The 56910-nt window shown below is 63.7% G+C and carries 54 protein-coding genes and 2 tRNA genes (2 of these 56 cut by a window edge); 13 read left to right on the top strand and 43 right to left on the bottom strand.

All coding sequences use genetic code 11. The annotated features are described in order from the left end of the window. The 6 genes from CAP2UW1_RS07820 to CAP2UW1_RS07795 form a co-directional block, all read right to left on the bottom strand. Positions 1–333 carry the start of a S10 family peptidase gene (locus tag CAP2UW1_RS07820; RefSeq protein WP_015766102.1) on the bottom strand. It extends 1113 nt beyond the left edge of the window, so the window shows 333 of its 1446 coding nt (coding positions 1–333); its start codon is at positions 331–333; its stop codon lies off the left edge, out of view. A 191-nt stretch (positions 334–524) separates the two neighbouring features. After that, the gene (locus tag CAP2UW1_RS07815) at positions 525–1013 is read right to left on the bottom strand and encodes a hypothetical protein (protein ID WP_199931597.1); all 489 of its coding nucleotides are present in this window, start codon (positions 1011–1013) and stop codon (positions 525–527) included. Between the two features lie 219 nt (positions 1014–1232). Continuing rightward, positions 1233–2387 carry an NfeD family protein gene (locus tag CAP2UW1_RS07810; RefSeq protein ID WP_015766100.1) on the bottom strand — a complete coding sequence of 385 codons (1155 nt, stop codon included), beginning with the start codon at positions 2385–2387 and terminating at the stop codon, positions 1233–1235. A 4-nt stretch (positions 2388–2391) separates the two neighbouring features. Then, positions 2392–3033: a lysozyme inhibitor LprI family protein gene (locus CAP2UW1_RS07805; RefSeq protein ID WP_015766099.1), complete on the bottom strand. Its 642-nt coding sequence runs from the start codon at positions 3031–3033 to the stop codon at positions 2392–2394. 12 nt (positions 3034–3045) lie between these two features. After that, a complete protein-coding gene (locus tag CAP2UW1_RS07800) occupies positions 3046–3297 on the bottom strand; it encodes a hypothetical protein (RefSeq protein WP_015766098.1) in 252 nt (83 codons plus the stop codon). 16 nt (positions 3298–3313) lie between these two features. Beyond that, the gene (locus CAP2UW1_RS07795; RefSeq protein ID WP_015766097.1) at positions 3314–4009 is read right to left on the bottom strand and encodes a hypothetical protein; all 696 of its coding nucleotides are present in this window, start codon (positions 4007–4009) and stop codon (positions 3314–3316) included. A gap of 318 nt (positions 4010–4327) precedes the next feature. Here CAP2UW1_RS07795 and CAP2UW1_RS07790 point away from each other — a divergent pair, with 318 nt between their 5' ends. Then, positions 4328–5269, top strand: coding sequence for a LysR family transcriptional regulator (locus CAP2UW1_RS07790; RefSeq protein WP_015766096.1), 942 nt, complete (start codon positions 4328–4330; stop codon positions 5267–5269). A gap of 506 nt (positions 5270–5775) precedes the next feature. Here the strand turns inward: CAP2UW1_RS07790 and CAP2UW1_RS07785 are convergent. The 4 genes from CAP2UW1_RS07785 to uvrC all read right to left on the bottom strand — a co-directional run bounded on the left by CAP2UW1_RS07785 (position 5776) and on the right by uvrC (position 8482). After that, positions 5776–5849 (bottom strand) — tRNA-Cys (locus CAP2UW1_RS07785). 63 nt (positions 5850–5912) lie between these two features. After that, a tRNA-Gly gene (locus tag CAP2UW1_RS07780) sits at positions 5913–5988 on the bottom strand. A gap of 104 nt (positions 5989–6092) precedes the next feature. Further along, positions 6093–6671: a CDP-diacylglycerol--glycerol-3-phosphate 3-phosphatidyltransferase gene (gene pgsA, locus CAP2UW1_RS07775; protein WP_015766095.1), complete on the bottom strand. Its 579-nt coding sequence runs from the start codon at positions 6669–6671 to the stop codon at positions 6093–6095. Then, positions 6671–8482, bottom strand: coding sequence for an excinuclease ABC subunit UvrC (gene uvrC / locus CAP2UW1_RS07770; RefSeq protein WP_015766094.1), 1812 nt, complete (start codon positions 8480–8482; stop codon positions 6671–6673). The genes pgsA and uvrC overlap by 1 nt, the downstream gene beginning before the upstream one ends. Before the next feature lie 44 nt (positions 8483–8526). Here uvrC and earP point away from each other — a divergent pair, with 44 nt between their 5' ends. Next, positions 8527–9717, top strand: a complete 1191-nt coding sequence (gene earP / locus CAP2UW1_RS07765) for an elongation factor P maturation arginine rhamnosyltransferase EarP (RefSeq protein WP_015766093.1) — start codon at positions 8527–8529, stop codon at positions 9715–9717. 36 nt (positions 9718–9753) lie between these two features. Beyond that, the gene (gene efp / locus CAP2UW1_RS07760) at positions 9754–10311 is read left to right on the top strand and encodes an elongation factor P (RefSeq protein WP_015766092.1); all 558 of its coding nucleotides are present in this window, start codon (positions 9754–9756) and stop codon (positions 10309–10311) included. 87 nt (positions 10312–10398) lie between these two features. Here the strand turns inward: efp and nagZ are convergent, their stop codons facing one another. The 13 genes from nagZ to rpoE form a co-directional block, all read right to left on the bottom strand. Continuing rightward, on the bottom strand, positions 10399–11427 hold the full coding sequence (gene nagZ / locus CAP2UW1_RS07755; protein ID WP_015766091.1) for a beta-N-acetylhexosaminidase: 1029 nt from the start codon (positions 11425–11427) through the stop codon (positions 10399–10401). Then, on the bottom strand, positions 11424–11801 hold the full coding sequence (acpS, locus tag CAP2UW1_RS07750; RefSeq protein WP_015766090.1) for a holo-ACP synthase: 378 nt from the start codon (positions 11799–11801) through the stop codon (positions 11424–11426). The genes nagZ and acpS overlap by 4 nt, the downstream gene beginning before the upstream one ends. Beyond that, complete coding sequence (locus CAP2UW1_RS07745; RefSeq protein ID WP_015766089.1) at positions 11798–12553, bottom strand: pyridoxine 5'-phosphate synthase; 756 nt, start codon at positions 12551–12553, stop codon at positions 11798–11800. Before CAP2UW1_RS07745 ends, acpS begins: the two co-directional genes overlap by 4 nt. Further along, positions 12550–13266 (bottom strand): DNA repair protein RecO, encoded by a 717-nt coding sequence (gene recO, locus CAP2UW1_RS07740; RefSeq protein ID WP_015766088.1) that lies wholly within the window; start codon positions 13264–13266, stop codon positions 12550–12552. The genes CAP2UW1_RS07745 and recO overlap by 4 nt, the downstream gene beginning before the upstream one ends. 38 nt (positions 13267–13304) lie before the next feature. Further along, positions 13305–14189, bottom strand: coding sequence for a GTPase Era (gene era, locus CAP2UW1_RS07735; protein ID WP_015766087.1), 885 nt, complete (start codon positions 14187–14189; stop codon positions 13305–13307). Next, entirely contained in the window at positions 14186–14857 is a 672-nt protein-coding gene (gene rnc / locus CAP2UW1_RS07730; protein ID WP_015766086.1) for a ribonuclease III, read from the bottom strand. Before rnc ends, era begins: the two co-directional genes overlap by 4 nt. Continuing rightward, entirely contained in the window at positions 14854–15219 is a 366-nt protein-coding gene (locus CAP2UW1_RS07725) for a DUF4845 domain-containing protein (protein WP_015766085.1), read from the bottom strand. Before CAP2UW1_RS07725 ends, rnc begins: the two co-directional genes overlap by 4 nt. Positions 15220–15231: 12 nt before the next feature. Then, on the bottom strand, positions 15232–16020 hold the full coding sequence (gene lepB, locus CAP2UW1_RS07720) for a signal peptidase I (RefSeq protein WP_015766084.1): 789 nt from the start codon (positions 16018–16020) through the stop codon (positions 15232–15234). A 12-nt stretch (positions 16021–16032) separates the two neighbouring features. After that, complete coding sequence (gene lepA, locus CAP2UW1_RS07715) at positions 16033–17823, bottom strand: translation elongation factor 4 (RefSeq protein ID WP_041567755.1); 1791 nt, start codon at positions 17821–17823, stop codon at positions 16033–16035. Between the two features lie 95 nt (positions 17824–17918). Beyond that, positions 17919–18170, bottom strand: coding sequence for a glutaredoxin family protein (locus tag CAP2UW1_RS07710; protein WP_015766082.1), 252 nt, complete (start codon positions 18168–18170; stop codon positions 17919–17921). Further along, positions 18167–19606, bottom strand: coding sequence for a DegQ family serine endoprotease (locus tag CAP2UW1_RS07705; protein ID WP_015766081.1), 1440 nt, complete (start codon positions 19604–19606; stop codon positions 18167–18169). Before CAP2UW1_RS07705 ends, CAP2UW1_RS07710 begins: the two co-directional genes overlap by 4 nt. 77 nt (positions 19607–19683) lie before the next feature. Then, on the bottom strand, positions 19684–20100 hold the full coding sequence (locus CAP2UW1_RS23610; RefSeq protein WP_015766080.1) for a SoxR reducing system RseC family protein: 417 nt from the start codon (positions 20098–20100) through the stop codon (positions 19684–19686). Between the two features lie 18 nt (positions 20101–20118). Further along, complete coding sequence (gene rpoE / locus CAP2UW1_RS07695) at positions 20119–20718, bottom strand: RNA polymerase sigma factor RpoE (RefSeq protein WP_015766079.1); 600 nt, start codon at positions 20716–20718, stop codon at positions 20119–20121. 199 nt (positions 20719–20917) lie between these two features. On the opposite strand from rpoE, the gene nadB reads away from it, so the two are divergent. Then, positions 20918–22501: an L-aspartate oxidase gene (nadB, locus tag CAP2UW1_RS07690; protein WP_015766078.1), complete on the top strand. Its 1584-nt coding sequence runs from the start codon at positions 20918–20920 to the stop codon at positions 22499–22501. Here the strand turns inward: nadB and CAP2UW1_RS07685 are convergent. From CAP2UW1_RS07685 to CAP2UW1_RS07645, 9 genes are all read right to left on the bottom strand, one after another. Further along, a complete protein-coding gene (locus CAP2UW1_RS07685; protein ID WP_015766077.1) occupies positions 22473–22907 on the bottom strand; it encodes a protein YgfX in 435 nt (144 codons plus the stop codon). The genes nadB and CAP2UW1_RS07685 overlap by 29 nt on opposite strands. 21 nt (positions 22908–22928) lie before the next feature. Continuing rightward, positions 22929–24167, bottom strand: coding sequence for a beta-ketoacyl-ACP synthase II (gene fabF / locus CAP2UW1_RS07680; protein ID WP_041568254.1), 1239 nt, complete (start codon positions 24165–24167; stop codon positions 22929–22931). Positions 24168–24278: 111 nt separating this feature from the next. Continuing rightward, positions 24279–24515, bottom strand: coding sequence for an acyl carrier protein (acpP, locus tag CAP2UW1_RS07675; RefSeq protein WP_015766075.1), 237 nt, complete (start codon positions 24513–24515; stop codon positions 24279–24281). A 118-nt stretch (positions 24516–24633) separates the two neighbouring features. Continuing rightward, positions 24634–25374: a 3-oxoacyl-ACP reductase FabG gene (gene fabG, locus CAP2UW1_RS07670; protein WP_015766074.1), complete on the bottom strand. Its 741-nt coding sequence runs from the start codon at positions 25372–25374 to the stop codon at positions 24634–24636. 6 nt (positions 25375–25380) lie between these two features. Beyond that, a complete protein-coding gene (fabD, locus tag CAP2UW1_RS07665; RefSeq protein ID WP_015766073.1) occupies positions 25381–26322 on the bottom strand; it encodes an ACP S-malonyltransferase in 942 nt (313 codons plus the stop codon). Positions 26323–26333: 11 nt separating this feature from the next. Then, positions 26334–27293: a beta-ketoacyl-ACP synthase III gene (locus tag CAP2UW1_RS07660; RefSeq protein ID WP_015766072.1), complete on the bottom strand. Its 960-nt coding sequence runs from the start codon at positions 27291–27293 to the stop codon at positions 26334–26336. Position 27294: 1 nt separating this feature from the next. After that, the gene (plsX, locus tag CAP2UW1_RS07655; RefSeq protein ID WP_015766071.1) at positions 27295–28308 is read right to left on the bottom strand and encodes a phosphate acyltransferase PlsX; all 1014 of its coding nucleotides are present in this window, start codon (positions 28306–28308) and stop codon (positions 27295–27297) included. A gap of 69 nt (positions 28309–28377) precedes the next feature. Next, positions 28378–28557 carry a 50S ribosomal protein L32 gene (gene rpmF / locus CAP2UW1_RS07650; RefSeq protein WP_015766070.1) on the bottom strand — a complete coding sequence of 60 codons (180 nt, stop codon included), beginning with the start codon at positions 28555–28557 and terminating at the stop codon, positions 28378–28380. 24 nt (positions 28558–28581) lie between these two features. Next, on the bottom strand, positions 28582–29001 hold the full coding sequence (locus CAP2UW1_RS07645; protein WP_291913236.1) for a YceD family protein: 420 nt from the start codon (positions 28999–29001) through the stop codon (positions 28582–28584). Positions 29002–29187: 186 nt separating this feature from the next. On the opposite strand from CAP2UW1_RS07645, the gene CAP2UW1_RS07640 reads away from it, so the two are divergent. Further along, positions 29188–29772, top strand: coding sequence for a Maf family protein (locus CAP2UW1_RS07640; RefSeq protein ID WP_041568253.1), 585 nt, complete (start codon positions 29188–29190; stop codon positions 29770–29772). Between the two features lie 33 nt (positions 29773–29805). Continuing rightward, positions 29806–30516, top strand: a complete 711-nt coding sequence (locus tag CAP2UW1_RS07635; RefSeq protein ID WP_015766067.1) for an SAM-dependent methyltransferase — start codon at positions 29806–29808, stop codon at positions 30514–30516. A gap of 36 nt (positions 30517–30552) precedes the next feature. On the opposite strand, the gene CAP2UW1_RS07630 is transcribed toward CAP2UW1_RS07635, so the two are convergent. Genes CAP2UW1_RS07630 through CAP2UW1_RS07615 form a run of 4 tightly spaced genes read right to left on the bottom strand, consistent with a single transcriptional unit; the run spans position 30553 to position 33464 of the window. After that, a complete protein-coding gene (locus CAP2UW1_RS07630; RefSeq protein ID WP_015766066.1) occupies positions 30553–31503 on the bottom strand; it encodes a S49 family peptidase in 951 nt (316 codons plus the stop codon). Then, complete coding sequence (locus CAP2UW1_RS07625; RefSeq protein ID WP_015766065.1) at positions 31500–31859, bottom strand: Rieske (2Fe-2S) protein; 360 nt, start codon at positions 31857–31859, stop codon at positions 31500–31502. The genes CAP2UW1_RS07630 and CAP2UW1_RS07625 overlap by 4 nt, the downstream gene beginning before the upstream one ends. Continuing rightward, on the bottom strand, positions 31838–32494 hold the full coding sequence (locus tag CAP2UW1_RS07620) for an HAD-IA family hydrolase (protein WP_015766064.1): 657 nt from the start codon (positions 32492–32494) through the stop codon (positions 31838–31840). Before CAP2UW1_RS07620 ends, CAP2UW1_RS07625 begins: the two co-directional genes overlap by 22 nt. Further along, positions 32478–33464, bottom strand: a complete 987-nt coding sequence (locus CAP2UW1_RS07615; RefSeq protein WP_015766063.1) for an RluA family pseudouridine synthase — start codon at positions 33462–33464, stop codon at positions 32478–32480. The genes CAP2UW1_RS07620 and CAP2UW1_RS07615 overlap by 17 nt, the downstream gene beginning before the upstream one ends. Before the next feature lie 405 nt (positions 33465–33869). Between CAP2UW1_RS07615 and CAP2UW1_RS07610 the strand changes: the two genes are divergently transcribed. From CAP2UW1_RS07610 to ppk2, 5 genes are all read left to right on the top strand, one after another. Next, positions 33870–36725, top strand: a complete 2856-nt coding sequence (locus tag CAP2UW1_RS07610; RefSeq protein WP_015766062.1) for an Rne/Rng family ribonuclease — start codon at positions 33870–33872, stop codon at positions 36723–36725. Between the two features lie 373 nt (positions 36726–37098). After that, complete coding sequence (locus CAP2UW1_RS07605) at positions 37099–38313, top strand: efflux RND transporter periplasmic adaptor subunit (RefSeq protein ID WP_015766061.1); 1215 nt, start codon at positions 37099–37101, stop codon at positions 38311–38313. A 6-nt stretch (positions 38314–38319) separates the two neighbouring features. Next, complete coding sequence (locus tag CAP2UW1_RS07600) at positions 38320–41526, top strand: efflux RND transporter permease subunit (RefSeq protein WP_015766060.1); 3207 nt, start codon at positions 38320–38322, stop codon at positions 41524–41526. After that, positions 41519–42937, top strand: coding sequence for an efflux transporter outer membrane subunit (locus tag CAP2UW1_RS07595; RefSeq protein WP_015766059.1), 1419 nt, complete (start codon positions 41519–41521; stop codon positions 42935–42937). Before CAP2UW1_RS07600 ends, CAP2UW1_RS07595 begins: the two co-directional genes overlap by 8 nt. A gap of 174 nt (positions 42938–43111) precedes the next feature. Continuing rightward, positions 43112–43954, top strand: a complete 843-nt coding sequence (ppk2, locus tag CAP2UW1_RS07590; RefSeq protein ID WP_041568250.1) for a polyphosphate kinase 2 — start codon at positions 43112–43114, stop codon at positions 43952–43954. A gap of 59 nt (positions 43955–44013) precedes the next feature. Here ppk2 and CAP2UW1_RS07585 read toward each other — a convergent pair whose 3' ends face one another. From CAP2UW1_RS07585 to ppc, 5 genes are all read right to left on the bottom strand, one after another. After that, positions 44014–45768, bottom strand: coding sequence for a SulP family inorganic anion transporter (locus CAP2UW1_RS07585; RefSeq protein WP_015766057.1), 1755 nt, complete (start codon positions 45766–45768; stop codon positions 44014–44016). Continuing rightward, positions 45765–47183, bottom strand: coding sequence for a DUF2252 domain-containing protein (locus CAP2UW1_RS07580; protein ID WP_015766056.1), 1419 nt, complete (start codon positions 47181–47183; stop codon positions 45765–45767). Before CAP2UW1_RS07580 ends, CAP2UW1_RS07585 begins: the two co-directional genes overlap by 4 nt. A 314-nt stretch (positions 47184–47497) precedes the next feature. Then, positions 47498–47884 (bottom strand): DUF1622 domain-containing protein, encoded by a 387-nt coding sequence (locus CAP2UW1_RS07575; protein ID WP_015766055.1) that lies wholly within the window; start codon positions 47882–47884, stop codon positions 47498–47500. A gap of 93 nt (positions 47885–47977) precedes the next feature. Beyond that, a complete protein-coding gene (locus tag CAP2UW1_RS07570; RefSeq protein WP_015766054.1) occupies positions 47978–49006 on the bottom strand; it encodes a hypothetical protein in 1029 nt (342 codons plus the stop codon). Between the two features lie 379 nt (positions 49007–49385). Continuing rightward, complete coding sequence (ppc, locus tag CAP2UW1_RS07565) at positions 49386–52142, bottom strand: phosphoenolpyruvate carboxylase (protein WP_015766053.1); 2757 nt, start codon at positions 52140–52142, stop codon at positions 49386–49388. 278 nt (positions 52143–52420) lie between these two features. On the opposite strand from ppc, the gene fabI reads away from it, so the two are divergent. After that, positions 52421–53254: an enoyl-ACP reductase FabI gene (gene fabI / locus CAP2UW1_RS07555; protein WP_015766052.1), complete on the top strand. Its 834-nt coding sequence runs from the start codon at positions 52421–52423 to the stop codon at positions 53252–53254. Between the two features lie 99 nt (positions 53255–53353). Here the strand turns inward: fabI and CAP2UW1_RS07550 are convergent, their stop codons facing one another. Next, positions 53354–54538, bottom strand: coding sequence for an acetate/propionate family kinase (locus CAP2UW1_RS07550; RefSeq protein WP_015766051.1), 1185 nt, complete (start codon positions 54536–54538; stop codon positions 53354–53356). Between the two features lies 1 nt (position 54539). Further along, the gene (locus CAP2UW1_RS07545) at positions 54540–55952 is read right to left on the bottom strand and encodes a bifunctional enoyl-CoA hydratase/phosphate acetyltransferase (RefSeq protein ID WP_015766050.1); all 1413 of its coding nucleotides are present in this window, start codon (positions 55950–55952) and stop codon (positions 54540–54542) included. A 483-nt stretch (positions 55953–56435) separates the two neighbouring features. On the opposite strand from CAP2UW1_RS07545, the gene CAP2UW1_RS07540 reads away from it, so the two are divergent. Continuing rightward, on the top strand, positions 56436–56910 hold the 5' portion of the coding sequence (locus CAP2UW1_RS07540) for a lipid-binding SYLF domain-containing protein (protein WP_015766049.1). Its footprint extends 107 nt past the window's final position; only the first 475 of its 582 coding nucleotides appear in the window; it begins with the start codon at positions 56436–56438; its stop codon lies off the right edge, out of view.

Genomic DNA, 56910 nt, shown 5'->3' with positions numbered 1-56910 from the left:
CGCCGGGACCGCGGGAAAGCTGCCGTCCCCGGCGGTCACGATCGTCTTCGGACCGATCGCGGCGAGGTGCAGGTAGATGCTGGCGGCGCCGGGGCCGCCATTGAAGGCAAAGGTCACCGGTCGCTTGGCGGGATCCGCGCCCTTGAGCGTGTAGGCGACGTGGAAGATCTCGGCATCGGGACGCTCGGGGTCCGTCCCGATCTTGAGCATCCCGGCCGAGGCCTTGTAGTCCGGCAGCTTCTGCGCCACTGCGCTCTGCGGGCCCGCAAGCAATGCGACAAGCCCGAGTGCAAGCACCTGAAGCGCCTGCCGTCCGATGGTCAAGAGTGTCATGCCACAAACTCCATTCGTTAGTGATGGCCATCTCTGGCCAAGGAAGGTGCAGGGCGAGTTGGCGGAGCGTAACCCGCCTGAACCGCGCCAAACTGGCGGGTTACGGACCAAGGCCCTGGGATGCCCAACGTTTTTTCAAAAAACCTGTCGCGAAACTGCACTACTCCTACTCAATCGTCGTGCGTGCTTGGCTACGGCGTGCGAGTCCATACGCTTTCTTTTTCAAGCTCGAACATGACCACCCATGAGCGCATCGTACCAAGCCCCAGGTTGCCATCGAAGATCAGCCGGCTGCTCTCAACGAGCGTTTGAACCGGCGCACCACCGTCGACGCGCAGCTCGAACCGTGCACCAGAGGCGCTCACAGGGGTCGCGAGGCCGACCATCGCGGCAACTGGTTCGTTGAGAATGAAAGCGCTGCTGCTGCCGGTATCGACCTCAAGCCAGACGTCGGTGTCGCGGTGACGACTCGCAACGAAGGCCACGAGCGACAGGCCGGTGACCGAGCGTTCAAAGCGGGTGCGCACGCTTCGCGCATCCCGTGGAGGACTGTCGTCGACCACCAGGCGACGGCCGGGAGGGTCCAAAGTGAGGATGTCGCCGTCAAAGGTCGACAGCGAGATCAGGCCGTCGAGGCGTGGCCAGTCCGGCGGCAGCAGCTTGTTGATGTCGAGCACCATGACCGTATGCGGCCGCGACACCCAACCGGCGACGCTCACTGTTGCCCCCTCACATCGTGGCGCGTCGATGCGCTCACCCGACATGCGGAAGCCCGTGAGCGTGACGGCGGCGGCGAAAAGGACGCAAAAAGACGGGGAACAGTCCCCGTTCCAATCTGCCGAGCCAGTGGGCGACTTCGGATTCCGCGCTCTTGCTCATGCCGCCTCTTGCTGCCGAAATCAACCCCGCGAGCCGGAAACGGCCGATGGAGCCAGGTTGACCTCGTCCGGGAGCGTCATCGGGCGCACGCCCTTGACCGCGCGGATAGCGAACTTCGGGTCGCGCTTCTGCAGTTCAGCGAAGAAACCAGGAAAGTGCGCCGCGCCATAGGTGATGTAGATCTTGTCGGACTTCGATTCGTCGACGAAGCGGGCGAGCGCCCTGTTTCGGAAGTCGACGATGATGCGGTTGGACGGATCCTTCTCTTCGCCGAGCGCGCCGGAGACGGCCATGCCGAGCACGCCGCGGCAGACGATGCCGGCGAGCTTCTTCTGCTCGGGGGTGGCCCCTTCCACGATGCCGAGGAAGAGCGCGAACGGATCGCCGCCGGGATCGGACGTCGCCTGCTTGGCCTTGGCTGCCTTGGCCGCCATGCCAGCGGCGAAGGCTGGGTCTTCGCGCAGCAGGCGGTCGTACTCGGTCTTCATCTCGAGGAAGTTCGTGTCGGCGGTGATGTGCCGCGACGGGTGGATCGCCATGTCGGCCTTGATGGGGTCGAAGTAGTTCAGCTGGAAGCTCAGGCCGCATTGCTCGGCCATCTTCTTGTAGCCGGCGCTGAGGTCCTGCTTGCTGCCCCGCAGGGTCTGGTTGAACCAGTCGGTTAGGTCGGGCCGCCCGTCCACGGGCGTCACGCCCTCGTAGAACAGCGTGTAGCCATCCGCGAGCGCCTGCTCCAGGTCGAAGACCACCGACTTGTAGAAATCCTCCGAGCCGATGTGCTGCATGCCCTGGAAGACCACCGTCTTCTGGCCGTTGGACAGCGTGGCCAGCGGCACCGCGGTCGGCCCGCTCTGAACCCAGAAGGCCAGGTAGAACACCGGCAGCGAGGCCAGCCCCAGCATGCCCAGCGCGCCGGCGAGCGCGAAGGCGCCGAAGGACCGGCCAGGCGAGTAGGCCGGGTCGCGCCGCTTGGCCAGCCAGCGCAGGAGGAACAGAATCGCGCCCAGTGCGACGCCCGCGGCGACGACCATGCTGACGATCCATAGCGGCAGCTTGCCCACCACCAGCAGGCCGGCCAGTGCGAACAGGATCAGCGCCAGCCAGAACGCGCCATTCAGACGCGCTGACCAGTTGCTGGTGCTGGATGTGGTTGTGGTCGACTTGGTTGTGGTCATCGTGTTACTTCGCCTTGCATTGCAGTTCGTCGGTCTTGCCGGTATTGGTGTTCAGCCAGCTCACCTTCAGCTCGTTGCCCTGATGCACGAGGCTGACATTCTGGCCTTCGTACTTCCCATCGCTCACAGAGCCGACGAGCCACATCGTCACGGTACGATCGCCGCGCTCCAGTCGAATCGTGGCCGGGTCGGTGGCGAAGAAGTTTGCCACCACCTCGTTGGCGGGGTTGTTCTGGCAGGCATGGAAGACCGTCTTCGGCGGCACCAGTTGCCAGACCGCTTGCAATTCCGAGGTGCGGAGCCGGTACTGGGCATCGACGCACCCCTTGACCGTGTCGACGGTCCAGGTCGCCGTAATCCAGGTCTTGTCCTGCGCCTTCCAGCAGTCGTTGCGGCCCTTGACCCAGCCGCGCTGCTCCTCGCGCAGCCGCGTCGCAAGCTTGCCCTTGGCCTTCGCCGCGGCCGCCTTGTAGGCCTCGTCGAGCTTGCGGTCGAGAGCCGCCAGTGATGCATCGCTGCAGATCAGCGTTTCAACCTCGCCCGTTGCTTTCGCGCAGTTGAAGGTCGGTCCCTGCGCAAGCACAGCCATTGGCAAGCCCAGCGCGCAGGCGATGAAAGACGGAACAACCGGCACGCGCTTCTTCATTGGTTCTCCTCACTAACCATTCGAGCAGTCGTTGGCTGACCTGTCCAAACTGGACGACAAAAATATCCGCTGCCCCGGGTCGCGGTAGACCACGGTTTCCGAGCCGCCGGCGCGGACCTTGCTGCAGTCGAACGCGGGCGTGTTCGCTCCGGAGACGCTGCCGGCGCGGATCAGCCTGCCGATGTAGCCGCACCATGCCTCTTCCGCGCACGGCGGCACTGTCGCGTTGCCGCGCAGGCCGAGCTTGAACTCGACGACGGGCATCGCTCTGATGGCGGGTCTAGCGGCTGCCGGCGTGGCGATAGCTGTACCTGCCATCGTAAATATTGCCGGCACGGTCGAAGGCACAGGAGAATGCCAGGTGACGATCGCCGCCGTCGCTGAAAGCAACGCTGCCGTCGCCGCTGAGCGTCCGGCCGTTCAGACTGGGATGCTCGAGTTCCAGGCTCTGCACATCGCCGTGATCGTTGTTCAGATGGGCGGTGAGGACGCGCTTGCATTCCGTTTTCAGAAAGCGCATGTCTTCGAAAGGGGTTCCCTTGCCGGAATTGTATTCAGCGCGCTTTTCGTCGTGTTCGCCGTCCTTGCTCTTGCTGGAAGCCAGGATGGCGATCAGCGCGGCGGCACCGGCGATGCCCGCACCGATTGCCAGGGCCTTGTTGCGGCTCTTTTTCTTGTCGTCGCGGTCGCTGCTTCCGGAATTGACGTTCCAGTTCACCACTTCGCGATCCTCGACACGGCAGTCGAAGCGGTACTCGCGACCATCGCGGTCATTGACCAGTCCGCTGACGTTGTAGGATCTGTAACCCGTTTCGTCGCTGCGGACGTCGTGCGGATTCGAATAGACCGAACCCCAGTGCACCACCTTGCCCAGGCAGTCGCTGCGGGCACTGGAGTCGTTGTAGGCAAAGGCGGACGATGTGGAGAGAAGGGCGGCAAAGGCAAGGACGAGAGTGAATTTGATGTTGCCAGACATGCTCGGGCTCCTGATGTATCGGGGAAGCATCTTCCTCCGCTCCCGATGGGTCAATGAAAACACTCACACGGAAAGAGTTTCCGCGGAAGGTCACCTTCCTCACTGCTGCGAAGCGCTCCGCGCGGTCGGCGCCGATCGGACTCGCGAGCGCGACTGACGACATTGCCAGGGATCGCCAGACAGCAGGCGCTCATCAGAAAACAGCGTCAGCTCGCTCAAGTCTGCCGCCACATTTGTCTGAGGTTGCGTCAGCCGCAGTATCGGTCAGCGGCTTTCGACCTTACACTAGCGCCATGACGAAACACTCTTAATCGAAAATTGAAAATCAGGAATCTGCAGGATCTCCGCGTCTTCGTGCTGGCTGCCGACAGCGGGAGCCTCTCGACCGCGGCCCAAATGCTCGGATTGTCTCCTGCGGTAGCCAGTACCAGCCTGAAACGGCTGGAGTCCGATCTGGGCGCGCTATTGCTCGTACGCTCCACGAGGAGCCTGCGTCTGAGTCCGCCGGGAGAACGCCTTTTGCCGGCAGCCCGTTGCGCACTGGCTGGACTGAGTGATGCGCTCGAGGACATTGCCCAGGTGCGCGGCAGCCTGCGCGAGGAGTTGCGCGTATCGATGCCCTCGGACCTTGGAAGGAATCATCTGCTGGCCTGGCTCGACAGCTTCCTGCTTCAACACCCCGACGTCACGCTGCGCACGCATGTTTCCGATCGCCCGGCAGACCTCTACCGGCAACCAGTCGACATTGCCATTCGCTATACGGACATGGCGGATTCGGGGTTGGTCGCGCTGCCCATCCTGTCCGGCAACCGGCGTGTTCTCTGTGCAGCGCCGAACTACCTGGCGCGCCACGGCGTACCGGCCGTTCCGGGGGACCTGTCTCGCCACAACTGCCTGCGATTTCGTCTCGGGAACGCCCTGCACGAGCATTGGCGCTTCAGCCTGGAGGGGAAGGAGATCGTGGTAACCGTAAACGGGAACCGGATCGCTGACGACGGTGATGTCGTGCATCGCTGGGCCCTTGCTGGCCACGGCATTGCCTACAAGTCGGCGCTGGATGTCGGCAAGAGCATAGCGGCCGGCCTTCTGGTGCCGCTCTGTACCGAATGGACGACCGAGGCGGCGCCATTGTCGCTGGTCTGTGCCGATCGTCGCCAGTTGTCGCCGCTGGTCATGCTGTTGCGCGACCACTTGCGGCAGTGCTGCGAGAACCTGATTGAGGGCTTCAAGGCCGCCTGGCCATTCACCCCCGTTCCTTGATTGTTGACGCCTTGATCCAGAGGAATGAGGCGGACGAGAATCAGCCCCGGCCACGATGATGTCGCTACGATGATTGCGGGCTTGCCCGTCGGACGCGGCATGGTCCACTGCCGGTCCATGCGAGCCGCGAGTGTCGGTTGCCCTATGGGCGAAATCGACACTGCATGCGTTCAGGCAAGCTCGGACACTCGCCATGCCCGGCGATGCCCAGCCGTGTCGCGGCAGTTGCCCCGCGCTCTGGCGATGCCGCCGAGTGCAGAGCCATCACGCCACGTTCGTCCTGCAGCCTACTTCCGACAGGCAGCTGGAACCGCTCGCCACGTTTCTAAATGGACGCCATGAGAAGACGCGCTTGTACTCGCCTAAACGCCCTGCACCATCCGTTGGCGGGTAGCAGCGCTACCCGGACGAGGTAGCGTGAAGCGGATTTGAACCGGGATTAAGCCCAAGAAGAACCCGGGGCAGGCCTCAGGTGACTGGCAACCGATTGATTTTGTTATAGTTATTGGAGGCGCGAGCGGGAGTCGAACCCACCTACACGGATTTGCAATCCGGTGCATAACCGCTTTGCTATCGCGCCGCGCCCATCTGATGACAGGAGCGCCGTCAGGTCCGAAGAACACGGAACGTCCGGCAGAAAATCTGGAGCGGGAGAAGAGTCTCGAACTCTCGACCTATACCTTGGCAAGGTATCGCTCTACCAACTGAGCTACTCCCGCGTGAAGCGAGTGCGCATTATAAAGGCCTGCCCATTGCTGTCAACGCATTCTTCCCCGGTCGGGCGCCGCCGGGCACCCCCGATGTCGCCTTTTGCGGCTCCCCGCTAGCGCCGCCGGTCCTCTTCAATCAGGTGCGGCCACGCCATTCGCATGTAATAACCCATCGACCAGAGGGTCAGTACGGCCGCCACGTAGATCAGCCAGGTGCCGGCCTGAAAGACGTCGAAACCACTGACCGGCGCCTGATAGAGCAGCAGGGGGATGGCTATCATCTGCGCGCTGGTCTTGATCTTGCCGATCATCGATACGGCAACGCTGCGGTGGGCGCCAATCTGGGCCATCCACTCGCGCAGGGCCGAAATCGTAATCTCCCGGCCGATGATGATCGTTGCCAGGATGGCGTCGAGCCGGCCCAGTTGCACCAGGACGATCAGTGCGGCGGCAACCATCAGCTTGTCCGCCACCGGGTCGAGAAAAGCACCGAAAGCCGACGTCTGCTGCCAGCGCCGCGCGAGATAGCCGTCGAGCCAGTCAGTGACCGCTGCCACCACGAAAACCAGCGTCGCGGCGAGGTCACGGCCGACGACCTGGAGCCAGGAGCCGGGAACGTAGTAAACGGCGATCATCAGCGGAATCAGGATGATCCGGAGCCAGGTGAGAAGAATCGGTGTGTTCAGTGGCATCAATGCAAAGACGCGTAAATTTTCTCGGCCAGTTCCCGGCTGATTCCCGGAACTGCTGTCAATTGGTCAACGCCGGCATCCGAAATGCCCTGCAAACCACCAAAACGGGCAATCAATGCCTTGCGCCGTTTGGGTCCAATGCCCACTATCCCTTCCAGCCGGGAAGTTCGCCCTGTCTTGCCGCGGCTGGCGCGATGTCCGGTCACCGCAAAACGGTGCGCCTCGTCGCGAATTTCCTGGATCAGGTGCAGGGCGGGATGTTCAGGGGTCAATTGTAACGGCTCGCGAGCGTCCGCGAAAACCAGCGTCTCCAATCCCGGCTTGCGCGCCTCGCCCTTGGCGACGCCGAGCAGCGGCAGCTGCGACAGGCCGAGGTCGGCGAGCGCGGCGGCGGCGACCTTTACCTGTCCGCTGCCGCCGTCGATCAGGATCAGCGCCGGCGCCACACCGCTGCCGGAAACCAGCTTCTCGTAGCGCCGCTGCACGGCCTGCCGCATCGCCGCGTAATCGTCGCCCGGCTGGACATCACGAATGTTGAAGCGCCGGTACTCTGACTTGCGCATTCCCCCACCCTGGTAGACGACACATGCCGCCACTGTGGCGTCTCCCTGCGTATGGCTGATATCGAAGCATTCGATACGCATCCCCTCCTCGGCTTCGAGACCCAGCGTGCTGCAGAGCGATTCAAGGCGCGCTTCCTGCCGGGACAGCGCAACGCGACGCGTGGTGATCGCCAGCCGGGCGCTCTGCTCGGCCATTTCCACCCAGACGCGTTGCGTGGTCAACCTGGCCTCGCCAAGCCTGATCGGCCGACCGGCCATTTCGCTGAGCCAGCCGGCCACTTCGCCATCCGCGAGGGGCAGATTGACCAGAATACGCGCCGGGATGGGGTGCGCCAGATAATGCTGATAGAGGAAGGCGGCCAAGGCCTCGTGCGGCGACGAATCGGCCGTGTTCGCGGGAAACTGCGGCCGGTCGCCGAGATGTCGGCCGCCACGCACCATCGCCAGGTTCACGCAGATCAGGCCGTCGCCGTCAACAGCGGCGACGATGTCCACATCCGCGTCGGTGCCGCTCTCGACGTATTGCTTCTCCTGCACTTGCCGGAGTGACTGGATCTGGTCGCGATAGACGGCAGCCTGCTCGAAGGCGAGTTTCTCTGCGGCCTCATCCATGGCTGTCGACAAGCGGCCGATCACGTCCTGCTGGCGGCCTTGCAGAAACATCACGGCCATCTGCACGTCCTCGGCATAGCGTTCAGGCTCGATCAGGCCGACGCAGGGGCCCGAGCAACGTTTGATCTGGTGGAGCAGGCACGGCCGCGAGCGGTTGTTGAACACCGGATTCTCGCAAGTGCGCAGGCGAAACATTTTCTGCAGCAGGTGGATGCTGTCACGCACCGCCGACGACGACGGAAACGGACCGAAATAGTCTGCCCGCTTGTCGGTAGCGCCGCGGAAAAACCCCAACCGCGGTGCACTGTCGTGGCTCAGCACGATATAGGGATAGGACTTGTCGTCACGAAACAGTATGTTGTAGCGGGGCGACAGGCTCTTGATGAGATTGTTTTCGAGCAGCAGAGCCTCGGCCTCGGAACGCGTTACTGTCGTCTCGACGCGAGCGATCTGTGCCACCATCAGCGCGATGCGCGGACTGGCATGGTTCTCCCGAAAGTAGGAGGCGACCCGCTTGCGGAGGTTCTTCGCCTTGCCCACGTAGAGCACATTGCCGGCGCGATCGAGCATCCGGTAGACACCCGGCAGTTCGGTCAGCGTGCTCAGCAGGGACTTGGCGTCGAAGGGTTCGTTCATGTGGATGCACGGCAGCCGCCGGCTGACGTAGGATAGTGACTTCGATGTTATCACGCTCACCTGCCCCCGCCCTGCCGCCCGTTGACCCTCTCGCGACCAGCCGACCCGACTGGGATGTGTTCTGCAAGGTAATCGACAACCTTGGCGACATCGGCGTCTGCTGGCGCCTGGCCCGCCAGATGACCGGCGAACACGCGTTGCGTGTGCGTCTGTGGGTGGACAACCTGACCAGTTTCCACCTGCTCTGTCCGGAGGTGAACCCGGCGCTGTCGATCCAGCATCGGCAGGGAATCGAGGTCAGGCGTTGGGACGGCGATTTTCCCCGCGTCGACCCGGCGCGCGTCGTCCTCGAAACCTTCGCCTGCCGGATCCCCGAGTCGTTCGTCGAAGCCATGGCGAAGCAGTCGCCGCCGCCAGTGTGGCTCAACCTCGACTACCTGAGCGCCGAGGACTGGGTAGCCGGCTGGCACGCGCTGCCGTCGCCCTACCCGCAACTGCCGCTGATCAAGTATTTCTTTTTTCCCGGTTTCCGCCACGACACCGGCGGACTGTTGCGCGAAGGCGAGCTGCGGACGCGCAGGCAGAATTTCCTCGCCAGCGCTGACCGGCAGCTGGCCCTGTGGAACGACGTCGGCTTCCCGCCACCGACCGGCGATGCGCTGCTGGTCTCCCTGTTCGCCTACGAGAATCCGGCGATCGGCGACCTGCTGAGCGCCTGGGAAGCGTCGGAGACGCCGGTCTGCTGCGCGGCCCCGCTATCAAGCACACTACCGGCGATGGCGGCGTACGCCGGGCAGGCACTCACGGCTGGCCAGAGCCTCCGACGCGGCGCACTCGAACTGCGTATCCTGCCGTTCCTGCAACAGGACCGCTATGATCAGCTGCTCTGGCTGTGCCGCCTGAACTTCGTCCGCGGCGAGGATTCCTTCGTCCGCGCCCAGTGGGCAGCACGGCCCCTCGTCTGGCAGGCCTACCCGCAGGAAGACGCCACGCACCTGCGCAAGCTCGACGCCTTCCTGACGCTTTACGGCGCCAGCCTGCCGAACACGACAGGCGCTGTGCTACGCGACTTCTGGCAGGCATGGAACAAAGGAAGCCTTGCCGTCACGCACTGGCGCGACCTTGCCGCCAGCCTCGACAGCCTGGACGAACACGCGCACCGCTGGGACGCGGGACTCGCCGAACAGGACGATCTCTGCACCCGGCTGATTCGCTTCAGCCGTTCCAAGTTATAATCGTTCGTTTTTCTCACCCGTTTCCTGGAACGTACTATGAAAACCGCACAAGAGCTTCGCGCAGGCAACGTCTTCATGGTCGGCAACAACCCGATGGTCGTTCTCAAGTCGGAATACGTCAAGTCGGGCCGCAACGCGTCGGTCGTCAAGATGAAGATGAAGAACCTGCTGACCGAGTCGCCCAGCGAGACCGTCTATCGCGCCGACGACAAGTTCGACGTCATCCAGCTCGAGCGCAAGGAAGTCAGCTACTCGTACTTCGCCGATCCCCTCTACGTGTTCATGGACGCCGAATACAACCAGTACGAGATCGAAGCCGACTGCATGAGCGACGCGCTGAACTACCTTGAAGACGGCATGCCCTGCGAGGCCGTTTTTTACAACGGCAAGGCCATCTCCATCGAACTGCCGACCAGCGTGGTCCGCGAAGTGGTCTACACGGAACCTGCGGTCAAGGGCGACACCTCGGGCAAGGTGATGAAGCCGGCCCGGCTGGCGACCGGTTTCGAACTGCCGGTTCCCGCTTTCATCGAGATCGGCGACAAGATCGACATCGACACACGCAGCCACGAGTACCGTTCGCGCGTCAGGTAGCCGTGACAGGTCGGCCGGCGCGTTTGCACGCGCCGCCTCGACAGACAGCGACAGCCGGAGCCGCAGCGGTCTGCCGCGTCCGCCAGCTCACGCCAACAGCCGTTCCGCCCAGGTAACGCCGGTCAGGTAGGCAGGATCCTGCTGCAGCTTTGGCCAGTCGAGTGCGCTGGTGACCGGGCACAGACGTTCGACCCGGAGAGCCCGCTGCGCATCGGCTAGCGGCCGCCAGGTGGCCAACAACTCACCGACCGCCTCCGGCGAGTTGCACACCAGCAGGAGGTCGCAGCCGGCGTTCCATGCCGCCGTGCAACGATCGATGATGCCGCCGGCAACGCCGGCAGCCGCCATCGACAGATCGTCGCTGAAGATCACACCCGCAAAGCCCAGCTCGTCGCGCAGCAGCCGCATCCAGACCGGCGAAAAACCGGCCGGCCGATCGTCTACCTGGCTGTAGATGACGTGCGCCGGCATGACGGCGTCCAGACTCAGCCGACGATAGGGCGCGATGTCCGGAGTCAGCTCGTCCAGCCGACGCTGGTCGATGGGCAGGGCGATGTGCGAGTCGGCCTCGACCCAGCCATGACCGGGAAAATGCTTGCCACAAGCGGCCATGCCGGCGCTGCGCAAGCCCGCGATCAGCGCGCCGGCGAGTTCAGCGACGACTGCTGGATCGCCGTGAAGCGAGCGATCACCGATGACGCTACTGCGCCCCCAGTCGAGGTCGAGAACCGGCGTAAACGACAGGTCGACGCCGCAGGCACGTAATTCGGCCGCCAGCACGTAAGCCACTTGCCGGGCTGCCGTCAGCGCCGCCTGGGGATCGCGGTCCCAGAGTTCACCGAGACGGCGCATCGGCGGCAGACGCGTGAACCCCTCCCGACAGCGTTGCACCCGGCCCCCCTCGTGGTCGATGGCGATCGGCAAGGGCGGCGAACGCAGAGCATGGATCTCTGCCGTCAGCCGCGCGAGCTGCTGTGGCGACTGGTAGTTGCGTGCAAACAGTATCAGGCCGCCAACCAGAGGATGGCCGAGGCGTTCCCGTTCGAGATCGGTCAACTGCACGCCCGCGACGTCGATCATCAGCGGCCCGAGAGGCAGGCTCGCGGTCGTATTCATGTCTGCTCCATGATCACGAAGGCGATGGCGTAGTCCTGCTCATCACTGATCGAGAGGTGGGCGAACAACCCACGCTGCGCGAGATGTACCGCTAGCGGCGTTGCGTACTCGAAAAGCGGCCGGCCCAGCGCATCATGTGCGACACCGATGTTCGGCAGCGTCGCCGGGGCGATCAGGCCGGTACCCAGAGCCTTGCCGAAGGCCTCCTTGGCAGCGAAGCGCTTGGCGAGAAAACGTCCGGGATCGCGTGTGCCGGCGAACTCGGCACACTCGCGCGCCGACAGCAGTCTCGCGACGGCACGCTGGCCGTGTCGCGCATGCAATCCGGTGAGACGCGCGATGGTGACGATATCGGTACCGATGCCGGTAATCATCGCGAACGCTCCTGTGCCTCGCGCAGCAAGCGCTTCATTTCCCGGACCGCCTCCCGCAAACCGACGAAGACGGCCCTGCTGATGATCGCGTGCCCGATGTGCAGTTCCCGGATACCCGCCAGACGCGCCACCGGCTGGACGTTGAAGTAGTTCAACGCATGCCCGGCGTTGAAGCGCATGCCGAGCTGGCGTATGGTCTCGCCGGCGCGGCGAATCTTGTCGAGCTCGCCGACGACGGCAGGGCTTTCGGCATCCCGCCCCTGATGGTAGAAAGCATGGGCATAGGGGCCGGTATGTAGCTCGCACACACGTGCGCCGATGCGCGCAGCCGCTTCCACCTGCGCCGGATCGGCATCGATGAAGACGCTGGTGACGATCCCGGCATCGGCCAGGCGCTGGACCGCTGCACGCAGCCGCTCTTCCTGGGCCAGAATGTCGAGGCCGCCTTCAGTGGTCACTTCGTGCCGGCCTTCGGGTACCAGCATCGCCATTTGCGGTTTGATCCGGCAGGCGATGGCAAGCATCTCGTCGGTCGCCGCCATTTCGAGATTGAGCTTGATCTGCGCCAGCTCGCGCAGTTTCTCGACGTCGGCGTCCTGAATGTGGCGCCGGTCCTCACGCAGGTGGATGGTGATTCCGTCAGCACCGCCCAGGTGCGCTTCAACCGCCGCCCAGACCGGGTCAGGCTCGTAGGTGCAGCGCGCCTGCCGGATCGTCGCCACATGGTCGATGTTAACGCCAAGTTCGATCATGACTCCCGTAACTCCCTGAAAATCCTGCGGCTGGCGAGACTCCTGCCGCCGGTATAGTGGCCGATCAATGTCCGCATCAACTGCTTGGCTTCGCTCAGCGAGCGCGGATCGGAAAAGTCCTCCCGCGCCAGGTCGATCAGCGTCCTGCCGCTGACCGAGAGCGCCGAGCCGCCGGGTCGCTGCAGCCGCACCGGGCCACGCTCGATCTCATAGGCGTAGTCGCCGTCGGCCTCGACTGCGACACCCTCGGCATCGGTCTCGAGCAGCAGGCCGTAACCCAGCTCCTGCAGCAAGGCCCGTTCGAAGCAGCGCAAGTCGGCCTCCTGCGCGCCGTCGGCGAAGCGGCGCAGCGTTTCGGCATAGACGGCGAACAGTCGCGCATGCGCATCTTCGCGCGGCAGCAGGTTCATCAGCAGTTCATTGAGGTAGTAGCCACAGAACAAGGACTTTCCCGCCAGCAGCGGCTGACCGCCCTGCCACTCGGCTTTCATCAGGGTTTGCACCTCACCTCTGCCGGCCCAAGCGAGTTCCAAGGGCTGGAAGGCGAGCAGAACGCCACGCAGCACCGATCGCGGCCGCCGTGCGCCACGTGCGAGCAGCGCAACGCGACCAAAGTCACGCGAGAAAACATCAATGATCAGGCTGGTTTCACTGTAAGGGTAAGCGTGCAGTACGAAAGCCGGCTGAGCATCTACCTTGTGCCGCTGATTCACGTGCCGACTCGCTCGTCAGCCATCACCGAGAACCCCGGCTACTCGTAGCCAAGGCTCTTGAGCAGTCGCTCATCGTCGGCCCAACCCGACTTGACCTTGACGAAAACCTCGAGAAAGACCGGGCCACCAAACATGCGCTCCATGTCCTGGCGCGCCTCGGAAGCGATCCGTTTGACCGTCTCGCCGCCACTACCGATGATGATCGCCTTGTGCCCCTCGCGATCGACGACAATCGCCGCGCTGATCCGGCGCAACTCGCCATCGACGACGAACTTTTCCACTTCGACGGTCGCGGCATAAGGCAACTCATCGCCGATCAGGCGAAACAGCTTTTCGCGAATGTACTCGGCGGCCAGGAACCTCTCGCTGCGGTCGGTGATCTCGTCCTCGCCGAACAGAAACTCGTTGTTCGGTAGATGCTTGCGAGTTTCTGCCAGCAGTTCATCGAGTTGCGCACCACGCGTGGCGCTGACCGGCACGATGGCCGCAAAATCACCTTCTCGCGCCAGATCGGCGAGAAACGGCAGCAGCCGCGCCTTGTCCTTCAACTGATCGATCTTGTTGACGACGATGATCAGCGGACAGTCCGAGGGGACAAGCTGGCGTACCGCCCGGTCGCGCTCGTCAAACCGACCAGCCTCGACGACGAACAGTACGACATCGACTTCGGCCAGTGCCTGCCGGACGCCACGATTCATCACCTGATTCAGGGCATTGCCGTACCGGGTCTGAAAACCGGGTGTGTCGACGAAGACGTACTGCGTGTCCGCTCGCGTCAGGATACCGATGATCCGGTGGCGGGTCGTTTGCGCGCGCCGCGAGACGATACTGAGCTTTTCGCCGATCAGCGCATTGAGCAAGGTCGACTTGCCGACATTCGGGCGGCCGATGATGGCAATCTGTCCGGACCGAATCTCGCTCATGGGCTGCCCAGGGTGTCCAGCGCACGCTCTGCCGCGATCTGCTCGGCCGCTCGGCGGTTGCTGCCGCTGCCCTCGGTGCGGATGCGCAGGGCGTCGATCACACAGGTGACGGTGAAGTGCTGGGCGTGCGCCTCGCCCTCCGCGCCGGTCAAGGCGTACTGCGGCAAGGCAAGCCGCCGGCCCTGCAGATACTCCTGCAAGCGTGTCTTGGCGTCCTTGGTGCCCTGTCCGGGAATCAGCTGCTTCAGCATCGACTCATACAGGCGATTGATGACTTCGCCGGCCGCTTCAAAACCGGCGTCGAGCCAAAGAGCACCGAACAGCGCTTCCAGGCCATCGGCAAGGATCGACGGTCGCTGTTGTCCGCCGCTTTTTTGCTCGCCCTCGCCGAGACGCAGAAAGTCACCGAGCGAGAGCGCCAAAGCCTGCTGGTGCAGGCCGTCCTGGCGCACCAGTTGTGCCCGCAGGCGTGAGAGGTCGCCTTCAGGAAGGGTCGGAAAGCGCTCGAACAGGGAGCGCGCGATAACGGCGTTGAGAATGGCATCACCGAGAAACTCGAGTCGCTCATTGTGCGGCGAACTGTAGCTGCGGTGCGTCAGGGCTGTCTGGAGGAGCGCACGATCGCGAAACGTATAACCGAGCCCCCGCTCGAGTCGAGAGTCGATCATTGGCCCAGATTGCGCCCCGACGATGAACCGTGAAAGTCGATCAGCAGACTGACATTGGCGATCAGCGGAATACGCTTCTCGTAGGCGAAGGCCACGACGATCTGATTCTCTTCCTTGAAGACGTCCAGGTCCGCGGGTCCGATGGTCTTGACATGCTCCACCTCGGCGTACTTGCCGAAGGCCTGGCGAATCTCCGGAACCGTCTTGCCACTCGACTCGCTGGCGACTGCTTTGACCGCCTGTCTGATCTTGTAGTATTCGGTGACCTCGGGAAGGATCCGGATGACGATGATGGACACCAGGGCAATCACCACGCCCCAGAGCAGCAAGGCGGAAAGCGCCAAACCACGCTGACGATTCATGACCAGCACTCCTTACCTGAACGAGCCAATCCGTTTGAAATCACTGAAGTTCAACCAGATGAAAAAAGCCCTGCCGACGATATTCTGTTCCGGAACGAAGCCCCAGAAGCGACTGTCGCGGCTATTGTCGCGATTATCGCCCATCACGAAGTAGTGCCCCGGTGGGACGGTGCAAGTCACCCCCACACTATTGTAGGAACAATTCTGGCGATTGGGAAACTGCACGGGACCGGGAACGAAGGGGGGTGCATCCTCGTCATTGAGCGTCCGATGCTCGGTTTCACCCAGCTTTTCGGTATATTGCCGCGAATAGTACAGGCGCTCCGGGTGCAGGTAATCGTCGACTTTCGTTGTCGGTACCGGCTCGCCATTGATCGTCAGCTTCTTGTTCTGGTAGGCGATCCGATCACCCGGCACGCCGACCACCCGCTTGATATAGTCGAGGGAAGGATCCTCGGGATAACGGAAGACCATCACGTCGCCACGTTGCGGACTATTGACGTCGATGATTTTCCAGTTGGCGACCGGCAGGCGAATGCCGTAGGTGTATTTGTTCACCAGGATGAAGTCGCCGACCTGCAAGGTCGGAATCATCGATCCCGAGGGAATCTTGAACGGCTCGACAAGAAACGAACGGAGCAGGAAGACTACCAGAATGACCGGGAAGAAGCTGGCCCCGTACTCGACCCACCACGGGTCCTTGGCGTCAGCCGGACGGCGCTTGCGGAGGACGAAGGCGTCCGCCGCCCAGATGGCACCGCTGATCAGCAACAGGATCAGCAGGATCAGTGCAAAGTTCACTCGTTCACTCCTCTACTTGCCGACCCGCAGCACGGCAAGGAACGCCTCTTGTGGAATCTCCACCGAACCGACCTGCTTCATGCGTTTCTTGCCTGCCTTCTGTTTCTCGAGCAGTTTCTTCTTGCGCGTGATGTCGCCGCCGTAGCACTTGGCCAGCACGTCCTTGCGCATCGCCTTGACGTTCTCGCGGGCGATGATGTTGGCACCGATGGCAGCCTGAATGGCAACATCGTACATCTGACGCGGAATCAGCTCGCGCATCTTGGCGGCCAGTTCGCGGCCACGATAGATCGAGTTCGCGCGATGCAGAATGACCGACAGGGCATCAACCCTCTCGCCGTTGATCAGAATGTCGAGCTTCACGACATCGGCCGCGCGATACTCCTTGAAGTCGTAATCGAGCGACGCGTAGCCGCGCGAGACGGACTTCAGACGGTCGAAAAAGTCCATCACCACTTCGGCCATCGGCATTTCGTAGACCAGTTGCACCTGGCGACCATGATAGGTCATGTCTACCTGATTGCCGCGCTTCTGATTGCACAGCGTGATCACGTTGCCGAGGTAGTCCTGTGGCACGAACACCGTGATGGTGATGATCGGCTCGCGAATCTCCTCGATCTTCGACAGTTCGGGGAGCTTGGCCGGGTTTTCGACGTTGATCAGGCTGCCGTCACGCAGCACTACTTCGTAGACGACGGTCGGCGCCGTGGTGATCAGGTCCTGGTCGAACTCGCGCTCGAGACGCTCCTGGACGATCTCCATATGCAACAGGCCGAGAAACCCGCAGCGAAAGCCGAAACCGAGCGCCTGCGAAACCTCGGGCTCGTAGCGCAGCGACGCATCGTTCAGCTTGAGTTTCTCGAGCGACTCGCGCAGGGAATCGTACTGGTTCGACTCGACCGGATAGAGTCCGGCGAAGACCTGCGACTTGATTTCCTTGAACCCCGGCAAGGCCTCGCTGGCCGGCCGGTCCAGCAAGGTCAGCGTATCGCCGACCTTGGCCGCCTGCAGTTCCTTGATTCCCGAGATCACGTAACCGACCTCGCCAGCGCGCAGGGCGTCACGCGGCACCGCCTTGGGGGTGAACACGCCGACCTGTTCGCAGAGGTGGGTAGACCCCGAGGCCATCAGGCGAATCCTGTCCTTGGGGCGCAGCGTGCCGTCAAAGACCCGCACCAGCATGACCACACCCACGTAGTTGTCGAACCAGGCATCCACCAGCAGCGCCTTGAGCGGCGCATCCTGATTGCCCTTGGGCGGGGGGATCCGCTCGATGATCGCTTCGAGGATGTCTTCGACCCCGACGCCGGTCTTCGCCGACGCCAGAACTGCCTCGGACGCATCGATGCCGATCACGTCTTCGATCTCCTGGCGCGCGTTGTCCGGCATTGCCGAGGGAAGATCGATCTTGTTCAGGACGGGTAGAACGTCGACGCCCAGTTCGATGGCCGTATAGCAATTGGCTACGGTCTGGGCTTCAACGCCCTGCGACGCATCGACCACCAGCAAGGCCCCCTCGCAGGCGGACAGCGAACGCGACACCTCGTAAGAGAAATCGACGTGTCCCGGCGTGTCGATCAGGTTCAGGTTGTAGGTCTCGCCGCTACGCGCCCGGTATTGCAGTGCCGCGGTCTGCGCCTTGATGGTGATGCCGCGCTCGCGCTCGATATCCATCGAGTCCAGCACCTGCGCCTCCATCTCGCGATCGGAAAGGCCGCCGCAAAGATGGATGATGCGGTCGGCAAGTGTCGACTTGCCGTGATCGATATGCGCGATGATGGAAAAATTGCGGATGTGTTGCATGGGCATCGTGTGGGCTCTGTTGCGACCGCGCAGCCGCTGAAAAAAAGGGTGCCGGCGGCGGGCACCCTTGGTCGAACTGCCTGAAGGCGCGGATTCTAGCGGATTTCGCCCAAATAATCACGGACTTTGCGGTCGTCGAGGAAGTAATGGCAGAGTTCCTCGCCATCATGCAGCAGCACGGGTACGAGTTCATCGTACAAGGCCTCAAGCGTCGGATCGGCGTCCACATCGAGCACCTCGAGGTCGATGTCGAACTCAGCCAGCAACGGCCGCAGCGCCACCTCCATCTCCTGGCAGAGATGACAGTAGCTGCGCGAAACGAGCGTCAATATCGGTGACTGACTCACTCGGCGCGCCGGTCGGGCAGGCCTTTCACGGTGACGAAGGTCTGTACGTCGCCACGGCGAACGAGCAGCGTCACGTTGGCGGCCTTGTCGAACTGCGCCAGGAGGCTGTTGAACTGCTGAACGCTACGTATCTCCGTGCTCTCGCCACGCGCAAAGAGCGCCAGGATCACGTCGCCCGGCCGCAGATCAGCGCGTGCCGAATTGCTGCGCACTTCCTGAATGACCAGGCCGCCATTGACCTTGAGCTCGCGTTTCTGCTCTGCAGTGAGTTCGGACACCACCAGGCCAAGCCGATTGGCCACCTTTTCGACCGGCTTCGCAGCGCGACTGCTACCGGCGGCAAGCTTCTCGTCCGGGATTTCGGCGACGACCAGCGCCAGATCCTTGGTTGTCCCTTTTCGCCACACCTGGACCGTCACCCGGGCTCCCGGTCGGGTGGCTCCGACCATACGTGGCAAGTCGCCGGAACCGGTGATCGCCTTGCCGTCGAACTTCAGGATCACATCACCCGGCTCGATGCCCGCCTTCTCGGCCGGCCCGCCCTTCTCGACGGCATTCACCACCGCCCCCTGCGCCTTGCTCAGACCAAAAGACTCGGCCAGATCCTTGGTCAGATCCTGGATGACGACACCGATCCGACCGCGACTCACCTTGCCGGTCGCACGCAGCTGGGTTTGCACGTCCATCGCCACATCGATCGGAATGGCGAAGGAAATGCCCATGAAGCCACCCGAACGACTGTAGATCTGTGAGTTGATACCGACCACCTCGCCTTTCATATTGAACAGCGGCCCGCCTGAATTGCCGGGGTTGACCGCGACATCGGTCTGGATGAAGGGCACGTAGTTCTCCTGCGGCAGCGAACGTCCCTTAGCGCTGACAATCCCCGCCGTGACACTGTTGTCGAAGCCGAACGGGGAACCGATGGCGATCACCCACTCGCCCACCTTGAGAACGCTCGGGTCGCCCAGGCGAACGGTCGGCAGCGCCGTCGCCTCGATCTTGATCAGGGCTACATCCGTCCGCTTGTCGGCGCCAATGACGCGCGCCTTGAACTCCCGCTTGTCGGTCAGGCGAATCAGAATCTCATCGGCAGACTCGACTACATGGGCATTGGTCAGGATGTAACCGTCGGGACTGACGATGAAACCGGAACCGAGCGAGCGGCTCTCGAATTCGCGCGGCTGGCCGAATCCGGGCACCCCCGGTTGGCGGGGAACAAAACGACGGAAGAACTCGTACATCGGGTCGTTCTCGTCGAACGGCAGGGACTGCGCGCCCCGTCCGTTGCCACGCGCGGACTGTGTCGTGCTGATGTTTACCACCGCCGGCCCCTGTTTCTCGACCAGTTCGGTAAAGTCCGGCAGTCCTCGAGTCTGGGCGTTCGCCAGCAGCGAGAAACAGGTGAAGAAGACGACCGCAAGCAGTTGTTTCATGGCACCGAAAGCCTCCTGAGTGTCTCTGCAATCATGACCAGACCCAAGGCGCAGATCTGTGGGCGCCCGGCGGAAAGTCAAGGCCTGATCGATGGCCGAAAACGCGGGTCGTCGCGCGAGCGCAAGTGCGCTCGCCGCAAGCCCCACCAGCCGCCGAGCAGACCGCCGAGCGACCCGCCGATCGCGCCAATCTCACCAGCCACCGCCGATCCGCCGAGAGCCCCGACGAAGAGTCCCAGTAGCGGCACAGCGTAGGCGTGGAGCGCACTGCTGCCGAGCGACCCGTCCACCACGCCGACGCGCACGCGCTGACCGACGACACAGCGTTCAGGGTTAGCCACCCGAAGAGTCCGCGGCGTGGCGCACAACAGATGGCCCAGGTTGTTGCCGCCACAGCCACCCGATTCCCGACAGCGGCCGCAGCCGCCATCGTCCATGCGTATCGTTGCCTGCCCGTCATCCACGGCGGTGACGGTACCCCACGCGTCATTCATGCCGCGGATCACTCATCGCTACCAGCGGCGGTCAGCCGAGACGTCGAGCAGCGGCCGCAACTTGGCGGCCACGGCCTCGCGTGCACGAAAAATCCGCGAACGCACGGTACCGATCGGACAACTCATTGCTTCGGCGATCTCCTCATAGCTGAGGCCCTCGATCTCGCGCAACAGGATCGCACTACGCAGTTCCTCGGGCAGATCAGCCATCGCCGCATTGATCGTGTCGCCGATCTGTCTGGATTGAAGAATGCTCTCTGGGGTGTTGATATCACGCAACTGACCGGCGTCCTCGAAGCCCTCGGCTTCATCCGCGTCGAATTCGGTCGACGTCGGTGCCCGGCGCCCCTGTGCGACCAAGTAGTTCTTGGCCGTGTTGATGCCGATACGGTACAGCCAGGTATAAAACGCACTGTCCCCACGAAACGACGGTAGCGCCCGATAGGCCTTGATGAACGCCTCCTGCGCGACATCCTCGATCTCTGCCTGATCGCGGATGAAGCGCGACAACAGCCTGCCCAGCTTGCGCTGGTACTTGCCGACCAGTATCTCGAAGGCATGCTTGTCGCCGGCCTGTGCGCGCTCAACCAGTACCTGGTCAATCTCGCGTTCGCTCATAACTCTGTGCTTGTCCTGTCGCAGACGGTATCGTCGGGAGCGGCGAAGTATAACGCAAGCATCAAATTCCCAGCGTAACAGTGCGTAAGCGTCGTCCAGCCGACCACCTCGCCAGAGAGACGCTGGTCACCCCGGCGCAGGCTTATCGCACTGCCATGCGCGTGCTATAGTTGCAGCCCTTTTGGGCAGGATCTCCGCGGTGGCGCTTCGCTTCGACGTTCTCATCATCGGCAGTGGCTTGGCTGGCCAGGCCGCAGCACTCCGCCTGGCGCCAACCCACAAGGTGGCACTGATCAGCAAGCGCACACTGGAGGACAGCGCCTCCAGCTGGGCCCAGGGCGGCATCGCTGCGGTTCTCGACAATCGCGACTCGATCGAGGCCCACATCCGCGACACGATTACCGCCGGCGCTTTTCTCAATGACCCACGCGCGACCCGCTTCGTCATCGAAAACGGTCGGCGCGCCGTCGATTGGTTGATTCAACAAGGGGTTCCCTTCACGCGCGACGACGCAGGTTACCATCTGACCCGCGAAGGCGGACACAGCGCCCGCCGCGTCATCCACGTTGCCGACGCCACCGGCCAGGCGGTTCAGAACACCTTGACCAGCAAGATTCACCAGCAACCGAACATCACCGTCCTCGAGCAGCATATCGCCATCGACCTGATTACCGGCGACAAGCTGGGGCTGGCCGACAAGCGCTGCCATGGCGTCTACGTTCTCGACAGTGCGAGCGGAGAAGTTCTGACCCTCGGCGCGCGACACACACTGATCGCCACGGGTGGTGCCGGCAAGGTTTACCTGTACACGACCAACCCCGACACGTCGACCGGCGACGGCATTGCCATGGCCTGGCGCGCCGGGTGCCGGGTCGCCAACATGGAGTTCATCCAGTTCCATCCAACCTGCCTCTACCACCCGCAGGCCAAGTCCTTCCTCATCTCCGAAGCCGTACGCGGCGAAGGAGGACTCCTCCTCCTCCCTGACGGCAGGCGTTTCATGCCCTGGCACGACGCACGCGGCGAACTCGCACCGCGCGACGTGGTAGCCCGGGCCATCGACTTCGAAATGAAGAAGCGCGGGCTGGATTGCGTCTACCTCGACATCTCGCACAAGCCTGCAGCCTTCCTGGCCGAGCACTTTCCGAACATTCTGGCGCATTGCCGTGAACTCGGGATCGACATTACCCGCCAGCCGATCCCCGTCGTGCCGGCAGCGCACTACACCTGCGGTGGTGTCGTCACCGACCTGCGCGCGCGTACCGACATCGCCGGCCTCTACGTCGCGGGTGAAGCCTCCTGGACGGGCCTGCACGGCGCCAATCGCCTGGCCAGCAACTCACTGCTCGAATGCCTGGTGTTTGCCGAAGCGGCGGCCATGGACATCCTCGCCCAACCGGCGTCCGATCTGCCCGAGCTACCGCCTTGGGACGCCAGCCGCGTCAGCGATCCAGATGAAGAAATTGTCATCGCCCACAACTGGGACGAGTTGCGGCGCTTCATGTGGGACTACGTCGGCATCGTCCGCACCACCAAACGCCTGCAGCGCGCGCAGAACCGCATCCGCCTGCTGGCGCGCGAAATCGACGACTTCTACTCGCACTTTCGCGTCAGCCACGATTTGATCGAATTGCGCAACCTTGTCGTGACTGCCGACCTGATCGTACGCTGCGCCCTGCGGCGCCGCGAAAGCCGCGGCTTGCATTTCAGCCGCAACTTTCCGGAGACGGATGCACACGCGCGCAATACGATAGTCAAGCGTCGCCTTCCACGCGACCCTTAGGCTCTGCTCGCCAGCGCAGCCACAAACGCAGCACGCGAAACTGCTCCGCCGACATACTGTCGGGCAAGAGCACAAGCGTCATGGGCCGGCGCTGCTCATTCTTGCGTACGCGCAGGACGACCAACTGGCTAAACACGACAGTGCCGCTTGCTATGGACACCGACAAGGCATCGCCCACGGCGGAGAGCACAAGCAGATCCCCATTTTCCGTCAGGCGCAAACCCGCGACCGGCGGCGGATGCCGCGTCAACCAGGCCGAGACAGCGACGGCCAACAGCAGAAGGCATCTGGGCAATGCTGGCCAAGGCAAGACCCACAGACAACCCGCCGCCAGAGCGTGCACCAGGATCAACAGAATGGTGAGGCGACGCGAGCGACACAGCTCGACGTGAATCGGGAAGTGCACGCGCCGCCCGGACGCGTGCCTCTAGAGGCGCTTGAAAGCTACGGTGGCGTTGGTCCCGCCGAAGCCGAAAGAATTCGAGATGCCGACATCGATCTTCAACTGCCGAGCCTCATTGGCGCAATAGTCGAGGTCACACGACTCGTCCTGATTGAAGATGTTGATCGTCGGAGGCGACACCTGATGATGGATCGCCAGGATTGTAAACAAGGCCTCGATGCCGCCGGCAGCACCCAGCAGATGCCCGGTCATCGACTTGGTCGAATTGATCACCAGTTTCCTGGCGTGCTCGCCAAAGGCACGCTTGACAGCAATCGTCTCGGCCTTGTCGCCAAGAGGCGTCGACGTCCCGTGCGCATTGACGTACTGGACATCATCGAGGTTCACTCCCGCGTTGCGCACGGCATTGACCATGCAACGCGCCGCGCCCTCGCCGTCCTCGCACGGAGCGGTCATGTGATGGGCATCGGCACTCATGCCGAATCCCGCCAGTTCGCAGTATATCCTCGCCCCCCGCGCCCTGGCATGCTCGTACTCCTCGAGTACGACGACGCCCGCGCCTTCGCCGAGCACGAAGCCGTCACGATCCCGATCCCACGGACGGCTGGCGGTCTGCGGGTCGTCGTTGCGCGTCGATAAGGCGCGCGGGGCGCAGAAGCCGCCCAGACCGAGATTCGAAACACACCCTTCAGCACCGCCCGCGATCATGACATCTGCGTCGCCATATTCGATCAGGCGTCCGGCATCACCTATGCTGTGCGTTCCGGTCGAACAAGCGCTGACCAGCGATATGTTCGGACCCTTGTAACCGTACATGATCGACAGGTTGCCGGAGATCATGTTGATGATCGAACCGGGGACGAAAAAAGGCGAAACCTTGCGCACGCCCCCAGCCGCGAAATCATCGCAGGTGGATTCGATCATCGGCAGACCGCCGATGCCGGATCCGATCGAAACGCCGATCCTTTCGGGATTCATGCCGCTGGCGTCAAGACCCGCATCGCGTATGGCCTGAATTCCTGCCGCCATGCCGTAATGAATGAACACATCCATACGGCGCGCTTCCTTCGGCGACAGATACTGGCCGAGGTCAAACCCCCTGACCTCACCGGCGATCTGAACAGGAAAGCTCGATACGTCGAAACGGGTGATCCGGTCGATCCCGGAGCGGCCGGCCAGTACATTCTGCCAAGCGTCTTCCACGGAATTGCCCACGGGAGAAACGATACCCAGACCAGTGATGACGACTCTGCGACGTGCCAACTTGTACTCCGAAAACTGGAAGAGATGGAAGCGGCGCTTCCCTTTCACGATCACTCCCTGTCGAACTCATCCTGTCGAGGACACAGTCCGCAGGGACCCCGAATCAGGAAGTCACTTCTTGTGTGCGAGCACGTAGTCGATAGCCTGTTGCACGGTGGTGATCTTCTCGGCTTCGTCGTCTGGGATCTCGCACTCGAATTCCTCTTCGAGAGCCATCACCAGTTCCACCGTATCCAGGGAGTCGGCGCCGAGATCGTCGACGAACGACGATTCATTCTTGATGTCCGCTTCATTGACACCGAGTTGTTCGGCGACGATTTTCTTGACACGTTGCTCAATATTTTCCATCAGAGTGCTCCTTCGCGAGGTTCATGTGTAAAACAAAAATGTGCCATTCTAGCAAACTGGCTGCAACTTACCAATCATCCCTCCGAAAACGAGGGACCGTTTCTCGTGCCGAGGTGAATCAATCCATGAACATGCCACCGTTGACATGAATGGTCGTGCCGGTGACATAGCCGGCGGCCGCCGAAGCGAGGAACGCCACAGCCGCAGCAACGTCCTGCGGCAACCCGAGGCGACCCAGCGGAATGCCGGCCGCCAGTGAGTCTCGCTGACGCTCGTCGAGCGCCCGCGTCATGTCGGTGTCGATCAGGCCTGGCGCCACACAGTTGACGGTGATGTTGCGACTCGCCAGTTCTCTGGCCAGGGCCCGGCTCATGCCAGCCACCCCGGCCTTGGCCGCGCAGTAGTTGGCTTGGCCGGCGTTACCCGCGTGACCAACCACCGAGGTGACGTTGATGATCCGGCCGCGCCGGGCTTTCATCATCCCCCGCATGACCCCTCGGGACAGGCGGAAGACAGCTTTCAGATTGGTGTCCAGGACGAGGTCCCAGTCGTCGTCCTTCAATCGCAGCGACAGATTGTCACGCGTAATGCCTGCATTGTTGACCAGCACCGATACCGCACCGTAGGTTTTCTCGATGCGTCTGATCAGTTCCTCGACCTGCGGCGCGTCACGCACTTCCAGAACAGCGCCTTCACCCTTGCTACCGGCATCTGCGAGGAAGGCCGAGATCCTTGCCGCGCCAGCGCTGCTGGTTGCCGTACCGATCACGGTGGCGCCCAGGCGGCCCATTTCCAGCGCAATCGCCTGGCCGATGCCACGCGAGGCACCAGTGACGAGAGCAACCTCCCCATTGAGCATGATTCCTTACTCCAGGTTTGCGGCGGCCGCTTCGATCGCCGTCAGGTCAGCGAGCGCGACACTGTTCACTTTGTCGGCACAACGCTTGGTGAGGCCCGCCAGAACCTTTCCTGGTCCGCATTCGGCCACCGTAGCGATATCCATCGCCGCCATCTTCCGGATCGTTTCGACCCAGCGCACCGGCGAATAGGCCTGACGAATCAACGCGTCCTTGATCCGGGCGCCGTCCGACTCGATCGCGACGTCAACGTTGTTGATTACCGGTATCTGCGGTGCCGCGAAGCTCAATTCCGCCAGACGCGCCGCCAGTTTGTCGGCTGCCGGCCTGATCAGCGACGAGTGGAAGGGCGCCGACACCGGCAGGAGCAGCGCACGCTTGGCACCACGCGCCTTGCAGGCGTCGCAGGCGCGCTCGACGGCCCCCTTGCTGCCGGCAATGACGGTCTGACCGGGCCCGTTGAAATTGACCGGTTCAACAACGGCACCCTCGCCGCTTGCGGCGGCCGCTTCGGCACAGGCTTCAGCAATCTTGTCGTCATCGAGACCGAGAATCGCCGCCATCGCGCCGGTACCTGCCGGCACCGCCTCCTGCATCGCGGCAGCGCGCAGTCGAACGAGCGGCACGGCATCCGTAAAGGCGATGACACCGGCGGCAACCAGCGCCGAGTACTCGCCGAGGCTGTGCCCGGCGACGACTGCCGGCAGCTTGCCGGCCTTGTCGAGCCAGAGGCGATAAGCCGCGACGCCCGCCGTTAGCATGATGGGTTGCGTGTTGACGGTCTGCGCCAGAGCCTCGGCGGGACCATCGGCAAGCAGCTGCCAAAGGTCCTCGGCAAGCGCTGCCGACGCCTCGTCGAAGGTCGCGCGCACCACGGACGAATCACCGTACGCCGACATCATGCCGACGGACTGCGACCCCTGACCTGGAAAAACGAACGCGAACGCCATTTACTCTCCCCCTAAAGCTCGAACAGAACCGCACCCCAGGTAAAACCACCGCCGACGCCTTCGAGCATGACTTTGTGCCCGGCGTGAATACGCCCGTCGCGAACGGCCTCGTCAAGCGCCAGCGGCACCGAGGCGGCAGACGTGTTGCCATGCCGATCAACCGTCACCACGACCTTGCCCATCGGCAGCTTCATGCGCTTGGCTGTCGCTTCGAGGATGCGAACGTTGGCCTGATGCGGAATCAGCCAGTCGATGCCTGCAGGCGCCACACCCGCGGCCTGACAGCACTCTTCGGCCACTTCGGCCAGTACGCGTACGGCAAACTTGAATACCGCCTGTCCGTCCATGCGCAGGAAAGGATCGCCGACCACCTTGCCGCCGCAGACGCTACCCGGCACCGACAGGATGCCATGGTAGGCGCCATCAGCATGCAGGGCAGTAGCCAGGATTCCCGGCCGTTCCGAAGCCTCCAGAACGACCGCCCCCGCACCATCACCGAACAGTACGCAGGTGGCTCGATCGGACCAGTCGAGAATTCGCGAAAACACCTCGGCGCCGACCACCAGTGCGCGTCGATGACTGCCCGAGCAGATGAACTTGTCGGCAACCGTCAGCGCATAAACGAAACCGCTGCACACCGCCTGGATGTCGAAGGCCGTCGCACCGCGGTTGCCCAGCTTGCTCTGGAGCAGACAGGCGGTACTTGGGAAAATGAAATCCGGCGTCGAGGTAGCAACCAGGATGAGGTCGACATCCGAAGCCTCGATACCTGCGGCAGTCAGCGCCCGGCGGCTCGCTTCGAAAGCCAGATCGCTCGCCGCTTCACCGTTTTCAGCGAGATGGCGAAAGCGGATCCCGGTGCGACTGGCCACCCACTCATCGCTGGTCTCGATACCGCGCTGCGCCAGATCATCATTGCTGACAGGCTCGCCGGGCAGAAAACTGCCGATGCCGGTAATGCGAGAAAACATGCTATGCGGTCTCCTGCAGCGGTTGCTGCTGCGCAACGCGTTCGCTGATACGTGCCAGCACACCGCTTCGCGCCTCTTCCGCGGCACGTTGCAGCGCGTGCCCAAACGCGAAGGAATCGGCCGATCCGTGGCTCTTGACGACGATACCCTTCAAGCCGAGCAGGCTCGCACCATTGTATTGCCGATGATCAACCCGGCGCTTGAAGCGGCTGACTACCGGCATCGCCACCAGCGCAGCCAGCTTGGTCCACAGGCTGCGCTTGAATTCCTGGCGCAGGAAGGTAGCCAGCAGTTGTGCCAGACCTTCCGAGGCTTTCAACGCGACATTGCCGACAAAACCGTCACAGACGATGACGTCGGCCTCGCCCTTGTAGAGGCCGTCACCCTCGACGTTGCCGATGAAGTTGAGACCCGACTGCCAGAGCAACTCGGCAGCGCGCTTGACCACGTCATTGCCCTTGATCTCCTCCTCGCCGATGTTCAGGAGGCCGACCGTCGGCCGATCGCGATGCTCGACCGCGGAGACCAGAGATGCGCCCATGATCCCGAACTGCAGCAGGTGTTCGGGACTGCAATCGACGTTGGCGCCCAGATCAAGGACGTGCGTATGCCCGGTGAGCGTCGGCAGCACGGCGCAGATCGCTGGTCGGTCGATCCCTGGCAGCATCTTGAGGACGAAACGGGAAATGGCCATCAGTGCACCGGTATTGCCGGCCGACACACAGGCATCCGCCTCGCCCAGTTTGACCAGATTGACGGCCACGCGCATCGACGAGTCCTTCTTCGTGCGCAACGCGAGCGAGGGCGACTCACCCATGGCGACGACTTCGCTGGCATGACGAATGGCGACACGACCGACAGCCGCGTCGCCAACGAAGGGCCTGATACTCTCCGCAACGCCGACGAGAATCACACGAACGTCGGCATGATCACGCACGAAACCGAGAGCCGCCGGCACGGTCACCCGGGGACCGTGGTCCCCGCCCATGCAGTCTATGGCAACCGTAATGGTCATCCGCTGGCCGCCAAAAGAAAAGGCAGGCAGATCACCAGCGCGGGAACCTGCCTGCCTGCTCCGCAGGAATCACTCGGCCGAACCTTTGACCACCTTTTTGCCCCGGTAGTGGCCCGACGGGCTGATGTGGTGACGCAAGTGCACCTCGCCGGTCGTCGGTTCGACGGCCAGCGGCAGGCTGCCCAAGGAATCGTGCGCACGATGCATGCCACGCTTGGACGGGGATTTCTTGTTCTGCTGAACAGCCATCACGAACTCCTAGAATCAAACTCATCAGTGCCGGCCCTTGAGGCCGGCCAAAACCAAAAACGGCGATGAAGCCGCCTCTTCTCGCACCGCCCCGGGCAACACGCAATCCGCGTGCCTCGGCACGATCGGCAGCGCCAAAAGGATCTCGTCCTCGATCAGCCCGGCCACATCAAGCTCTTTCTGCAGCGGAAGGAAGTCTCGGGAGTCATCCTCCAGCTCCTCCTGCGTCAGGTCGCCGTCGCTATCGACAAACTCCAGCAGACTACGCAACTCGAGCGGGTACTCCAGCGCCTCGAGGCAACGCTGGCAACGCAAGGACAGCACCCCGTCCACCTCGACCAACAGCTCTGGCCGGTTGCGTTGCCCAATTCTCCCCGCGACCCGATACACCAGCGAGCCGGTGGAATCGGTGAGCAAATCGAGCAAGCGCGTCAGCAAGACCACCTGCAGTTCCCCTTGTAGCGAACCGCCCTCGCTTGCAAAAGCCAGACTGTCAATTACAACGCGTCGCGACATAAGGGGCGCATGATATTATTTTCAGCTTTTGAAGTCAAAGCAGCACGGGTGGAAAAGAAGAACTTCCTCGATGTTTCGTGCCAGCCGCGGCTTCATGCCCAGATCGAAGGTTCGATGCCCAGCCCGCCGCTCATTCTCGCCTCGACTTCCCCGTTCCGACGCGAACTGCTTGGCCGACTTGGCCTGCCCTTCACCACGGCCAACCCCGCCGTCGACGAATCGCCACTGCCGGGAGAAGAGCCCGAAGCCAGCGCGCTACGACTTGCGGAAGCCAAGGCGCGGGCAGTTGCCGGCGCGCATGGCGAAGCCCTGATCATCGGCAGCGACCAGGTGGCATGCCTCGATGGACAGGTTTTCGGCAAGCCAGGAAACCACGCCAACGCCGTGCGGCAGTTGCAGGCGATGCGTGGCCGCCGCGTCACCTTCTTTACCGGTGTATGCCTCCTCGACGCCAGAAGCGGCAGAGCGCGCCTGCGTAGCGTCCCGACGGTGGTCACCTTCCGGGAACTGGCTGACGCGGAAATCGAAAACTACCTGCGCACAGAGCAACCCTACAACTGCGCCGGCAGCGCCAAGTCGGAGGGACTGGGAATCGCCTTGATCGCCAGGATCGAGGGCGAAGACCCCAACGCCTTGATCGGGCTGCCATTGATCGCGCTCTGCGACCTGCTGCGCAGCGAGAACGTCGCTGTCGTCTGAGCGTCCGCTGACCGCTTTCGGACCTGGCGCGCCATGAACAGAGGCCGGCTCATTCTCATTCCCGTTCCTCTTGGACAGGCTCCGGCAAACGCCGTTCTGCCGCCGCCAGTGCGCGCCTGTGCGCAGCGACTGACGCATTTCGTGGCCGAAAACGCAAAGTCGGCGCGCAGCTTCCTGAAGGCGCTCCCTTCCGACTGGCCCCTGCAACAAATCGCGATTGATGAGCTCAACGAACACACGGCTGCCGGCGAGTTGCCCCGACTGCTCGCCCCCGCCCTTGCCGGCAGCGACCTCGGCCTCATCTCCGAAGCCGGCTGCCCAGCCGTCGCCGACCCCGGCGCCGCGCTGGTGGCCCTGGCACATCAGGAGGGCATCCCGGTCATCCCGATGGTTGGCCCCTCGTCGATCCTGCTCGCCTTGATGGGCTCGGGGCTATCTGGCCAGAATTTCGCCTTTCACGGCTACCTGCCGAGTGATGCCCAGGAGCGCGACAGGCGCCTGCGTGAGTTGGAAAGGCAATCGCGACAGGAGCAGCGAACACAGATCTTCATCGAGACGCCCTATCGCAACCGGCAAATGCTCGAATCACTGTTCCGCACCTGCGCCCCGGGAACGCGAGTCTGCGTGGCAACCGACCTCACCCTGGACAGCGAGCAGATCGTGACCCGCTTCGTCGCCGAATGGCGAGGCCAGCCGCTGCCCGAAATCAATCGGCGACCGACGGTGTTCCTGCTGCTCGCCTAGCGATTGCTCGCCGGTGAACTCGGAGGCCGGCCTCCCTCAGCGAACAGCCGGCCTGATGACTTCCAGCAGGGAACCGACCCCCTGGGTCGAATCGGCCCGCAGACGCTTGGCAAAGCGCTCGGCAATGTTCTCCTTGATCGTGAAGTCGACCATCCTTTCGGCCTTGATCACGTCACGCGCCACCGAACCCACGGTACCGAAGCCATCGGCCAGCCCCAACTTGACACTCTGGCTACCGGTCCACATCAGGCCACTGAACATTTCCGGCGTTTCCTTGAGCCGCGGACCGCGCCCGCGGCGAACGACCTCGATGAACTGCTTGTGGATTTCCCGCAACAGCACCTGCGCATGCTCTTTCTGTTTCGCATCCTGTGGCGAGAACGGATCGAGGAAACCCTTGTTCTCGCCGGCGGTCAGCAAGCGGCGCTCGATGCCGAGCTTGTCCATCGTGCCGGTGAAACCGAAAGCATCCATCAGGACGCCGATCGAACCGACGATGCTGGCCTTGTCCACGAAGATCTTGTCGCCAGCGACGGCAATGTAGTAGCCGCCGGAGGCGCACAGGTCTTCGACGACGACATAGAGCGGTATCTGCGGATGCGTGGTGCGCAAGCGGCGAATCTCGTCGTGCACTATCCCGGCCTGCACCGGACTGCCACCCGGACTGTTGACGCGCAAAATGACGCCGGCGGTCCCCTTGTCGCCAAACGCCGCCTGCAGCGCGTCGTTGATGTTCTGGGCGCTGGCTTCGCCGCTTGCCTCGATCGTGCCATGCAGGTGAATCACCGCCGTATGCCTGCCGTCGGCACGTTGCTCGGGACCGCCCCAATCGACGACCATCACCAGGACAGCGACGAGGTAGGACACAACAACCAGTTTGAAGAAAATACCCCACCGCCGCTTTGCTCGCTGCTCGCGCAGCGTCGCAAAGGCGATCTTCTCCAGCAACTGCCGTTCCCATTGTGGTTCGTCTTCAGGGGTGTTCAAGATATCTGCTCGCTTGGGGTGAAATAGATCGATCCATCCCGTTCTTCGACGGGTAGCGGCGTCAGGCCTCGGCCATTGCATCGGCCACCAAGACAACGCCCGTCTGCCGGAGAGTAGAGAGCGCCGTGCGTCGCGCAGATCAAGTATACCTTGGAATCGTCGAAGAATTCCCCGGGCTGCCAGTCGAGTTCGATCGACACGTGCGCACAGCGGTTGAAGTAGGCCGCCACACGGCCGCGGAAGCGCACGGCAAACGCCTGCTCGTCAACGCCCTGCCGGCGAACCGTGAAGCGAACGCCGGGGCCGCCGTCGACCAGATCGGCGGCGCGGCAGATCACGCGTGCGTGCGCAGCCATGCGGCCATCTCCGCGACCTCCTGCAGGCGAGCCAATGGCGCGAGTGCGTCGAGGGCGGCTGCCGGATGCGCGCCGTAGGCGACCGCCAGGCTGGCGACGCCGGCATTCCGCGCCATCTGCAGGTCGTGCGTGGTATCGCCAATCATCAGCGTGCGCTCCGGCGCGACCGACAACTCATCCATCAACTCGACCAGCATCTGCGGATGCGGTTTCGAGAAACACTCGTCCGCACAGCGCGAAGCATGGAAATGACCGCCGAGGCCGCTCGTCCGCAGCGCACGCTCAAGGCCGAGCCGGCTCTTGCCGGTCGCCACCGCCAGCAGGAAGCCGCTGTCGGCCAGTTCGGCGATCAACTCCGCCACCCCGGCAAACAACAGCAGTTCGTGATCGTGCGACAGATAGTGGTGACGATAACGGTCGACCATCTGCGGGTAACGCTCTTCCGGCAGGTCCGGGACGGCGTAACGCAGGGCGTCACGCAGACCGAGCCCGATCACGTGACGAGCCCGCTCTTCCGCCGGCAGAGGCAACCCGAGGTCGTCGCAGGCAGCATGGATCGCCGTGACGATCGCGCCTGCCGAATCGAGCAGCGTCCCGTCCCAGTCGAAAACCAGCAGATCAAATACTCTGGCCATGATCCTGCTTCTCCTTCGCCGACAGGCTGTCCAAGAACCGACGCAAGACAACGGGCAACGGCGCCTCCACCACCAGATCTCGCCCATCCAGCGGGTTCGGCAAGCGCATCGTCCACGCGTGCAGGAACATCCGTTTCAATCCGTCCCTGGCCAGGACCCTGTTCAAGGCGAAATCGCCATACTTTTCGTCGCCGGCGACGGGATAGCCAAGATGTGCCAGATGCACCCTGATCTGGTGGGTCCGCCCTGTCTTCAAGTGCGCTTCGAGGAGGCTGAAATGCTCCCAGCGCGCCAGCAGTCGGAATACCGTGTGTGACGCTTTGCCGGCCTCCGACACGCGCACCCGGCGCTCGCCGGACGGCTGCAGGTACTTGAGCAATGGCACCCGGACGTTGCGCACGGGATCCATCCAGCGCCCAGCGACGAGCACCTGGTAGCGCTTGTCCGCACCCCGCCCGCCACCGCCGCCATCGCGGAACATCTCATGCAAGGCAAGCAGCGCCGATCGCTTCTTGCCGACCAGCAGAATTCCCGAGGTCTCGCGGTCAAGACGATGCGCGAGTTCCAAGAAACGCGCTTGCGGCCGCTGCCGGCGCAGGGCTTCGATGACCCCGAAGCTCTCGCCGCTGCCACCGTGTACCGCGATGCCGGCCGGCTTGTCGATGATCAACAAACCGTCATCCTCGTAAAGGACGGGCAAGTCCACGTTGAACTCGGCGCCGGCGACGATCTCCTGCTCACGCCTGGCGATGCGCAACGGCGGAATGCGCAGCACATCGCCGGTCTGCAGACGATACGAGACTTCCGCACGCCGACCATTCACGCGCACCTGGCCGCTGCGCACGATGCTGTACACGTGGCTCTTCGGCACGCCCTTGCACTGCTTGAGCAGCAGATTGTCGAGCCGCTGCCCATGCTCGTTCTCGGTAATCAATGCCTGAGTTACAGAGCTTTTGCTAACTTCCACCATTTTGAATATACTTCAGTTGATTTGCGTCTTGTGTTGAAAGAGGCGCTGACCCGTTAGACCGTCGAGCGACGCCGATTCTGAAGCACTTGCGACGCACTTTCCGGCAGGCCTCAGCCGCCTCACTTGCGCCAACCTGCGCGAGATCACTCAACGCTGGTCACCTGGTTAAGTACGCTCACCACGAAGTAGCGATACTACTTGAACTGCGCGCGCCTAGCACCTGTGGAGCGGCCCAGGCAGATTCCCGAGTCCTTGACGTTCAAGGCCCGACAAGTCACTGCGTTGGCGAGAACCCCTATTAGTTGCACTACCGGAAAGCCCCCCTCAGGCATCCCTCGAACAACTAATCCGCTGCTGCCTGCACCAGGCATGTCCCCCCCGTGAAAGCGCGCGGGAGATCCTTCTATGAAACGAATGCTTTTCAACGCAACACAGGCCGAGGAACTGCGTGTTGCCATTGTCGACGGTCAGAAGCTCATTGACCTGGACATTGAATCGGCCGCCAAGGAACAGAAAAAGAGCAACATTTATAAAGCAGTCATTACCCGCATCGAGCCCAGCCTGGAAGCCGCTTTTGTCGACTACGGAGCGGAGCGGCATGGCTTCCTGCCCTTCAAGGAAGTGTCGCGCGCCTTCTTCCAGCCCGGCGTCGAGACCAGTCGCGCGACGATCAAGGAGGCGCTGCGCGAAGGCCAGGAGTTGATCGTCCAGGTCGACAAGGACGAGCGAGGCAACAAAGGGGCTGCGCTGACGACTTTCGTCAGTCTCGCCGGCCGCTATCTCGTCCTGATGCCGAACAATCCGCGCGGCGGCGGCGTCTCGCGGCGTGTCGAGGGCACCGAGCGTACAGAGTTGCGCGAGGTGATGGATCAACTGCAGGTGCCGCCAGGCATGAGTCTGATCGCCCGTACCGCGGCCATCGGGCGCAACGGCGAAGAACTCCAGTGGGACCTCAACTACCTCTTGCAGTTGTGGAAAGCCATTGAAGACGCCGCCCAGCAGCAGAAGGGCGCCTTCCTCATCTACCAGGAAGGCAGTCTGGTGATCCGTGCGATCCGCGACTATTTCCAGCCCGATATCGGTGAAATCCTGATTGATACCGACGAGGTCTATGATCAGGCGCAGCAGTTCATGTCGCACGTGATGCCCGGCACCGTCAATCGCATCAAGCGCTATCGGGACGACGTGCCCTTGTTCTCGCGTTTTCAGATCGAGCATCAGATCGAGTCTGCCTACTCGCGTCAGGTCGGCCTGCCCTCGGGCGGTGCCATCGTCATCGACCATACCGAAGCGCTGGTTTCGGTGGACGTCAACTCGGGCCGCGCGACGCGTGGCGCCGACATCGAGGAAACGGCCCTCAAGACCAACCTCGAAGCGGCTGAAGAGGTGGCCCGCCAACTGCGCCTGCGCGATCTCGGCGGTCTGATCATCATCGACTTCATCGACATGGAAAACGCACGCAACCAGCGCGAAGTCGAGAATCGCATCCGCGATGCCCTGCGCTTCGACCGGGCGCGCGTGCAGACCGGCAAGATCAGCCGTTTTGGCCTGCTCGAACTCTCGCGCCAGCGCCTGCGCCCGGCACTCGCCGAAACCAGCTACATCCCCTGCCCGCGCTGCTCGGGAACCGGCCACATCCGCAGCACCGAGTCAGCCGCTCTGCACATCCTGCGCATTCTCGAAGAGGAGGCGATGAAGGACAACACGGCCGCCGTCCATGCGCAGGTCCCCGTCGATGTCGCGACCTTCCTGCTCAACGAAAAGCGCACCGATGTCCAGGCCGTCGAACTGCGCCACAAGGTAAGCATCCTGCTGATTCCCAACATCCACCTCGAGACTCCACAACACTCCGTCGTGCGCGTCCGCCATGACGAGTTGGCTCAGGACGATCTGCAACAGGCATCGTACCGCATGGTGGACATGCCGACTAATGACGCCGGCAGCGAAGCACCGGCAGCGGGTGATGGCAGGGCCGCCCGCCCGGAAGCGGCCATCAAGGGTGTAACGACAGCGCAGCCGGCCCCGCTCGTCGGCGAGCCGCAACCGGCCGCGGCCGAGCCACCGGCAACGAGCGGCAACCGCTTCCTGACCAGGATTCTGTCCTGGTTCCGGCGCAAGCCGGAGGCAGCCCCGCCTGCCGTGGCGGAGCCCGTGCCGCCGCGACGCAGCGGCCCGCCGCGCGAGGCGCAACGCGATGCGCGGCGCAGCGGACCTCGCCCCCCTCGCCGTGACGAAGCACGCGACGTTCCCGAGACACGCGCCGGCCGCGAACAGAGCGACGCATCAGCGCAGCCGACACAAGCGGTCCCCGCCGTCGCCCGAAGCGAGCCCCAAAGACCCCGCACACCACGCGAACCGCGCGAAGCGCGCGAGCCACGCGATCCGAACGAAACGCGCGAGCCGCGTCGGCAGAGAGGCGCGCCACGCGCCGAACGCAAGGAGCAACCAGCCTTGGCGGTCGCCGAAACCACGGTAGCTGTCGCGCCGGCGCCTCTCCTCCCGGGCGCCGCGGCGCTGAGCGAGCCGCGTCCGTCAGGTGACGAGCCGGTCAGCAATGGCCGCCGCCGCGGGCGTCGCGGTGGGCGTCGCGAGCGCGGTGAAAGGGTCGAGAGCCTGGCCGAAACCCAGAGCGGCGAGAGCGTCGAGACGAGCACGGCAATCGCCGGCACGGCAGTCGACATACCGGGGGCGGCACTGCCGGCAAGCGCCACCGGCCAACCGGCACGCACAGCGGTCGCGCCGACGGCAGATCAGCAGGGTGCCACCACAGCGGTCACGGCAGACCCCGCCGTGCTCGCGGAACTGCCGGCGGTAGCCACCGAGCCGCCACCCGCGACCCCGGAAGTGGTCACGGCGCTCGCCAGCACAGCACCGGCGAGCGTCAACCAGGGGCTGGATGCGGATGCCCCGATGGCGGTCGACGGCCGCGCAACGGTCGACACCGCAGCCGACGTGGAAGCACCGAAGGTGGCACCCGCCGCCGACACGCCGGCGGCCACCGCGCTTCCGGCGAGTGTCGCCATCCTTCAGGCCGAGCCGAACCAGGTGCTCGCCCAGCCTGCCGCATCGCTGCCGGCGTCGCCGACCCTCCAGCAACTGGTCGCGGAGAGCGGCCTGATCATGGTCGAGACCAGCCGCGACGACACTCGAGGAGCGCCACCGGAAACCATCGACGACGCACCGCTCAGACAGCCGCGGCGCCGACGGGCACCGGTAGTCGTCTCCGAAGAGCCGCTGGTGATGGTCGAGACGCAGAAGTAAGGCAACGCTCGTCAGTACCGCCGAGGGCGGGCAGCCAGTCTGGCGGTGATGTAGGCCGCCAGCTGGCAAGCGGTAAGGTTGCGGCTGGCGCCGAGTTCTGCCGATGGCGGCGAGCCCGCCGCCCTCACCACCACCGCGTCACGCTAACGAAGGCGCGCGAAAGCAGCCAAAGCAGCCTGAAAACTGGCTTCAGTGCTCGCCATCCTGCATAATCATCACCTTGGTCGCCGCTGTCATCCGGAGTCATTTGCTCGTTCTGCACACGTCGCGAGTGATGTATCCGGGGGGCATCGGCCCGATTACCTCCCTTTCCAGGGCTAGCCCTGAACAGCGACGCAAGCAGTCACTCCCAATTCTCCCAGCAGGAGCCGTCATGACGCCGATCCCTCTATCCTTCTCAGCGACCCATCGCACCCTCCGCTACACTGCCGCCGGGCTGGCCGCGATCTCGCTCCTGATCACCGCCGCTTGCGAGAAGCCGAAGGCTGCCGCGCCGGCGGTGCCGGTCGTCGACGTCGTCACCGTCGCCCAGCGTGACGTGCCGATCTACATGGAATGGATCGGCTCGCTGGACGGCAACATCAATGCCGTCATCCGGCCGCAGGTCACCGGCTACCTGATCAAACAGAACTACCGCGAAGGCGACCTCGTCAAGCAGGGTCAGCCGCTGTTCGAGATCGACCCACGCACTTTCGAGGCCGCCGTCGACGAAGCCAAGGGATTACGCGCCCAGCAAGCAGCGCGTTACGAGACGACGCGCGCCAATCTCGCCCGCATCAAGCCGCTGGCGGCGATGAACGCCGTCAGTCAGAAGGACCTCGACGACACCACCGGCGCCGACCTTTCCGCCAAGGCGTCACTCGAAGCCGCCGATGCTTCGCTGCGGACCGCCAAGCTGAATCTGGCTTTCACGAAGATCACCTCGCCGGTGACCGGCATTGCCGGCATCGCCAAGGCGCAGATCGGCGACCTCCTCAGCCCGAGCATGCCGACCGAACTCACCACGGTGTCGACCGTCGACCCGATCAAGGTCTATTTCAACATCAGCGAGCGGGAATACCTCAAGGTTGCCGGCGAGCGAACGGACACCAGCAAGCAGGTGCCGCTCGAGCTGTTCCTCGTCGACGGCTCGCTCTATCCCCACCCCGGAAAGTTCTTCGTGCTCAACCGGCAGGTTGACACCAGCACCGGCACCTTCAAGGTGGCAGCGCTTTTCCCGAACCCCCAGAGCCTCCTCCGCCCGGGCCAGTACGGGAAGGTGCGGGCCACCATGGCCGTCGAGAAGGGTGCACTGCTCGTGCCGCAGCGTGCGGTTACCGAAATCCAGGGCAAGTACTTGGTGGCGGTCGTCGGCGCCGACAACAAGGCCGACATCCGCCCGGTCACGGTCGGCGAGCGCATCGGCAGCGACTGGATCATCAGCAAGGGCCTGCAGCCCGGCGAGCAAGTGATTGCCGAGGGAACCCAGAAGGTTCGCGCGGGAATGACCGTCAGCCCGAAACCGTTCGTGCCGGATGCCCCGGCCGCCGCCACCCCGGCCAAGCCCGGTGACAAGCCGGCTACGCCGGCACCGGCGAGCAAGGGGTAAGCAGCCATGTCAAAGTTCTTCATCAACCGGCCCATCGTGGCGATGGTCATCTCGATCCTGATGACCATCGTTGGCCTCGTCGCCATGTCCGGGCTGCCGACCGCCCAGTTCCCGAATATCGTGCCGCCGCAGATCAATGTCAGCAGCACCTACACCGGCGCCGACGCGCTGACCGTCGAGCAGGCGGTGGCCACCCCGATCGAGCAGCAGATGTCCGGCGTCGACAACATGGACTATATGTATTCGATCAACGCCAACAATGGCCAGTCCACGCTATATGTCAACTTCGCACTGGGTACCGACGCCAACACCGACCAGCTGCTCGCCCAGATGCGCGAAGGCCAGGCCGAATCGCAGTTGCCGTCGGACGTGCGCAACTACGGCGTGACCGTAGCCAAGTCGACCTCATCGCCGCTGATCATGTTCGCGCTCTACTCGCCGAACGGCACCTACGACAACATCTTCCTCGCCAACTACGCCTACATCAACATCAACGACCAGATGACGCGGGTCAAGGGAATCGCCAGCGTCACTGTCTTTGGCGCGGGCCAGTACGCGATGCGAATGTGGGTCAAGCCCGACCAACTGGCCAAGCTGAACATCACGATTCCCGAAATCATCAACGCGGTCAATGCGCAGAACACTGTCAACCCAGCCGGAACAATTGGTGGCGAGCCGGTCCCGGCGGGCCAGGAATTCACCTACGCGGTGCGCGCGCAGGGCCGCTTGCAGAGCACCGAAGAGTTCGGCAACATCGTGCTGCGCGCCAACCCGGACGGCTCGATCGTGCGCGTCCAGGATGTGGCCCGCATCGAACTCGGCGCCCAGACCTACAGCCAGCAGGGCCGCCTCAACGGCAAGCCGGCTGCCCTGGTCGCCCTCTACCAGATGCCCGGCGCCAACGCCCTCGATGCGGCCGATGGCGCCAAGAAGCTGATGGAAAAGATCAAGCAGAGCTTCCCGCCTGACCTCGATTACGTCATCGCGCTCGATACGACGCTGTCGGTCACCGAAGGAATCACCGAGATCAAGCACACGCTGTTCGAGGCGCTGGTGCTGGTGATGATCGTTGTCTTCGTCTTCCTGCAAGGCTGGCGGGCGACGCTGATTCCCTTGCTCGCCGTGCCGGTGTCGCTGGTCGGCACCTTCATGCTCTTCCCGATGTTCGGCTTTTCGATCAACACGCTTTCGCTGTTCGGTCTGGTGCTGGCGATCGGCCTCGTGGTGGACGATGCCATCGTTGTCGTCGAAGCGGTCGAGCACCATATCGAGCACGGCATGTCGCCGAAGGATGCAACGCTGAGGGCCATGGAGGAGGTCACCGGCCCGGTGATCGCCATTGCCGTCATCCTGGCTGCCGTCTTCGTGCCGACCGCCTTCATTCCCGGGATCACCGGCCAGCTCTACCAGCAGTTCGCAGTCACCATCGCCATCTCGGTAATCATCTCGGCCTTCAACGCGCTGACCCTGAGTCCCGCCCTCTGCGCCATGCTGCTCAGGCCCAAGGTCAAGGGCAGCGGCCCGATCCAGAAATTCTACGACTGGTTCAACGGCGTGTTCGGCCGCGTTACCGGCGGCTATGTCGGCATCTGCCGGATCGCCATCCGCAGGAGCCTGATCAGCCTCGTCTTTCTGGTCGCCGTCACGGCGAGCGCGGGCTTCTTCGGCAAGCTTGTACCCGCCGGCTTTCTTCCCGATGAGGACCAGGGTTACGTCTTTGCAGCGGTGCAACTGCCCGATGCGTCATCGCTGCAACGCACGTCGGAGATTGCCGCCCAGGCCGAAGAGCTGATCATGAAGGTGCCAGGCGTACAATACACGACCACGGTGGTCGGCTACAGCATGCTGAGCCAGGTGACCAATACCTACAGTGCCTTCTTTTTCGTGACGCTCAAGAACTGGGCGGATCGCAAGCAGCCCGAGGAGCAATACGCGGCGATCAAGGCCGAACTGACCAAGCGGCTGGCCGGGATCCCCGGCGCCATCGCTTTTGCGTTTCCGCCGCCGGCGATCCAGGGAGTCGGCACCTCGGGCGGCGCCACCTTCATTCTCGAGGACCGTGCTGGAAAGGACATCGCCTTCCTTGCCGAGAACACCACCAAGTTCCTCGAGGCCGCGCGAAAGCGCCCGGAGCTGGCTAGTGTTTCGACCACCTTCCGGCCAACCGTTCCGCAGCTCTTCATCGACGTCGATCAGGACAAGGTGCTCAAACAGGGCGTCCTCCTCAGCGACGTGTACAAGACGCTGCAGAGCTTCCTCGGCAGCGGCTTCATCAACTACTTCAACCGCTTCGGACGCCAGTGGCAGGTGTACGTCCAGGCCGAGGGTGACTACCGGACCAACATCGACAATGTGGGCCAGTTTTACGTGCGCAACAACAAGGGCGAGGCGGTGCCGTTGTCGGCGCTGACTTCCATCCGTAATGTCTCCGGTCCTGAATTCACCATGCGCTACAACCTGTACCGCAGCGCACAGATCAACGCGTCGGCCGCACCGGGCTATAGTTCCGAGCAGGTGATGCGGGCGCTTGAGGCAGTCTTCGCCGAAACCATGCCGAGCGAGATGGGCTACGACTACATGGGCATGTCATTCCAGGAGCAGAAGGCGCAGCAGGGCATCTCGCCGGCGGTCATCTTCGGCTTCTCGCTGCTCTGCGTCTTCCTGATCCTGGCGGCGCAGTACGAGAGCTGGTCGCTGCCCTTCTCGGTCCTGTTGGGAACGCCAATCGCCGTCGCCGGCGCGTTTTTTGCACTGATGTTGCGCGGCCAGGAACTCAACGTCTATGCGCAGATCGGTCTGGTGATGCTGATCGGTCTGGCGGCGAAGAACGCGATTTTGATCGTGGAGTTCGCCAAGATGGAGTACGAGAAGGGCGAGCTGTCGCTCGCCGAGGCGACGCTCAAGGGCGCGCAACTGCGCCTGCGCCCGATCCTGATGACATCGTTCGCCTTCATCCTCGGCTGCGTTCCACTGGCGATCGCCAGCGGCGCCGGTGCCCTGTCGCGGCAGGTGATGGGTAGCGCGGTGATCGGCGGCATGCTGGCGGCCACCTGCCTGGCCATCTTCATCATTCCGGTAACCTTTTTCGTCGTCGAGAAGATCAGCCACAAGGGCGAGACTGGGGTACGCAGCCACGCGGCCGGCGAGGGGGAGGCCGGCAAACTCGACGCGCCAGCAAAGCCGGCTGACAAAGAGGAGGATCGCCATGCGTAAGCCACTGTTGGTCACCTTGCTGGCGCTGGCGGCCAGCGGTTGCATGGTCGGACCCGACTACGTCCGCCCGCCGGTAGACACGCCGGCAGCCTGGCGGCTCAGCGAACAGGACGCCCGCGACCTCGCCAACACCGCCTGGTGGGAGCAGTTCGGTGACCCCGTGCTCAACGACCTGGTAGCGACGGCGCTACGCGAAAACAAGGACCTGATGATCGCTGCCGCGCGGGTCGAGCAGTTTGCCGGCAACTACGGCATCGTTCGCTCCGGGCTCTTCCCGCAGGTTGGCGCTGGCTATGAAGTCCGACGGCAGAGAGACATCAGCGCCGTGGTGGTTGGCGCCGGCGGCGACGAGACCTACAACAGCTACAACGCGGTGTTGAATGCCAGTTGGGAGATCGATATCTGGGGCCGCATCCGCCGCCAGACGGAAGCGGCACGCGCGCAACTCATGGCCAGCGAGGAAGGCCGGCGCGCTGTCATCCTGTCGCTCGTCGGCAGTGTTTCCGGCGCCTACATCAACCTGCGCGACCTCGATCGGCAACTGGATATTGCCAGGGCGACCGCCAAGAGCCGCGGCGAGTCGTACGAGATCTTCAAGCTGCGCTTCGCAGGGGGCATCATTTCGGTGCTCGAACTGAGCCAGAACCGGTCGCAATACGAGGAAGCGCTGGCGAGCATCCCGCCGCTGGAAAAAGCCATCGCCCAGCAGGAAAACGGGCTGAGCGTCCTGCTCGGCCGCAACCCCGGGCCGATACCGCGCGGCAAGGATATCGACCATCTGGCGCTACCGGCAATCCCTGCCGGCTTGCCGTCGGATCTGCTTGAACGCCGGCCCGACATCCGGCGCACCGAGCAGGACCTGATCGCTGCCAATGCGCAGATCGGTGCCGCCAAGGCGGCGTACTTCCCGACCATCTCGCTGACCGGACTGTTCGGTTACGCCAGTACCAGTCTGAGCAATCTCTTCGACAGCCAAAGCAAGGTGTGGAATTACGGCGCACCGATCACGATGCCGATCTTCACCGCCGGCGCGATCGCCGGCCAAGTGCAGGCCGCCGAAGCCGCGCAGCAGCAGGCCCTGTTTGCCTACCAGAAGGCGATCCAGGAGGCTTTCCGCGAAGTCAACGACTCGCTGGTCAGCCGCGACCGGACGCGCGAACAACTGAAGGCGCAGCGGCGTCAGGTCGAAGCGCTGCAGCAGTACGCAGCCACCGCCCGCCTGCGCTACGACAATGGCTACACCAGCTACATCGAAGTGCTCGACGCCGAACGCAGCCTGTTCAACGTCCAGCTACAGTACACGCAGACGCAGCAAGTGGAGTTCCAATCGATGATCAATCTTTATCTGGCCATGGGCGGTGGCTGGGTGAACGAAGCTGAGAAAGTCGCGAGCACGAGTAGTGCGCAGTGAGAACCCATCCTGCCGCCATAGAGTACCGGGGTGTACCGGGTGGCCAGCCGTCAGCTTGGTGACGGGTATTTGGCAGCGCAACAGCATCCGCAAATCTCTTGAAAGGGGTAAGTGATGAGCAAGAAAAGGAAGTCAGCAAAGAAAGCCAAAGTCGAGACGTTGATCAATCCCGACATGCCGTCTGAATCGACGGAGAGCGAAGCGCCAGAAGCGGCCGAGGCCATTGAAAAGCCGGAGAAAAAGATATCCAACCGGACCTACCTCAAGGAACTCGAGAAACTCGAGGGCGAACTGGCGCATCTGCAATCCTGGGTGATCAAGCAGGGACTCAAGGTGGTTCTCGTTTTCGAAGGCCGTGACGGAGCCGGCAAGGGCGGTACGATCAAGGCCATCACCGGCCGCGTCAGCCCGCGCGTATTCCGGGTTGTCGCCCTGCCCGCGCCGACCGAGCGCGAGAAGACGCAGATGTATGCCCAGCGCTACCTGCCACACATGCCGGCAGCCGGCGAGGTGGTGATCTTCGACCGGAGCTGGTACAACCGCGCCGGCGTCGAGCGCGTCATGGGCTTTGCCACCGAGGAGCAGGTAGAGGGTTTCCTCCGGATGGCGCCACTGTTCGAAAAGCTACTGGTCGGAAAAAGCAACAACGTCATCTTGCTCAAGTACTGGCTGGAAGTCGACATGGACGAGCAGACGCGCCGCCTCGAGGCGCGCATTACGGATCCGCGCAAGCAGTGGAAGCTTTCGCCGATGGATCTGAAGTCGTACAGCCGCTGGTACGACTACTCGCGCGCGCGCGACGAGATGTTCAGGGAGACCGATACCGAATGGGCGCCGTGGTTCGTGGCGCGCTCCAACGACAAGAAGCGGGTGCGCTTGAACATCATCAAGCACATCCTGAGCAGCATCCCTTACGAGGTCGTCAAGCAGCCGAAGATCGTTCTGCCCAAACGGCAAAAGCCCGGCGACTACAAGGAAATCACGCTGCCGTTGAAGTACGTGCCGGAAGTCTACTGAATCGGCGGTGGGCCTGAAACACCTCGCTGGCTGCGCGTCCCTCGTCGATACCAGCGAGGTCAGGCCGCCGCATTTCCCGGGCGGCCGCGAAACTCGTCGATGACGTCGGCCACCGTGATCCTGCGGCCGAAGTAGCCGACGTTTTCCTCCAGTCCCTCGGCGCGCAGAATGTCGCGTACCGCCGCATGTGCCGCGACCAGGCGCAGGCGAATTCCAGCCGCCTGGAACTCCTCGTGCAGCTTCGCCAGCATGCGCGCGCCGGCCAGGTCGACAATGGGTGATGTGGAAAGGTCACACACCATCAGGCTGAGCGGCCCGGCGGCCGAGCGGACTTTCTGCCAGACCGCTTCGCGCACGTGCTCGACGTTGAAATAAAGCAGCGACGCCTCGACGCGGAACATCAGCACACCGGGAACGGCCTCGTTGTCGGGGTTGCGCTCGATATCGGAGTAACTGCGCGTTCCCGGGATGTGGCCGAGGAAGGCCACATGCGGGTGTGCCGCGCGCCGTATGAGCAACAACATCGACACGAGCACCGCCACGATCACGCCCTTGAGGATGCCGAGCAACAGCACGCCGCCGAAAGCGACCATCGAGACGCCGAATTCGAAGCGGCTCACCCGCCACACGTGGCGAAGTTCGCCGATGTTGATCAATCCCTTGACGGCCACCAGCACGATCGCTGCGAGCACCACGTTGGGCAGGTTGTACAGCAGCCCTGTCAGGTACATCAGGCACAGGCCGATCGTCAGCGAAGCGAAAACGAGGGCGAGCGGCGTCTTTGCGCCGGCCTTGTCATTCACCGAGGACTGCGACAGGCCGCCGGCCACCGGATAGGCCTGGAAGAAACCCGCCGCGAGATTCGCGGCGCCCAGACCGAGGAGTTCCTGCCGCGCATCGATCTCGTAGCCGTTCGCCTGCGCCAGGGCGCGTGCGGCGGAAACGCTTTCCACGTAGGCCAGCAACAGGCACGCGAAGGCCAGCGGGATCACCCCGTCGACATCGCGTACCCGCAAATCCGGCAGCTTGAAGTCGGGCAGGCCCTGCGGCAACGCGCCGACGATCTTGAAACCGAGCTCACCCAGTGGCGTTACCGACAACACAACGATCGAAATCACCACCACGAACAATGCGATCGGGCGCCCCGGCAGGAATTTTTCCCCCAGCAACAGCACGGCGAGCGCGGCGAGACCGAAAGCCAGCACCGCGAAGTTGGTATCGGGGAGCTGGCTACCAAGGGTGACGACGGACTCGAAGAACCCATGCCCACCGCCCTTGACCCCGAACAGCTTGGGCAACTGGGTCATGGCGATGGTCAGCGCCGCGCCGGCCTTGAAACCGAGCAGAATCGTTTCGCTGATGAAGTTGACCAGCGAACTCAAGCGAAACAGCCACGCCAACACGCACATCGCGGCGATGACCACCGCCGTCAGCGCGGCAATGGACGCCCAGCGTCCCGGATCGCCCTGCGCCATGCCGGCGACCGTGACGCCGACCAGCATCGAGATCGCTGAAGTAGGACCGATCGCCAGCTGGCGCGAGGAGCCGAACAGGGCATAGAACAGGCCGCCGAGCAGATAGCAGTAGATGCCGTATTGCGGCGGCAAGCCGGCGAGCGAGGCGTAGGCGAGCGACACCGGGATGCCGTAGGCGGCCAGCGTCACGCCGGCGATCGCGTCGTTGGCCAGCCACCTGGTCTGATACGCGGCGAGCCACTGCGCTGGCGGAAAGAGCGCGCGCCAGCCACTCGCCGGGGGAGCGCCCACCAGGGCACGCGCAGGACGCACTTCTTCAGTCTCGGCGCTCAGAGTCATGGACTGTCCTCCACCTGCGCTTCGAGGCGTCCTTCGCGAATCGCCTTGACGAAAGCCCGATAGTCGCGCTGATTCTGGTCGCTATACTCGACGGCGAACTCGCAGATGGCGTCGTCGAAGGTGGCATTCGAACCCATGTAGCCGGCGATCAGCGCTGCATCCCCCGAGCGAGCGTGCGCCCGTGCCAACGCCCAGGCGCACAGCCGGCCGTAGGCGGTCAGGAGATCGACGTCCCACCCCTCGACAATCGCGCTGATCTTGACGTCGCGAAGTTGGCGGACATACACATCCCTGCCATTCTGGGTGGTCGTCCAGCCCAGGAAGATATCGCTCGCTCCCTGCATCAGGCGCTGCCCGGCAACGACTCGCTGGCCATGATTGGCATGCAGGCTCTGGCCCGCGTACGGTTCGAGAACCGACGCCCGCGCTTCCTTGATCTGCAGGAAGATCGGGTCATTGTCCGCGGCCATGAACAGGGCGACGGAGCAGAAGGTGCCGACGCTGCCGACACCGACGACCTTGATCGCCATGTCGCAGAAGCGAAACCGGTCGAACAGGACACGCACGTGCTCGGCCAGCGACTCGCGGTAGCTCGCGATCACTTCTCTGTACTGCGTCCCTTGCCCGGGTGCTTGTTCCTCGGTCAGGTGGAAAATCAGCGGCGGGTTATCCTTGATCTTGGGCAGCGCCCCGTGGTGTTCGGCAAGCTTGGGAAAGATGTATTCGGCGGTGCTTTGCTGCCGGGCCTTCTGGAGCCGCTTGACAATGCGCTTCCTGACCTCCTCGCTAGGAGTTTCGGCGAGCACGCGGTCGACGGTGATCGTGTCGTACCAGACGTCGAGCGCGCGCATTGACGAATAGTCAGCCATCCGCTCGCGGTAAGCGCGCGCCGCGGCCGTCGCCGCCCGGGCAGCCTCGCTCTCGTGCAGGCGCAAATACTGCGCGGCGATGACGATGCTCGCGGTCAGACGCTTGACGTCCCACTCCCAAGGCGCTGGCAGCGTCTCGTCGAGGTCATTGACATCGAAGACCACTTGGCGTTCGGGCGTGGCGAAGCCGCCGAAGTTCAGCAGATGCGCGTCGCCGCAGGCCTGTACCCGCAGTCCGGAGTTCGGGGTGGACGCGAGATCTGCCGCCATGATCGCCGCCGAACCGCGGTAAAAGGTGAACGGCGACTGGAGCATTCGCCCAAACCGGATCGGCACGAGTTCAAGCATCCGCCCCTCGTTCGACGCCGTGAGCACTTCAATCGGATCGCGCCGCTTCTTGGGCGGCTTCCAGCCGCCCTGTGCCTCGCGCGACACGGCGTCGCGCAGCGCGCTCCCTTGTGCGCGGCGCTCTTGCGGCGAAAGAACCAGCGCCTGGCTACTCGCGGTGGCGCATTCGTGTTTAGGATCGGATTGGCGCTTGGACATCTGGGCGAACCTCCCTGTAAGAAATCCCTCCAGATCAGTATAGACTATCCGTCATTCCACTTCTGAGCGTGTTGCCAACAAGAGGGTTGCGGGCAGCAATCATGGGTTGTCGGTCCTCCTCTTGGGCGAGGCGTTGCTGTGCGGGCCTCCCCCTTGCCACGGACGGCGGCGATCTGCGCCTGCCCCCTCCATTGCCGGGATGGCTGAGGCTGGTTCGGTCGCGGCGCCATTGCGGATACCACCGGGTGCGGCCAATCTTCCCGAGGCTGAGGTGATGGCAAGCTCGGTGCACACTGTGGGCAGCATTTGCGCCGTCAGCCGTCGGATCGAAGCGGCTGCGTTCGGCTGCTTGGCGAAGTGGACTCACTGGCCCGCTGCCAGGGCCAGCGACCTTCCAGTTCGACTTGCAAGGCCGTACTCAGGAAGGTCCGGATCAGGACGATCAGGCCGAGGACGAGGACGCCTTGCAGCGTCGGCGTCACGGCCACAGTCCGGATGATGTCGGCGGCGACCAGAAACTCCAGTCCGAGGAGGATTCCTCGCCCAATGTCCTGCCGGAACTGCCGATACGGGTCGGTGTCATGGCGTCGGTACGCAGCCAGCCGAACCGTGGCGACCACCGTACCGAGGACGATGACCGCCACCCCGACTCCGTCGAACAGCACGCCGACCATCTCGGCGACTTCGTTGAACGATGGCATCAAATCGTCCTCCAGTCTCATTCCGCCTGCGCCCGGGGAGTAGCGTTTGCCAGCCACGCCACAGCGGCGCCCAACCAAGCCGCGCTCAGGGGCTCAGAGGTAGCGTGTCACCTCGTCAAAGTTGATCCCTTGCGGCAAGGGCAGTTCCTGGCGCGCGACGCGCGCCAGGACGAAAGCCCTGCGGATCGGTGGGGAGCCGCTCAGCTCGGCAATCGCAAAATCGACCTCGGCAGCCGGTTCGCTGCTGGTTTGATCGAGCACCACGTTCATCGGGCTGAGCCGCAGCCGCCTGGGCTCGATGCGCAGATACCGCTGCGGGTGCTCGAGCACCTCCTTCAGGCACTCGAGTTCAGCTTCGAGCACCGACTCGCTGCCGCCGATCGCTTCCAGTTGCTGCTCATTTTCCAGTAGTTCTGCTTCCAGACGGGCTTGCTCGCTGCGCGCCGCCGGAGCCTCGCCGAACATCGATCCGAGGCCCGGTCCGTGTTGCTGAAGCAGGCGCAGGCGTGCCCGGATCAGCGCACGATTGGCCTGTAATTCCTGCCTTTCGACACGCTCCGCGCCGATCTCCGCCAAAGCGTGGGCGACCAGGTACTCGAAAATCTCGACGCCCACGACACGCCGCAAGCGGGACTCGTCGCGGCCGCAGATGCGCGCCCGGTGGTCCGAAAAACTCACGCTCGTCTGGGCGACGTCGCGCTGTACGATGTTCCCCTGCAGCGCCATTCCGAAAACCCGCTGCTCGTTGAGCGCCATGCCGAGAACCAGAAACGCCTCATCGAGGTCCGGGGCTTTGTCGAACAGGGTACGCAGATTGTCCGAACGGCCGAGCACGGTCGGGATGTCCGATGATGCGGCAAAGAACGCCCGCAAGGCCGGATCGGCAGACCACACCGTCGACGACAGCGGCCGCACGGCCGGCAGCACCGGGACCAGCGCGCGCAGGAAATCGATCGTCGTCTCGACGGCGGGCGTCAGGCGCTTTTGGCAGGACGGCAGCAGCTTGAGCCGGGGATTGGTCAGCGTGATGGCTTTGTCGACAGCCCCGCGAACCATTTCGTCAGACACCCCGTTCGGATCGAACTGACCCGGTCGGTTCTTGAACCAGTCGAGAATGCCCATTTCCATCTTCCTCCAGGGGAAAGCGTCGGCCAGGCCCTGGCGCGACAAATGATCCAGAACAACGGTTCCCGCGTCAGGGCAGACCCGGACCGACCGTAGCGCGCACAAGCGAGTGACCGGCTTCGCGCTGGTCAGAGAGATCGCCGCGGAGTCGACAAGGGCGCGGGCCGAGCACAGCGGACGCCGGCCAGCCTCGCCACGGCTTCCTCACTGTACCCGCGAGTCGAGACTCCGGCAAGATCAGCGCCAGGCCGCGGATGACCAGCACCTTACGGGGCATGCCGCGGCAGCAACGCTGCGGAAACAGCGGCACGGACCCCCTGCCCTCGCCTGTTGGCAGCAGCTCTGGCGGGATGGGCGGGGCATTCGAGCAGTCGGCTCAGCCACTATTGCGCAGGCCGGCGGCGATCCCGTTGATCGTCAGGTGGATGGCGCGTTTCACCCGCTCATCCTCGTTGCCGGCACGCAGCCGCCTGATCAGCTCGATCTGCAGGTGATTCAACGGATCGAGGTAGGGAAAACGATTGCGGATCGACCGGGCGAGCAGCGGGTTGTCCTCGAGCAGACACTGCTGCCCGCTGATCGCCAGCAGGGCGTCGATGGTCGCCTGCCACTCGGCCTTCAGGCGTGGGAAGATCGCCGCGCGCAGCGCGGGATCGGTGACCAGTTCGGCGTAGCGGGCGGCGATCGCCAGATCGGTCTTGGCTAGTACCATGTCCATGTTGGAGAGCAGTGTGCGGAAGAAGCCCCACTCGTGGTGCATGCGCTGCAGCACCTCCAGACCCTCGGGATGCACGGCGAGAAACTCGCGCACCGCCGTGCCAAAGCCGTACCAACCCGGCAACATGAGACGGCACTGCGCCCAGCTGAAGACCCAGGGTATTGCCCGCAGATCCTCGATGGCGGTGGTCTTCTTGCGCGAGGCAGGCCGGCTGCCGATGTTCAGATGCGCTATCTCGGCGATGACGGTGGACTCCCAGAAGTAACGTTCGAAGCCTTCGGTCTCATAGACCAGGCCACGGTAGGCACGATAGGCCGACTGCGAGAGCATGGCCATCGCCTCGAGGTACTCCGGCTGCGGCGCCGGATCGGGTGCCGCCAGCAAGGTCGCTTCGAGCACGGCCGACGCCAGGATCTCGAGGTTGCGCCGACCGACCTCCGGATTCGAGTACTTGCTGGCAATCACCTCGCCCTGCTCGGTCAGTCGCAGCCTGCCCTGAACCGCGCCACCCGGCTGGGCAAGGATCGCCTGGTAGCTCGGACCGCCACCGCGCCCCACCGAGCCGCCGCGTCCGTGGAACAGGCGCAGCTTGACGCCGTGGCGGGCGAACACCTCGACCAGCGCTATCTCTGCCCGGTAGAGCTCCCAACCCGAGGTCAGGAAGCCGCCGTCCTTGTTGCTGTCCGAATAGCCCAGCATGACCTCCTGCAGATCGCCGCGGCTGGCGACCAGCCTGCGGTAGGCAGGCAAGGACAACACCTCGTCCATGACCCGCGGGCAGTTGCGCAGGTCGGGAATGGTTTCGAACAGCGGTACGATATTCACCGCCAGTTCTCGCGACTGCGGCAACAGCAGGCCGCATTCCTTGAGGAGCAGCGCCACTTCGAGCAGGTCCGAGACACCATCAGTCTTCGAGATGATGTAGTTCTGTACGGCCTGAGACCCAAAGGCGCGATGGGCGTCGGCGGCGGTGCGAAAGATCTCCAGTTCGCCACGCGTCTCGTCGCTATAGGCGAGGTGGGATGAGGCCAGCGGCCGCGTCGAGCTGATCTCGCGCAGCAACAGCTCGACACGTCCGGCCTCGTCATGTTCGCGGTAATTGGTGCCGGGGCTGGCCGCCTCCAGGAGTTCGCCGACCACTCGCTCGTGCACCTCGGAGTTCTGGCGCAGGTCGAGTGCCGCCAGGTGGAAGCCGAAGACGCGGGCCGCACGGCGCAACGTGCGCAGGCGGCCACGCGCCAGCAGTTGTGAGCCATTGGCGACCAAGGAGCGGTGGATCACGTCCAGGTCGGCGGCAAACTCCCCGCAATTCGCGTAGGGAGCCGATTCACCAACCGGATGACGTTCCGGCTCGAGACCGTCAAGCTTGCGCGCGGTGGCCGCCAGGCGCGCGTAGATACCGGTGAGCGCTCGCCGATAGGGCTCGTCGCTGCGCGCAGCGGCCGTGTCGGGCGAGCTGTCCGCCAGTGACTGCAAAGCGTCCGAGACGCTCACCAGGCCCTCGGCGAGCGACAATTCGGCGCCCAGGGCGTGGATCTCGTCGAGGTGGAAACGCAGCGCACATGCCGACTGCAGGCGCAGGGCCGCGCGCGTGACAGGGGCCGTCACGAAGGGATTGCCGTCGCGGTCGCCGCCCATCCAGCTGCCCAACTGGAGAAAGCCGGGCAACTCGCTGGCCGGTCGTCCGCCATCGGCCGCGGCGAGATGATCCTCCAGCCAGCAGTAGAGCCTGGGCAGTTCGCGAAGGAATGTGTAGTCGTAATACGACAGCCCGTTGGCCACCTCGTCGAGGACCATCAGCCGCGTCGTACGCAGCATGCGCGTCTGCCAGAGGGCCAGCACGGCGCGCCGCAGCCCCTCGTCGAGCGACTCCTGCTCGTCGGGCGTCAGCCGGCTGTTGTCGCGCCGATGCAGCAGATGGGCGATCGCACGCTGCCCGTTGAGGGTGCTCTTGCGCTGGACTTCGGTTGGATGCGCTGTAAGTACGGGGACGATCGATGCGTCGTCGAAGAAACCGTACAACTGCGCCACATCGCAACCGGCGGCGCGGGCGCGCGCCAGCGCATGCGCCAGACTGCCGGCGTGCGGTGGCGAGCCCGCGATCAGGTGCGCACGCGAGCGTCGGATGTGATGCTGATCCTCGGCAATGTTGGCGAGGTGCGAGAAATGGCTGAAGGCGCGCACGACGGTCTGCGTCTGGTCGCGCGACAGGCTGTCGAGAATCGCTGCCAGTTCCTGCCTGGCGCCGCTGTCCTCGTCGCGATGAAAGCGGATCGCGCTGACCCGGATACGTTCCACCAGTTCGAAGGTCGCCTCGCCTTCCTGCGCGCGCAGCGTGTCGCCCAACAAGCGGCCAAGCAGCCGAATGTCTTCGCGCAGCGGCAGATCCTTGTCTTCGGGAAAAGCCTCCGTCATCACGGGATTCCTTTCTGTTGATGGGGCGGGAGTTCCCCCGCGACCTCGGCAAGAGCCGCGTGCGGAGTATAGGCGGCACCCGCAAGGACGGTCAAACCGGTGCGACAGTCCTGGCTGGCCGACAATGCGTGGACTAGAATAATGTTGTCGCCATCGAACGACTCCGGGGCCGCGACGCCTGCGGGTGAGACCCGCGTCATGCGCGTCCGGGAGACTCGTCCGGCATCGACCCACACTCCGGTCCACGCCAGCCAACCAGCAGATGAGGAAGACAATACATGACACAACTGAACCCGACCGAAGCGTTCTTTCGCGACCTCGAAGTGAAGGTGAAGGGCCCCGCCGGCGCGCTCGACGGCAAGAAGGCCCTGGTGATCGGCATCGCCAATGACCAGTCGATCGCGTATGGCTGCGCGCTCGCCTTCCGCGCGCTCGGCGCCAGCGTCGCGATGACCTATCTCAACGAAAAGAGCAAGACCTACACGCAGGCGCTGGCCGATCACCTGGGGGTCGACCCGGCGCTCTATCTCCCCTGCGACGTGCGCATACCCGGGCAACTCGAGGCCGTTTTCGAGGCGATCGAGAGAACTTGGGGCCAACTCGACATCGGCCTGCATTCGATTGCCTTCGCGCCACGCGAGGATCTGCACGGCCGCGTCACCGACTGCTCGCGCGACGGATTCCTGATGGCAATGGACGTCTCGTGCCACTCCTTCATTCGTATGGCGAGACTCGCCGAGCCGCTGATGAAGGAAGGCGGCTCATTGTTCACGATGAGCTACTACGGCGCCGAGAAGGTGGTCGATCGTTACAACTTGATGGGCCCGGTCAAGGCGGCGCTCGAGGCGTCCGCACGTTACCTCGCCGCCGAACTGGGACCGAAGGGCATTCGCGTGCACCCGATCTCGCCCGGCCCGATCAAGACGCGGGCGGCTACCGGCATCGACCGCTTCGACGAGTTGATGGACATCGCCGCAACACGCGCCCCCAGTCGCATGCTGGTCAGCATCGAGGATGTCGGCATGGCGACGGCCTTCCTCGCCTCCGACTATGCGAAGCTGATCACCGGCGAAACCATCCACATCGACGGCGGCTACCACGTCATCGGCTGAAGCCAGCGCACATCTCCCGAGTTGCGGCGCTCATCCGCCGAGCCCGACAGACCGTCTACCGTCAGTTCTCAGCGCCGGGGTTAGTCCCCGGCGCCGCGCTCACCGGCCCAGCAGCGTGCGGGTGTGGCGAGCGATCATCAGTTCCTCGTTGGTCGGCACCACCCACGCCGAGACCCGGCTACCGACGCCACTGAGGCATGGACCACCCTGCTCGTTGGCGGCCTCGTCAAGCTCGACGCCCAGCCAGCGCGCCTTCTCGCAGACGAGCTGCCGAATGCGCGCGCTGTTTTCGCCAATACCGGCGGTGAACACCAGCGCGTCGAGACCGCCGAGAACAGCGGCGAGCGCACCGAGTTCGCGGCTGATACGGTAGACGAACAGCTCGATCGCCAGTCTGGCCCGCGGCGCATCGCTGGCCAGCAGGACACGCATGTCGTTGCCGATGCCGGACAGGCCGAGCAGGCCGGAGCGCTTGTAGAGCAGATCCTCGATCTGTTTCGCCGACAGACCTTCCTGCTGTAGCAGGTAGAGGACGATTCCCGGGTCCATGTTGCCCGGCCGGGTGCCCATCATCAGGCCATCGAGCGCGGTGAAACCCATCGAGCTACCGACGCTGCGGCCATCGCGCATGGCGCACATGCTGGCGCCACTGCCCAGGTGCGCGACGACCACACGCCCATTGGCGATTTCCGGCGCGACCGACGGCAGGGTCGCGGCGATGTACTCGTAGGAAAGCCCATGGAAGCCATAGCGGCGAATACCCCGCTCGTAGTATTCGTAGGGCAGACCGTAGAGATCGGCGACCATCTCCTGGGTCCGGTGGAACGCGGTGTCGAAGCAGGCCACCTGCGGCAGGTCGGGTCGTACCTCCTGGACGGCGCGGATCGCCGCCAGGTTGTGCGGCTGGTGCAGTGGCGCCAGCGGCACAAAGGCAGCGAGATTCTCCATCGCCGGCGCGGTAATCAGCAGCGGCGCCGAGTAGTCGGCACCGCCATGCACCACGCGATGGCCGACGCCAACGAGTTCCAGTCCCTCGGAGCGGGAGCGCAGCAGCGTCGCAATCTCCTGCAGCGCCTGGGCGTGGTTGGCAACTTCCGCCGTTGCCCAGCGAACATCGGCGAGGATCGTGCCCTCGCCGTTCTTTGCCTTGAGTCGCGGCGCCGTGCCCAGACCTTCCACCTGACCGACGACCAGCATGCGCAACTCGCCGGCACGCGGGATGCCGAACACCGAGAATTTCAGGCTCGATGAGCCGGCGTTGATGACCAGAATCGCGTTTGCCATGTCAGCCTCCGATCGTCGTCGAACCATCACCCAGTGGTGCACTGGCCATCAGGCAGGCCACGGCACACGAGGCCAGCTTGGTACGTTTGTTGTCGGCGCGGCTGGTCAGGATGATCGGCACGCGCGCACCGAGCACGATGCCGGCGCCATCGGCATTGCTCATGAAGGTAAGCTGCTTGGCGAGGATGTTGCCGGCGGCGAGGTCGGGGACGACGACGATGTCGGGATCGCCGGCGACGATCGAGTCGATCTTCTTGATACGCGCCGCTTCCTTGCTGATGGCGTTGTCGAGGGCCAGCGGACCGTCGAGAATGGCGCCCGTGATCTGCCCCCGATCGGCCATCTTGCACAATGAAGCCGCGTCGGTCGTGCAAACCATGCGCGAATTGATTCCCTCGACCGCGCAAATGATCGCTACCTTGGGCCGCGCGATACCGAGGGTCCGGGCCAGATCGATGGCGTTCTGGCAGATGTCGCGCTTGGTGTCGAGATCGGGCGCGATATTGATCGCCGCATCGGTGACGATCAGCGGCTTGTGATAGGTCGGCACGTCCATCACGAAGGCATGCGTGATACGACGCTCGGTGCGCAAGCCGGTGTCCCGACTGACCACCTCAGCCATCAGTTCGTCGGTGTGCAGGCTGCCTTTCATCAGCGCCGCCGCCTTGCCGAGGCGAACCAGCTCGACGGCACGAAAGGCAGCGGCATGACTGTGCGGCATGTCTTCGATCTGCACGCCGGAGAGATCGAAGCCATGCTCCTTGGCGAGCGCGCGCAAGCGGACCAGAGGTCCGACGAGGATCGGCTCGATCAGGCCCTCACGCCTCGCCTGCAGGGCGGCACCGAGCGACGACTCGTCACAGGGATGCGCGACCGCCACCGGCACCGCTGGCAGTTGCGCGCAGCGTTCGACGAGGGTCTCGAAGCGGTCGTGGCTCTGGATCGACACCTGCGCCGCTTCCGGACGCTCCATTGTGACCTTGACCAGTGGCGCGATGACCCGCGCGGTGCCGGTCATGATCGTCTCGCCGCGTCCGTTGACACCACGACAGTCGAAGATCACCCGCCGACTTGCGGGATCCTTGGCGGTTGCGGTGATCGTGATGGTGACCTGCTCACCGATCGGTACCGTTGCCAGGAACTCGAGATCCTGTCCCGAGTGTACCGTTCCCGGACCCGGCAGCTGATTGCCGAGCAGTCCGGAAACCTGGGCGCCCAACCACATACCGTGTGCAGCGAGGTCGGACGGCCCAAGCTGCCGGTCGAGTTCGCTGTCCAGTTGCGTTGGGCTGATGTCGCCCGAAACGGCCGCGAAGAGTTGCACGTCGCGCAAGCTCAGCGTACGACTGACGCTTGCCGTATCGCCGATGTTGATTTCGTCGAAGCAACGATTCTGGAGGATGTCCAGTGTCATGATCTGTTCCCCTCGGACTATGATGATGGCCTGTCTGTGGTCCGAACCCGCACCGGACTCCACGCGGGAGACCTAGCACTCGCGCCGCCGTTGCCGCCGACCGAAGCAGCCTCTTCTGTCGGCAGGTCGGACGATTGGGCTGGACGACCGAGTCCGCCGGACCGACCGGGGCTCTCCGTCGTCGAGACGCTGGAGCGGCAAGAGCCCCTCTGGTCATTATAGCCTTGTCAGTGCGAGGCGGACTGGCATTAGCCAAGTCGCGGTCGCAACACCGGCGCCGATCGTGCCGCTGCGGATCATCATGTCGCTGGCAGAACAACTGGCAGCGCTCGCTGCTACGGGGATCGATCCAGCGAGTTCGCGGGCGCCAACGCAGGAGGCAGGTGGACCCGCCGAAGGGGCAGGCATTCGGTTATCATGGCAAACTGACCCGCAAGAGCGGGCGGCTTCTACGTGGCGGCAATTCTTCAGGGGGGTAACTCTATGTACAAGCTTTACAACACGTTTGTTGCGCGGGGCTCGCAGGTATCCCGTTGGTTCCTGATCGCCGTGATTGCGGCGCTGCTGGCGCCGGCGAGCGCCCTCGCGGCGGACTCGCGCGGGGCGCTCGAACGAGACGCGCGCAACACCTATCAGAAACTGATCGCCGGCGTCCCGGCGGCCAGGCTCCTGTCAAGGGAGGCTGTTGCCGTCCTCGTGTTCCCGAAAATCACCAAAGCCGGTCTGGTCGTCGGCGGGCAGTACGGAGATGGCGTCCTCTTCACGGGCGGTAAGGTAGCGGGCTACTACAACACCTCCGGAGCTTCCTATGGACTGCAAGCCGGTGCACAGCAGTACGGCTATGCCATGTTCTTCATGAACGAAAAATCGCTCAAGGCCCTGAGCGAGAATGACGGATTCGAGGTCGGTGTTGGCCCCTCGATCGTGGTGGTCGACCAGGGCATGGGCAAGTCGCTGA

Origin of the sequence: Candidatus Accumulibacter phosphatis, from assembly GCF_000024165.1 — a bacterium.
Taxonomy (GTDB): Bacteria; Pseudomonadota; Gammaproteobacteria; order Burkholderiales; family Rhodocyclaceae; genus Accumulibacter; species Accumulibacter phosphatis.
This window is presented reverse-complemented; position numbering and strand designations above follow the sequence as displayed.

Bases quoted from the DNA above. Each gene is read 5' to 3' on its own strand.
- CAP2UW1_RS07815 (WP_199931597.1), bottom strand. From the start codon at position 1,013: ATGGTGCTCGACATCAACAAGCTGCTGCCGCCGGACTGGCCACGCCTC.
- CAP2UW1_RS07810 (WP_015766100.1), bottom strand. From the start codon at position 2,387: ATGACCACAACCAAGTCGACCACAACCACATCCAGCACCAGCAACTGG.
- CAP2UW1_RS07805 (WP_015766099.1), bottom strand. From the start codon at position 3,033: ATGAAGAAGCGCGTGCCGGTTGTTCCGTCTTTCATCGCCTGCGCGCTG.
- CAP2UW1_RS07800 (WP_015766098.1), bottom strand. From the start codon at position 3,297: ATGCCCGTCGTCGAGTTCAAGCTCGGCCTGCGCGGCAACGCGACAGTG.
- CAP2UW1_RS07795 (WP_015766097.1), bottom strand. From the start codon at position 4,009: ATGTCTGGCAACATCAAATTCACTCTCGTCCTTGCCTTTGCCGCCCTT.
- pgsA (WP_015766095.1), bottom strand. From the start codon at position 6,671: ATGCCACTGAACACACCGATTCTTCTCACCTGGCTCCGGATCATCCTG.
- uvrC (WP_015766094.1), bottom strand. From the start codon at position 8,482: ATGAACGAACCCTTCGACGCCAAGTCCCTGCTGAGCACGCTGACCGAA.
- earP (WP_015766093.1), top strand. From the start codon at position 8,527: ATGTTATCACGCTCACCTGCCCCCGCCCTGCCGCCCGTTGACCCTCTC.
- efp (WP_015766092.1), top strand. From the start codon at position 9,754: ATGAAAACCGCACAAGAGCTTCGCGCAGGCAACGTCTTCATGGTCGGC.
- nagZ (WP_015766091.1), bottom strand. From the start codon at position 11,427: ATGAATACGACCGCGAGCCTGCCTCTCGGGCCGCTGATGATCGACGTC.
- acpS (WP_015766090.1), bottom strand. From the start codon at position 11,801: ATGATTACCGGCATCGGTACCGATATCGTCACCATCGCGCGTCTCACC.
- CAP2UW1_RS07745 (WP_015766089.1), bottom strand. From the start codon at position 12,553: ATGATCGAACTTGGCGTTAACATCGACCATGTGGCGACGATCCGGCAG.
- era (WP_015766087.1), bottom strand. From the start codon at position 14,189: ATGAGCGAGATTCGGTCCGGACAGATTGCCATCATCGGCCGCCCGAAT.
- rnc (WP_015766086.1), bottom strand. From the start codon at position 14,857: ATGATCGACTCTCGACTCGAGCGGGGGCTCGGTTATACGTTTCGCGAT.
- CAP2UW1_RS07725 (WP_015766085.1), bottom strand. From the start codon at position 15,219: ATGAATCGTCAGCGTGGTTTGGCGCTTTCCGCCTTGCTGCTCTGGGGC.
- lepA (WP_041567755.1), bottom strand. From the start codon at position 17,823: ATGCAACACATCCGCAATTTTTCCATCATCGCGCATATCGATCACGGC.
- CAP2UW1_RS07705 (WP_015766081.1), bottom strand. From the start codon at position 19,606: ATGAAACAACTGCTTGCGGTCGTCTTCTTCACCTGTTTCTCGCTGCTG.
- CAP2UW1_RS23610 (WP_015766080.1), bottom strand. From the start codon at position 20,100: ATGAATGACGCGTGGGGTACCGTCACCGCCGTGGATGACGGGCAGGCA.
- rpoE (WP_015766079.1), bottom strand. From the start codon at position 20,718: ATGAGCGAACGCGAGATTGACCAGGTACTGGTTGAGCGCGCACAGGCC.
- acpP (WP_015766075.1), bottom strand. From the start codon at position 24,515: ATGGAAAATATTGAGCAACGTGTCAAGAAAATCGTCGCCGAACAACTC.
- fabG (WP_015766074.1), bottom strand. From the start codon at position 25,374: ATGCTCAATGGGGAGGTTGCTCTCGTCACTGGTGCCTCGCGTGGCATC.
- fabD (WP_015766073.1), bottom strand. From the start codon at position 26,322: ATGGCGTTCGCGTTCGTTTTTCCAGGTCAGGGGTCGCAGTCCGTCGGC.
- CAP2UW1_RS07660 (WP_015766072.1), bottom strand. From the start codon at position 27,293: ATGTTTTCTCGCATTACCGGCATCGGCAGTTTTCTGCCCGGCGAGCCT.
- plsX (WP_015766071.1), bottom strand. From the start codon at position 28,308: ATGACCATTACGGTTGCCATAGACTGCATGGGCGGGGACCACGGTCCC.
- rpmF (WP_015766070.1), bottom strand. From the start codon at position 28,557: ATGGCTGTTCAGCAGAACAAGAAATCCCCGTCCAAGCGTGGCATGCAT.
- CAP2UW1_RS07640 (WP_041568253.1), top strand. From the start codon at position 29,188: ATGCCCAGCCCGCCGCTCATTCTCGCCTCGACTTCCCCGTTCCGACGC.
- CAP2UW1_RS07635 (WP_015766067.1), top strand. From the start codon at position 29,806: ATGAACAGAGGCCGGCTCATTCTCATTCCCGTTCCTCTTGGACAGGCT.
- CAP2UW1_RS07625 (WP_015766065.1), bottom strand. From the start codon at position 31,859: ATGGCTGCGCACGCACGCGTGATCTGCCGCGCCGCCGATCTGGTCGAC.
- CAP2UW1_RS07620 (WP_015766064.1), bottom strand. From the start codon at position 32,494: ATGGCCAGAGTATTTGATCTGCTGGTTTTCGACTGGGACGGGACGCTG.
- CAP2UW1_RS07615 (WP_015766063.1), bottom strand. From the start codon at position 33,464: ATGGTGGAAGTTAGCAAAAGCTCTGTAACTCAGGCATTGATTACCGAG.
- CAP2UW1_RS07610 (WP_015766062.1), top strand. From the start codon at position 33,870: ATGAAACGAATGCTTTTCAACGCAACACAGGCCGAGGAACTGCGTGTT.
- CAP2UW1_RS07605 (WP_015766061.1), top strand. From the start codon at position 37,099: ATGACGCCGATCCCTCTATCCTTCTCAGCGACCCATCGCACCCTCCGC.
- CAP2UW1_RS07600 (WP_015766060.1), top strand. From the start codon at position 38,320: ATGTCAAAGTTCTTCATCAACCGGCCCATCGTGGCGATGGTCATCTCG.
- CAP2UW1_RS07595 (WP_015766059.1), top strand. From the start codon at position 41,519: ATGCGTAAGCCACTGTTGGTCACCTTGCTGGCGCTGGCGGCCAGCGGT.
- ppk2 (WP_041568250.1), top strand. From the start codon at position 43,112: ATGCCGTCTGAATCGACGGAGAGCGAAGCGCCAGAAGCGGCCGAGGCC.
- CAP2UW1_RS07585 (WP_015766057.1), bottom strand. From the start codon at position 45,768: ATGACTCTGAGCGCCGAGACTGAAGAAGTGCGTCCTGCGCGTGCCCTG.
- CAP2UW1_RS07580 (WP_015766056.1), bottom strand. From the start codon at position 47,183: ATGTCCAAGCGCCAATCCGATCCTAAACACGAATGCGCCACCGCGAGT.
- CAP2UW1_RS07575 (WP_015766055.1), bottom strand. From the start codon at position 47,884: ATGCCATCGTTCAACGAAGTCGCCGAGATGGTCGGCGTGCTGTTCGAC.
- CAP2UW1_RS07570 (WP_015766054.1), bottom strand. From the start codon at position 49,006: ATGGGCATTCTCGACTGGTTCAAGAACCGACCGGGTCAGTTCGATCCG.
- ppc (WP_015766053.1), bottom strand. From the start codon at position 52,142: ATGACGGAGGCTTTTCCCGAAGACAAGGATCTGCCGCTGCGCGAAGAC.
- fabI (WP_015766052.1), top strand. From the start codon at position 52,421: ATGACACAACTGAACCCGACCGAAGCGTTCTTTCGCGACCTCGAAGTG.
- CAP2UW1_RS07550 (WP_015766051.1), bottom strand. From the start codon at position 54,538: ATGGCAAACGCGATTCTGGTCATCAACGCCGGCTCATCGAGCCTGAAA.
- CAP2UW1_RS07545 (WP_015766050.1), bottom strand. From the start codon at position 55,952: ATGACACTGGACATCCTCCAGAATCGTTGCTTCGACGAAATCAACATC.